Source organism: Curtobacterium sp. MCLR17_043, assembly GCF_003224215.1.
Taxonomy (GTDB): domain Bacteria; phylum Actinomycetota; class Actinomycetes; order Actinomycetales; family Microbacteriaceae; genus Curtobacterium; species Curtobacterium flaccumfaciens.
In genome coordinates, this window is record NZ_QKLH01000006.1 from 1 (window position 1) to 57,208 (window position 57,208).

Genomic DNA, 57,208 nt, shown 5'->3' on the forward strand with positions numbered 1-57,208 from the left:
AGATGTGTATAAGAGACAGCAGCACGATGAACGCGGCGAAGATCACCAGGTGCACCCCACCCTGCAGCCGCGTGGCACGACCGGGCAGCACGGTGAGCACCGCCGCGACGATCGTCAGCGCGAGCAACACGATCTGCGACGGCCCGAGCCCGAGCAGCAGCGTCCCCGGCATGAACAGCGACGCGACCGCGATCGACGGGATCGTCAGACCGATCGACGCCATCGCGGACCCCATCGCCAGGTTCAGGCTCGTCTGGATCCGGTTCCGTGCGGCGGCCTTCGACGCGGCGATGCCCTCCGGCAGCAGGATGAGCAGCGCGATCACGACACCGACGAACGACGGCGGGAACCCGACGGCGGCGACCCCGGCCTCGATCGCGGGCGACTCCACCTTGGCGAGCCCGACCACGGCGACGAGCGCGACGACGAGCAGCCCGAGCGACACCATCGTGGTGCGACCGGACGGGCGTGCGGCGTGGGCGTCCTCGGACTCGACGAGCACCCCGCCGGCACGGTTGACCGGCAGGAAGAAGTCGCGGTGCGCCACGGTCTGCGTGACGACGAACAGCCCGTAGAGCACGAGTGACGCGATCGCCACGAACACGAGCTGCGTCCCCGTGAAGGAGGCGTCGTCGGTGCCGGTGGTGAACGTCGGCAGCACCAGGGTCAGCACGGCGAGCGCGGCCACCGTCATGGTCGCGGCGCTGGCGCCCTCCTGGTTGAAGCGCACGGTGTTGTGCCGCAGGGTCCCGATCAGGATCGCGAGGCCGACCAGTCCGTTCATCGTGATCATCACCGCCGAGAACACCGTGTCGCGCGCCAGGGTCTCGGCCTGCGCACCGCCCGAGCTCGACAGCGAGATGATGAGGGCGACCTCGATGATCGTCACGGCGACGGCCAGCACGAGCGAGCCGAAGGGTTCCCCCACCCGGTGTGCGACGACCTCGGCGTGGTGGACGGCCGCCAGGACCGTGACCGCGAGCACGACCGCGACGACGACCACCACGGCGGTGCCGAGTCCGTAGCGGCCGTACGAGAACGCGAGCACGACGGCCGCCAGGATCGGCGTGGCCACGGGCCACACCTTGGGGAACCAGGAGGTCATCGGACCATTGTCTCAACCGCGGGGCGCGTAGACCGCCACCTCGGCCGCGGGGACGTCGATGCGCACCGCGTCGCCGGGGGCGATCCCGAGCGCGGTCAGCCGCGCGAGCGTCAGGTCCGCCACCAGGTCACCGGCCCGCACCCGCACCAGTCCGTCGCGCGGTTCGAGCGACGAGACGGTGCGCGCGGCCCCGGCACCGTCCCGCGTCAGCACGGCGGCCGTCGGGTGGAAGGCGGCCAGGGCGGGCCGGCCGGGAGGCACGGCGTGCGCCCCCGACGCCAGCTCACCCCCGCCGTCGATCGCGATCCCACCCCCGGTGGCGGTCCCGCGCACCAGCGCGAGTCCGGAGAACGTCGCGGCGAACGCACTCGTCGGACGACCGAGGACGGCCGCAGGGGTGCCCTGCTCGACCACCCGTCCACCCTCGAGCACGACGACGCGGTCGGCCAGTGCGACCACCTCGACCGGGTCGTGGGTGACGAGCACCGCGGGCCGGCCGGCGACAGCGGTCCGGAGTGCCGCGCGGACCTCGTCCTGCGCGCCGACGTCGAGCGCCGAGGTCGGTTCGTCGAGCAGCAGCACCGCCGGGTCGGTGGCGAGCGCGCGCGCGATCGCGACGCGTTGCGCCTGTCCTCCGGAGAGCGTGCGTGGGTCGCGCGTGGCCAGGTCGGCGACCCCGACGGCGTCGAGCGCGTCGCGGGCACGTTCCCGAGCCGCGACGCGACCGGCTCCGGCCGCACGGGGCCCGAAGGCGACGTTCCCGACGACGTCGAGGAACGGGAACAGGTCGGGCCGCTGCGCGACGAGTCCGATCCGGCGACGGTGTGCGGGCAGGGTGTGCCGCGAGCTCGAGACCTGCACCGCGTCGAGTTCGATCCGCCCGGCGTCGATCGGCAGCAGCCCGGCCAGGGCCTCGAGCACCGTCGACTTGCCCGCACCGTTCGGCCCGATGACGGCCAGGCACTCCCCCACGCGCACCTCGATCGCGACGTCGACGTCCCGCGACCCGACGACGACGTGCGCCCGGACGCCCACCGCACCCTCGGCCGTCACGCCAGGGCTCCGCGGGTGCGGAACGACGAGGCGCCGATGACGACGACGGCCACCACGACGAGAACGACCGCCAGGGCCACCGCAGTGTCCGGGTCGACCTCGCGCTGCAGGTAGACCTCGAGCGGCAGGGTCCGGGTGACCCCCTGCAGGCTGCCGGCGAAGGTCAGGGTCGCCCCGAACTCGCCGAGGGCCCGGGCGAAGCAGAGGACGAGCCCGGACACGATCCCCGGCAGGACCCGCGGCGTCGTGACGGTCAGGAACGCCCGGGTGGGTCCGGCGCCCAGGGTCGCGGCGACTCGTTCGTAGCGGTCACCCTCGACACGGAGCGCCCCCTCGACCGAGGACACCAGGAACGGCATCGCGACGAAGGTCTGCGCGATGACCACCGCCGTCGTGGTGAACGCGATGTGCAGGCCGTGGTCGTCGAGGAACGCCCCGACCACCCCGAGCCGACCGAAGGCCGCGAGCAGGGCGAGGCCACCGACCACCGGCGGCAGCACGAGCGGCAGGAGCACGACGGCACGTGCGACGCCGACCCAGCGCGACCGTGACCGCGCGAACAGCACGGCGAGCGGGTAGCCGAGGACGAACGCGACGCCGGTGGCCGCGAGCGCCGTACCGAGGCTGAGCCCGAGTGCGGTCAGTGACGCGGTGGAGGTCACGAGCCCGACGAACGACGACCAGTCCACCCGGCCGAGCATCGCGAGCACCGGCACGACGACGAACAGCCCGCCGAGCACCGCCGGCAGCGGGAGCCACCACGCGACCGGCGGCCGTCCGTCAGCGCGCGGAGCCACGGGTCAGGGCTTCCCGAAGCCCGCGGAGGCGAGCACACGCTGCCCGGCGGCGGAGCGGACGTACTCCGAGAACGCCTGTGCGAGCGCCGGGTCCTCGGATTCCCGGAGCACGCCGATCGGGTACGTGTTGACAGCCTTGCCCGACTCGTCGAACGGGACCCCGTCGACCTTGCCGCCGGCCCCACGGACGTCCGTCACGTAGACGAGTCCGGCATCAGCCTGACCGGACTCGACCTTGCCGAGCACGTCGGTCACGGACTGCTCCTCACTGACCGGCTCGAGATCCACGCCCGATGCGGACTCGACCTTCGCCGTCGCGGCACCGCACGGCACCGGGGCGGCGCACGTGACGAGCTGGACGCCCGGATCCGTCAGGTCGTCGAGGTTCGCGATGCCCTTCGGGTTGCCCGGTGCGACAGCGATCTCGAGGACGTTCGTCGCGAAGTCCCGCGGCGACCCGCTCGCCAGGTCGGTCGACGACAGCTTCGCCATGTTCGCTTCGTCGGCGGACGCGAACACGTCGGCGGGGGCACCGTTCTGGATCTGGGTGACGAGGTCGCTTGAGCCGGCGAACGAGAACCGGATCGAGGCACCGGGGTTCGCGGTCTCGAACTGCTTGCCGAGCGTGGTGAACGTCTTCTGGAGGGACGCCGCCGCGAACACGGTGATCGAACCGGTCGGCCCCTCGGTGTCGGAGCCCGCCGGGGCCGATGCCCCCGACCCCGCGTCCGGAGTCGTGCACGCAGCGAGCCCGAGCGCGACGGTGGCGGCGAGGGCCAGCGCCGCGAACGGCCGGAGGCGGCTCATCTTTCGTCCTCGTGCCGGGCAGGGGCCTCGACCGCGACCATCGTGGCCTTCACGGACGCCACCGCGACGGACCCGACCTCGAGCCCGAGGTCGCGGACGGCCTCAGCACTCATCAGGGACACCACGCGGTGCGGGCCGCACTGCAGCTCGACCTGCGCCATCACGGTGTCGACGACCAGGTCGGTGACGATCCCGACGAAGCGGTTGCGCGCCGAGCTCTTCACCGCGGACGCCGGGTCGGTCAGCTCGGAGCTGCGTTCCCGCGCGTACTCGGCGACCTCGCGACCGTCGACCACGGCTCGCCCCGCGTCGTCCGTGGCACGGGTGAAGGTGCCGCCGTCGACGAGCCGACGAACGGTGTCGTCACTGATCCCGAGGAAGGCCGCAGCATCCCGTACCCGCAGTTGCGTCATGATCCACCGATCCTATCCGCGGATGCGGCGGTAGTGGCAGTGGAGGGGGCCGGGCTGGGTCAGGACCGGTGCTCGATCGCCACGGGCAGCCCCTCGCGACGCCAGGCCTCGAAGCCGCCGTCGAGGACCGTCACGCGCCTCCCGGCCGGTTGCCGCGCCGCCCACGCGTCCGCACGGGGGCCGCGCGCGCAGTAGACGACGACCTCGTCCGCACCGGTGTCGTCGGTGACGGCACCGGCGACCACGCCGGCCGCGCGTTCCTCGTCGGTCCGGACGTCGACGACGACCAGCGGGTCCGACGGGTCCGCCACCCTGGCGGCCAGGGCGGACGGCGCGATGCGCGGCGTCGCGGAGGCACCAGCAGGTGCCGGTCGACGCGAGGCGGGTCCGCGACGGACGGGGCTCTCCGTCCAGCGCCACCGGCGGGCGTCGACGGTCAGCACGCGTCCGAGCAGCGGGTCGCCGCTGCCGGTGACCAACGCGAAGACCTGTCCTGCCATCACCGCACCGACCGCACCGCACAGGGCGGGGACCACGCCGTCCAGGGCGCACGAGCCCTCGTCAGGCAGCGCGTCGGGGTGCAGGTCGTGGAAGTCGACGCCGTCCGGCCCGGCGTCGCGGAAGACGCTGACCTGCCCGTCGTGGCCGAGCACGGTGCCCCACACGAACGGCACGCCGACAGCGGCGCAGGCGTCCGAGACGGCCCGGGTGACCACGACCGAGTCGGCGGCGTCGACCACGACGTCGTGTCCGGCGACCAGGTCCGGCGTGAACGACCCGACCACGGCGACCGCGTCGAGTTCCGGGTCGACGGCGACGGCCCGGGCGACCGCGACCTGCGCCTTCGGCGAGCCGACGTCCGCGGCGGTGAAGAGCGTCTGCCTGGCCAGGTTCGAGGCGTCGACCACGTCGGGGTCGACCACCGTGAGCCGACCGATCCCGGCGAGGTACGCGACCACCGGCGCCCCGAGCCCGCCGGCCCCGACGACGAGGATGCGCGATGTGGCCAGGCGTCGCAGCCCGGTGACCCCGACGTCGGCGAGCGCGGCGGTCCGCGAACCGAGCTGCGTCCGCCCCGGGGAGAGCGCAGCGGCGGGGGCGACGAGGGGTTCCATCCCGTCATTCTGGCCCGTCGCACCGAACTCCTGCATGTGAGAGTTCAGCGCCCGGACGCGGCGGATCCCCAGAGCAGATCGGTACGGTCGCGGGCGTGAGTTCCCCGCGCACCGGTACCGTCCCGGTCCGACGCACGACGTCGGACGCGTCGGTGCGCGCGCGCTCGCTGGGGCTCGTCGTGGCGGCTGTCCGAGCCCTCGCACGGACCCCCGAGATCACCGTCGGCGCGCTCGGCGTCGTCGTCGCAGCGGCCTTCAGCTGGGTGCCGTCGGTCTGGTACGACGAGGCCGCGACCATCGCGAGCGCACAGCGCAGCTGGCCGGCGCTCTGGGCCGAACTGCAGAACGTCGACGCCGTCCACGGTCTGTACTACGCCGTGATGCACGTCTGGTTCACGCTCGTCGGGTACTCGCCGTTCACGCTGCGGTTCCCGAGCGCGCTGGCCGTCGGGGTGTCCGCCGGCCTCGTCGTCGCCCTCGGCCGTCGTCTCGGCGGGATGCGGCTCGGCGTCGTCTCCGGGATCGTGTTCCTGGTCCTGCCCCGCGTCGCCTGGGCCGGCACCGAGGGGCGCCCGTACGCCACCGTCACGACCTTCGCCGTCGCGCTGACCCTCGTGGGGATCACCGCGGTCCGGCGCACCCGGACCCGGCACCACGCGACCCGGTGGTGGGTCGTCTACGGCCTGCTCGCCGTGGTGGCCGTGCTGTTCAACGTCTACCTGGCCCTGGCCGTCGTCGCGCACGGGGTCGTGCTCCTCTGGACGGCCGTCGCCGACCGTGCCGCACGGCGCGACGCCGTGCTCTCGCAGCGCAGCGGTCGGGTGGCCGCGCCGATGGTCGACCGCGCCGCCTTCGTGCGCTGGGGCGTCGCCGCCGTCGGGGCCGCGCTCGTGGTGTCGCCGTTCATCGTCCTCGCCGCAGGACAGGCCAAGCAGGTCGGCTGGATCACCGGCGTCGGGTGGGCCACCGTGCGCCAGGTCGTCGCGACCGCCTGGTTCGGTGCCGTCTGGCCGTACGCGGCGCTCGGGTGGGCGCTGATGATCGTCGGCGTCGTACTCGCCGTCCGGGCCACCCGACGCCCCTCCCCCGCCGCCCGTGACCTGCTGCGGATGCAGGCCGTGCGCGTCGCCGTCCCCCTGACGATCCTGCCCACCGCACTGCTCGTCGGCGCGACCGCGGCCGGGGAGCACCTGTACTCCCCGAAGTACGCCAGCCTGAGCCTGCCGTTCGTCGCGCTGCTCATCGGCCTGGCGATCACGGCGATCCGACCCCGGCGGTGGCTGGCGCTCGCGGTCGTCGGGATGCTGCTCGTGTCGGCACCGACGAGCACGATCGTCCGGCTGCCCCACGCGAAGCAGGACTCGCACTGGGCGAACGCGGCGGCCATCATCGAGCGCGAGCGGGACCGGCGCACCGACCAGAACGAGGGCGTCGTCTTCGGCAGCGTCTGGGAGCACCCGGGCACCACCGCGCAGGTCATCGCCGACTCCTACCCCGAGGCCTTCACCGGGATGCGCGACCTCGCCGTCGCCGAGACCGGTGCCGAACGCGGGCAGCTCTGGAACGTCAACGGGGACATCGCGACGACGGTGCCCCAGCGGATCTCCGGCATCGACACCGTGTGGTTCGTCGGCGGCAAGTCACGGAACATCCGCCCGCAGGTCACCGACACGCTCGTGGCCGAGGGGTTCCACGTCGTGCGCTACTGGCACACCGGCACGGTCATCCTCTGGAAGTACAGCCGCTGACGGTTGCGGTCAACCCGCTGACAGTGGCGGTCCCGCCGCTGACGGTGGCGGCACATCCGCCGACGGCTGTGCCTGGGCGTCAGGTCAGTGCACCACGCGTGCGCCGTGCACCGGACCGGTGGCCCGGAGTGCGACGAGGCCGGCGGCGCTGAGCTCGACCTGCAGCTCGAGCGCCGCATCACGGTCACCGACCAGGAACGCCACGGTCGGTCCGCTGCCGGACACCAGGCCGGCCAGGGCACCGGACTTCTCACCGAGCTCCAGCGTCGCCGCGAGCCGGGGCTGCAGGCGCATGGCCGGTGCCTGCAGGTCGTTGTGCACGCAGTCCGCGAGCAGGTCGGGGTCGCCGGCGCGCAGGGCCTGCAGCACGTTCGCCTCGACCACGGGGTGCGAGGGCGCCGGGGAGATGTCGGCGCGGTACCGCTCCCGGTGCTCGTCGAGCGCACGGTAGACGGCCGGGGTGCTCAGCCCGTCCTCGCTCAGGGCGAGGACCCAGTGGAACTCGCCCTTGGCCAGCGCCGGGCTCAGCTCGTCGCCGCGACCGGTCCCGACGGCGGTGCCCCCGGCGAAGGCGAACGGCACGTCGGCGCCGAGCTGAGCGGCGAGCCGGAGCAGCTCCTCTCGACCGAGCGCGGTGCCCCAGAGCGTGTCGACGGCGAGCAGGGTCGCCGCGGCGTCCGCGGAGCCACCGCCCATGCCGCCGGCGACGGGCACCTGCTTGTCGATGGTTAGCCGCACGCCGCCGCGGTGTCCGGCCGCGTCGGCCACGAGCCGGGCCGCACGGATGGCCAGGTTCGACTCGTCGACCGGCACGGTGCTCGTGTCGATCGGGCCGGTGAAGGTGACCGAGAAGTCGTCGGCGGCCTCGGCGGTGACGTCCTCGTACAGGGACACCGCCTGGTACGCCGTGGCGACGTCGTGGTAGCCGTCGTCCTGCAGCGCCCCGACGGACAGGAACACGTTGATCTTGCCGGGGGCGCGCGTCCGCACGCGGGTCGGTGCGGCCAACGTGGTCATGCCCCCAACCTATCCCGCTGCGGCTGCCGTGAACCCCCGCGCCAGGTCCGCGGTGATGTCGTCGATGTGCTCGAGGCCGATCGACAGGCGGATGAGGCCGTCCCCCACCCCGGCGGCCGCTCGCTCCGCCGAGGTCATCTGCACGTGGGTGGTCGACGCCGGGTGCACGACGAGCGAGCGGACGTCACCGAGGTTCGAGACGTGGTCGAACAGCTCGAGCGCCGCCACGAACCGTCGGCCCGCGGCGACCCCACCGGCCAGGTCGAACGACAGCACGGCCGACGGCCCCTTCGGCACGTAGCGCTGCTGCAGGTGGTGCCACGGCGAGTCCGGCAGGCCGGCGTAGTGCACGTGCTCGACCTGCTCGTGTGCGTCGAGCCAGCTCGCCACGGTGGCGGCGTTCGACACGTGCCGGTCCATGCGGAGCGACAGCGTCTGGATGCCCTGCAGCACCAGGAACGCGTTGAACGGTGCGATCGCGGGCCCGAGGTCGGCGGACAGCTTCGAGCGGGTGCGCTGGATGAACGCCCGCCGCCCGAACTTCTCGGCGAAGTTCGTGTTCGCGAACCCGGACTGCTCGGTCGAGGCCAGCTGCGGGTAGGCGTCGGCGTGCGCGGCCCAGTCGAAGTTCCCGCTGTCGACGATGAGCCCGGCGATGGCGCTGCCGTGTCCGGCCAGGTACTTCGTCGCGGAGTGCACGACGATGTCGGCGCCGTGCTCGATCGGGCGCACCAGGTACGGCGTCGCGATGGTGTTGTCGACGATGAGCGGCACACCGGCCTCGTGTGCGACCCCGGCCACCCCGGCGAAGTCCAGGACGTCCCCGCGGGGGTTCGGGATGGACTCGCCGAAGAACGCCTTCGTCTCCGGGCGCACCGCCGCCGCCCACTCGGACAGGTCGGTCGGGTCCTGCACGAACGTGAAGGTGATGCCGAGGTCCCGCAGGGTCGACGCGAACAGCGTGTAGGTCGCGCCGTACAGCGAGGCGCTCGACACCACGTGGTCACCGGCGCGTGCGACACCGAGCACGGCCAGCGACGTCGCCGCCTGCCCGGACGCCAGCGCCAGCGCACCGATCCCGCCCTCGAGGTCGGCTATCCGGCGTTCGAGGGCTGCCGCCGACGGGTTGTTCACCCGCGTGTAGGTGTGGCCGGGAGCGTCGAGCATGAAGCGCGCGGCGGCGTCCTCGCCCGACGGGTAGACGTACGCGGCGCTCTGCGCGATCGGCGGCACGTTCGCGCCCCACCCCGGGTCGGCCTTGAAGCCGGCGCGGATCTGGCGGGTCTCGAACGCCCAGCCGTCCTCGGCGTTGGTCGGCGTGGCACCCATCAGGACTGCGCCCCGACCGACTGCCGGACGAGCGGGATGACCTGCTCGCCGAACCGGTCCATCTCCTCGAGCTGCGGCGAGAACTGCAGCAGGAGCGTGTCGACGCCGGCGTCCTCGAACTCCCGGATGCGGTCGGCCACCTGCGACGGCGTGCCCACGAACCCGGGGCGCAGGCCGCGGTTCGACACCGAGTAGTCCTCGAGCGAGGGCACGTGCTCGAGCTGCGACTTCGAGATGAAGTCCTGGTACGACTCGTACGCCTTGCCGTGCTGCACGTCGGTGATCCGGGCGAGCTCGGCCTGCGCCTCCTCCTCGGTCTCGCGCACGATGACGTACGCGGCCATGCCGAACGCCTCGAACGGCGGCAGACCGGCGTCGACGCGGCGCTGCTTCATCTCGTCGATCTTCGCGCGGAGCTCCTCGACCGTGCCGCCGTGCGTGACGTAGGCGTCGGCGTACCCGGTGATCGCGGCCTTGCCGGCCTCGCTCTCCCCACCGGCGTAGATGCGCGGCGTCACGCGGGGCTTCGGCTCGAGGTGCGCGTTCTCGATGTCGTAGTACTCGCCCGAGAACGAGTACGGGGTCTCGCGCCACAGGCCCTTCATGACCTCGACGAACTCCGCGGTGCGCTTGTACCGGTCGTCGTGCTCCGAGAAGATCCCGCCGTACTGCTTCGCCTCTTCCGCCCACCAGGCGCTCACGACGTTGAAGGTGAACCGGCCGCACGAGATGTCGTCGATCGTCGCCGCCTGCTTCGCCGTCACCGCGGGCAGGTGGTACCCGGGACGCATCGCCGCCATGATCTCCAGGCGCTCGGTCGTCGCCGCGATGGCCGCCGCGAGCGACCACGCCTCGAGCGAGGGCGCCGCCGTGCCCTTGATGTCGTTGAGGTTGAGCTCCGGCACGAGCGTCAGGTCGAAGCCGATCCGCTCGGCGCGCTGCGCCAGGCGCTTCACGTAGTCGAAGGTGACCGGCATGTTCTCGTTGTCGACGTTGCGCAGCCAGCCGCCGAAGAGCGGGGTCCAGTATCCGAATCGCACGTTGGTTCCTTGGGGGTGTGGGAAGGCGGACTGGAGGCTCGTGGCGGGCCCGCAACGGGCCTCCAGTCCGGTGGTTCTTGCGTTCTCAGGCCGTGAGCTGCGCCGCGTACTCCGCTGCCAGCAGGCCACCGAGGTACTTCGCGATGGAGCGCGGGCCGGAGGCCGGCGCGGACTCCTCGACCGCGGGGTTGTAGTTCGTGTTCGTGTTGATGTCGTAGACGACGGTGCGGCCGTCCGTCGTCTCCATGAACTCGACGCCCGCGATGGTGATGCGCTGGTCGGTGAGGAACGTGCGGAGCTGCTGGACCAGCGGGTGCTCGGCGGTGATCTCGGTCCGGACGGCGAACGCCGGGGGCGCGCCGACGGTCTCGGTGCCGGGCACGTCGCAGACAGCACCCGCGATGACCTGCGGCACCTCGCACGCGTCGGCGGGGCAGAGCTCGAAGCTCCCGGCGCTGGTGTCGACGCGGACCGCGTACACGAACTCGCCGCCGACGAACTCGACGCGGGTGATGAAGGGCTCGCGGGCCGTCAGGTACTCCTGCAGCAGCGTGATGCCGTCGACCGGGGCCTCGAACTCGGGGCTGTCGACGTAGGCGTCGAACTCGGCGAGCGAGTCGAACCTCCGGACGCCCAGGCCCTTGCCGCCCTGGTTGTGCTTCGTGATGAAGGGGACGTCCTGCCCGTCGGTGAAGGTGCGGGCGGCGTCCTTGAGCGTCGTCGTGCCGAACACGGCGGTCGTGCGCGGCACGTCGAACCCGGCCTGCTGCAGGAGCCCGTGCTGGGCGACCTTCGACACCTCGAGCTCGAGCACGTGGCTGCCGCCGACGACCTGGCGGCCGGCACGCTCGAGCCAGCCGAGGATCGCCCGGGTGTACTCCTTGCTGTGCTCGTGGCCGCGGGTGTGGGAGCTCGCGGACATGCGGCTCCAGTAGACGCCGGGCGCGGGCTCGGCCGCGAGGTCGATCTGCCCCTCGGTCAGCAGGATCTCCTCGACCGGGACACCCTCGGCCTCGAAGGCCGCGGCGAGCGGGGGGAACCACTCGGGGTTCTCGTGGATGACGTACACGCGCGGAGTGCTCACGCCCCCACCCTAGGCACGGTATACCGCACGCGCCCAAGTGTGTGACGTGGCGTTGCTTCTCGGGGCGGGGGCGGGTCCTCGGGGGCGCGGGCGGGTCGCACGGTGCACGCTTGTCCGGTCGGTGCGAGGTTGGTCGCTCGGTGGCGGACTGTAGGGCGGCACCAAGCGGTCAACGACGCACGGGCTCACGAACCTCGCACCGTGCGGGGTCGACCAACCTCGCACGAGCCGAGCGAACTCGCACCGTGCGCCGTGTCAGCCGGCGAAGGTCTGCTGTCCGACGACGCCGAGGAGCTCGAGCTTCTGCGCGTCCTCTGATCCTGGAGGCGCGGTGAAGAGCAGCAGGGCCTGCGCCTGGTCGTCGGTGTGCAGCACCTGGCAGTCGACGGTGATGCGGCCGAGCTCCGGCTGCACGATCGTCTTGTTGTCCGACCAGCGCGTGGCCACCTCGTGCTTGGCCCAGAGGTCGCGGAACTCGGCACTGCGCGTCTGCAACTCGGCGATGAGTTCCGTCGCCCGGCGGTCGCCCGGACCCGCGAGCCCGACGGCCGACCGGAGCGACGCGACCACCACCCGACCCAGCCGCTCGTGCTGCTCCGGCGCGTACTTCGCGAGCTCCTCACCCGTCACGAACCACCGCCACGCCTGGTACCGGCGGTTGCCCGGCAGGCCGACCGAGCTGGTGAGGAGCGCCGCCGCGAGCCGGTTCTCGACCAGGGTCTCGCCCAGGTGGCTGACGACGATCGCGGGGGTGTCCTCGAGCCGGTCGAGCACCCGCAGGATCGCCGGGTCGACGTGGTCGGCGCGGTGCATCCGGGTCGGGGCGTTCTGCCCGGCCAGGTGGAACAGGTGGTCGCGCTCGTCGAGGCTGCACCGCAGGGCTCGTGCGATCGCGGCGATCATCTGCTCGGACGGCTGCGGTCCGCGCTGCTGCTCGAGTCGCGTGTAGTAGTCGACGGACATGCCGGCGAGGGCAGCGACCTCTTCACGGCGCAGCCCCGGGGTCCGGCGTCGTGGACCCTGCCCGAGACCGACGTCCTCGGGGCGCAGCAGCTCGCGGCGACGGCGGAGGAAGTCGGCGAGCGCGGCACGGTCCATGGGTCGATTGTCGTCCGCTTCCGGCCCGGGTGCCAGGGATCGCCGATCCCCCGATGACCGCGCTCTGGTTGCGACCCTGTCCACGGAGCATCGTGGTGGTCATGGACATCACGAACTCCACCGTCTTCATCCCCGGCGCGACCTCGGGCATCGGTCTCGCGCTCGCCCAGCGCCTGCAGGCCGCCGGCAGCACCGTCGTCATCGGCGGCCGCCGCCAGGCGCTCCTCGACTCCCTCGCCACCGAGCACGGCTTCGGCACCGTGCAGATCGACGTCGCCGACGCGGCGTCCATCGAAGCCGCCGCCACCTCGGTGCTCGAGGCGTACCCGTCGCTCGATGCCCTGATCACCATGTCCGGGATCATGCGCGACGAGGACCTCCGCGACCCCGAGCACATCCACGACGCCCTCGAGCTCGTCCAGACGAACCTGGTCGGCACGATCCGCCTCGTCGACGCGTTCCTGCCGCACCTGCTCGCCCAGCCCTCGGCCACCCTGATGACCGTCACCTCCGGTCTCGCGTTCGTCCCGCTCACCGCATCACCGACGTACAGTGCGACGAAGGCCGGTGTGCACGCCTACACGCAGGCCCTCCGTCAGCAGCTCGTGGGGTCGTCGCTCGAGGTACTCGAGCTCGCCCCGCCGGCCGTCATGACCGACCTGATGGGCGGCGCGGACTTCGGCGGCATGCCGCTCGACGCCTTCGCCGACGAGGTCATGGCGCTCATCGAGTCCGGCGCTGCCCCGGAGATCCTGGTGCAGAACGTGCACCCGCTGCGCTTCGCCGAGCGGAACGGCAACCACCAGCAGATCCTCGAGATGATGGCGTCCCGCGAGCACTGACCCGGGCGCCTCGAATGGTGCGAGGTTCCGTGTTCGGTGTGAGGCACTTCGGCTCGCACCGACCACGGAACCTCGCACCATCGCGGTCAGCTGCAGCCCGGACGACACACTCGTTGAACTCAGCGCGCCTGGCGAATGCGCGCGATGGGTTCGGCTCTGCAGTCCGGATCGATCGACTCGATCGCGCGCCGTCGGCGCTCGCGGCGTTCTTCGAACGTGCCTTCAGGTCGCGGCGTCCGAGCGAACAGCGCTTGCCGCTCGGCGTCGGTGAAGATCCGCGGCCCCGGCGGCCGACCAGGATCGCTGACGCCAGGCGTGAGAAGGACTACTCCGCAGCCGCCAAGACCGTCCGCCCGAGCCGCACGAAGTCGTCCACACCGATCGCCTCACCCCGGGCGGTCGGGTCGATGCCCGCCGCCGTCAGGACCTCGGACGCGTGCGCACTGCCGCCGAGCACCCCCGACAGGCTCTGCCGCAGCATCTTGCGTCGCTGCTGGAACGCCGCGTCCACCAGTGTGAACACCCGAGACCGCAGGAGCTCGTCACCCGGGGGCTCGTGCCGGTCGAACGCCACCAGGACACTGTCGACGTTCGGCACCGGCCAGAAGACCTGACGGCTGACCAACCCGGCGGTGCTCCACGACCCGTACCAGGCGGCCTTGACGCTCGGCGAACCGTAGACCTTGCTGCCCGGACCGGCGGCGAGCCGGTACCCGACCTCGGCCTGCACCATGACGAGCGACCGCACGATCGACGGGAAGGTCGCGAGCAGGTGCAGCAGCACGGGCACGGAGATGTTGTACGGCAGGTTCGCGACGAGGTGCGTCGGCTCGACGTCGAGGTCCGTGGCGGCGACGGTCATGGCGTCCTGCTGCACGACCGTCAGCCTGGCATCCGGCTGCATCGACGACACCGTCGACGGGAGCTTGGCGGCCAGGCGCTTGTCGATCTCGACCGCGGTGACGGGCGCGCCGGTCTCGGTGAGCCCGAGCGTCAACGACCCGAGCCCCGGGCCGATCTCGAGCACCCGTGCCGACGGGGTCACACCGGCGACGGACACGATGCGCCGCACGGTGTTGGCGTCGTGCACGAAGTTCTGCCCGAGCTTCTTCGTCGGGGTGACGTCGAGTTCGGCCGCGAGCTCCCGGATCTCCGCCGGGCCGAGCAGTGCGCCCACGACTACTCGTCCACCGTCACGGGCTCGGCGTCCCACGCGCCGTAGACGAGCTCGGTGTTCGAGGCGATCTGGGCCGCGAGCATCGAGGCGTCCGTGCCGAGCGTCTCCGCCATCGACCGCAGGGTGAGCGGGATGAGGTACGGCGCGTTCGGGCGGCCACGGAACGGGGTGGGCGTCAGGAACGGTGCGTCGGTCTCGATCATGATCAGGTGCCGCGGGGCGACGACCAGGGCTTCACGCAGCAGTGCGGCGTTCTTGAACGTCACGGTGCCGGCGAACGACATGTACCAGCCGCGCTCGGCGCAGAGCCGGGCGAGGTCCGGGCCGCCGGAGAAGCAGTGGAAGACGGTGCGTTCCGGGGCACCCACGCGGTCGAGGACCTCGACCACGGCGTCGTGCGCGTCGCGGTCGTGGATCGTCAGCGCGAGGTCGTGCTCCTTCGCGATGCGGATGTGCTCCTCGAACGATCGGACCTGGGCGTCGCGGCCGTCCTCGCCGGTGCGGAAGAAGTCGAGACCGGTCTCACCGATCGCCCGGACCCGCGGCAGCGCGGCGAGCCGTTCGATGCCGGCGATGTGCTCGTCGAGCAGCCCCTGTTCCTGCAGCACGGGCGCTTCGTTCGGGTGCAGCGCGACGGCCGCCAGGACCCGGGGCTCCCGAGCGGCGATCGACGCGGACCACTCCGAGGTGGCGAGGTCCGTGCCGACCTGCACGACACCCCGCACGCCGACGCTCGAAGCACGGTCGAGGTGCTCGCGGTACTCGAGCGGACCGTCACCCCCGTCGCCGACGCCGTCGGCGATCTCCATGTGGGTGTGGTTGTCGTACACCGGCACGACGAGCGCCTGCGGCAGCGGCGGGTACGTCAGGTCGCGCTTCGAGCCCCCGGACCCCCCGTCACCACGGGACCGGACGTGCGACTCGGCGTCGGTCACGCGGAGACCTGCTCGATCCGGGGGAACAGCCCGCTCTCGAGCGGCACCACGTGCGACGCACCCTGCCACTCGAACGCGCGGTCGACCCGCTGCTCGGCGACGGACCCGCCGGCGCCGATCGAGGCCCAGAGCTTCTCGGTCGCCTTCGGCATGACCGGGGACAGCAGGACGGTGACGGTGCCGAGGCCACGGAGCGCGGTGGTCAGGACCGTGCCGAGGCGCTCGCGGTTGGCGTCGTCCTTCGCCAGGGCCCAGGGCGCCTGCTCGGTGATGTAGCCGTTCAGGGCGTCGACGAGCTCCCACACGCTCGCGATCGCCTCGTGCGGGGCGAAGGCGGCGATGGCGGCGTCGGCACGCTCGGTGACCGACACGGCCAGGGCGTCGATCGTCTGGTCGGATTCGGTCAGTTCGCCACGCGCCGGGACCTCGCCGTCGCAGTACTTCTGCAGCATGGCGACCAGGCGGGACGCCAGGTTGCCGTAGCCGTTCGCGAGTTCGGCCTGGTAGCGCGCCGAGATGTCTTCCCAGCTGAAGTTGCCGTCCTGCCCGAAGGTGATGGCGCGCAGGAAGTAGTAGCGGAAGGCGTCGGACCCGAACGTGTCCGTGATCTCGGACGGCGCGATGCCGGTCAGCTTCGACTTGGACATCTTCTCGCCGCCGACGAGCAGCCAGCCGTGGCCGAAGACGCGCTCCGGCACCGGCAGCCCGGCGGCCATGAGCATCGCGGGCCAGATGACGGCGTGGAAGCGGGCGATGTCCTTGCCGACGATGTGCACGCTCGGCCAGAGGCGCTTGAAGGCCTCGTCGTCGTCGGTGCCGTAGCCGAGCGCCGTGACGTAGTTGAGCAGGGCGTCGAACCACACGTACAGCACGTGGTCGCTGTCCCAGGGGATCTTGATGCCCCAGTCGAAGCTGGAACGCGAGATCGACAGGTCGCGGAGCCCCTGCTTGACGAACGAGATGATCTCGTTGCGGACGCTCTCGGGCTGGATGAACAGCGGGTTCGACTCGTACAGGTCGAGCAGGCGCTGCTCGAAGTCGGACATCCGGAAGAAGTAGTTGCGCTCGGCCAGCACCTCGACCGGGATCGAGTGGATCGCGCAGACCTGCTGCCCCTCGTACGCACCGGTGCCGGCGACCAGGTCGCTCGGCTGTTTGTACTCCTCGCAGCCCACGCAGTAGAAGCCCTCGAACTCGCCGGCGTAGATGAAGCCGTCGTCGTACAGCTTCTGCAGGAACGCCGTCACGCCGCGCTCGTGCCGTTCGTCGGTGGTGCGGATGAAGTCGTCGTTCGCGACGTCGACCGTGTCGAGCAGTGGCTTCCAGGCGTCGTTGACCAGCCGGTCGGCCCATTCCTTGGGCGAGACGTCGTTCGCCGAGGCGGTGCGCAGGATCTTCTGCCCGTGCTCGTCGGTGCCGGTGAGCAGCCAGGTGTCGTCACCGCGCTGCCGGTGCCAGCGTGCGAGGAAGTCCGCGGCGACCTCGGTGTAGGCGTGCCCGATGTGGGGCACGTCGTTCACGTAGAAGATCGGCGTGGTGATGCTGAACGAGGACCCGGCGGACATGCGGACCATCCTACGGGCGCACCGAACCCTGATGACGCGTCCGGCGGTGGACTGTGGAGAACCGGGTCCGGGAGGCCCGTGACGGGCCCGTCCCGCGCCTCCAGACCGGCGGATGCGAACGTGACGAGCCCCGCTCAGCGCGCCGCGAGCGCCCCTTCGTACAGGTCCCGCTTCGACAGCCCGGTCGCGTCCGCGACCGCCGCGGCGGCCTCCTTCATGCGCATGCCGGCGGCCACCCGCTCGAGCACCAGGCGCACGCCGTCGTCGAGCGTGGCTTCTTCGGTGGCCTCCGCGGCGCCGGCGACGACGATGCAGATCTCGCCCCGGACGCCCTCGGACGCCCACGCGACGAGTTCGTCCAGCGGCCCACGGCGGACCTCTTCGTACAGCTTCGTGAGCTCGCGGCAGACCGCGGCGCGGCGGTCGCCGCCGAACCCGACGGCCATGTCCGCCAGGGTCTCGGCCAGCCGGTGCGGCGACTCGAAGAACACCATCGTCCGCTGCTCCCCCGCCAGCGCCTGGAACGCCCGGCGGCGCTCCCCGGCCTTGCGGGTCGGGAACCCCTCGAACGTGAAGCGGTCGGTGGGCAGCCCGGAAACGGCGAGCGCCATGAGCACGGCCGACGGCCCGGGCAGGGCGGTGACGGTGACCCCGGCGGCCGCGGCGGCCTCGACGAGGGGGAAGCCGGGGTCGCTGATCGCGGGCATGCCGGCGTCGGTCAGGACCACGACGTCCTCGTCGCGGGCGAGCTCGACGACCTCGGACGCCTTCGCCCGCTCGTTGTGCTCGTGCAGGGCGATGAGCCGCGGACGGTTCTCGATGCCCAGGGCGCGCATCAGGTGGATGGCGGTCCTGGTGTCCTCCGCCGCGACGACCGTGGCGTTGGAGAGGGTCTCGACGAGACGGCGCGAGGCGTCCCCGAGGTTGCCGATGGGCGTTGCTGCGAGGACGATCACGCACCCATTGTCCCCGCACGGCGACGCCGGCGCGGCCCGGGGCGGCCGCGCCACGGCGACACCGGGGTCGACCGGCGCGCCCCGCGGCGCGTGCACGCCCGTCGCAGCGGGGACATGTGGTCGATCCGTAGGATGCTCAGCGATGACCAGCGAGCTGACCGACGACCGCACGGCCGTGCCCGACGGGCCGGTCGGCTCGCGCCTGGACGACTGGTGGGGGCGGGTGCTCTCCACGTCGCAGCGCGTCGCCGTGTGGCGGTGGACGGGTCCGCTCGCGGTGACGCTCCTCGCCGCCGTGCTGCGCCTGGTGAACCTCGGCAACCCGCACTCGCTCGTGTTCGACGAGACGTACTACGTCAAGGACGGCTGGTCGATCGTGCACCTCGGGTACGAGGGCACCTGGCCCGCGAACCCGAGCGGGGACGGCGCCCCGACGACCGACGACCGGTTCGTGCGCGGTGAGACGGACATCTTCACGAGCGCCGCGGAGTTCATCGCGCACCCGCCGCTCGGCAAGTACCTCATCGGCCTCGGGATGCTGCTGTTCGGGGCGGACAACTCGTTCGGCTGGCGCTTCACGGTGGCCGTGCTCGGCATCGCGACGGTGTTCCTCACCGCCGTGATCGCCCGGTCGCTGTTCCGTTCGACGATGATCGGCACGCTCGCCGGCTTCCTGCTCGCGATCGACGGGCAGGCGATCGTGATGTCGCGGGTGACGCTCCTCGACGGCATCCTGACCTTCTTCGTCATCCTCGGGTTCGGGGCGCTGCTGCTCGACCGCCGGCGGAGCCAACGACGGCTCGACGAGTGGGTCGCCGCCCGCGCCGCCGCGGGCCGGACCACCCTGTGGGGGCCGGTGTTCTGGTGGCGCCCGTGGTTGTTCGCGATGGGCCTGGCCCTCGGGTTGGCAGCGGCGACGAAGTGGTCGGGGGTGTACTTCCTGGCGTTCTTCGCCGTGTACTCCGTGCTGAGCGACATGATGATGCGCCGCCGCGCCGGGGTCGAGTTCTGGTCGTCGAGCGCGCTGCTGCAGCAGGCACCGTTGTCGTTCCTGCTGACCGTGCCGATCGCCGCGGTGACCTACGTGGCGTCGTGGACCGGCTGGTTCGTGTCGAAGGACGGCTGGGACCGCAACTGGCTGTCCTCGGGCGGCGACCGCTGGACCGGGCTGCTCGCCTGGGTGCCGGACAGCCTGCAGAACTGGTGGCACTACCAGTCGGAGATCTACGCCTTCAACATCGGGCTGCACACCCCGCACTCGTACCAGGCGAACCCGCTGCTCTGGCTCGTGATGCAGCGCCCCACGTCGATGTTCTACGTCGGCACGGACGCCGGACAGGACGGCTGCTGGGCGAACCGCTGCGGCGAGGCGATCACCGGCATCGCGAACCCGTTCATCTGGTACGCCTCGGTCATCGCGACGGTGGCGCTGCTCGTGCTCTGGATCCTGCGCCGGAAGTGGGAGTACGGCTTCGTCCTGCTCGGCGTCGCGGCGGGGTACCTGCCCTGGCTGATGTACGTCGACCGGACGGTGTTCCAGTTCTACACGATCGCCTTCGAGCCCTACATGGTGATGGCGTTGGCCGCCGCGATCGGGTTGGTGCTCGGCAGGCGGAGCGACGAACGGTCACGCCGGTCACGGGCGATCCTGTGGGTCGGCGTGTACCTGGGCGTCGTCGTGCTCGCCTCGGTCTACTGGTACCCGATGTGGACGGCGATGCAGGTGCCGTGGGACTTCGTCCGGTCGCACTACTGGATGCCCAGCTGGTTGTAGCCGGTCTGGCAGGTCCGGGCGCGCCCGTCGCGCTGGGCGCTCTGGTGGCGACCACCGCCGGACTGGAGGCCCGTGGCGGCGCCGCCACGGGCCTCCCCTGCGTCCGTGGTCAGGACTGCGCGTGCAGCGCGCGCTCGATCGATTCGCGGTCCAGCGGGTCGCCGAGCATCGGCGCGGTGTCGTCCGTGCCCGGCAGGACGCCCTGGATCAGGAGTTCCGCGTAGCGGCGCCAGGCGTCCGGGTCGTGCTCACGGGTGGCGTCGGCGACCGCACCGACCATCGCGGTGAGCATCGGCAGGTCCCGGTAGTCGAAGCCGGGGCGGACGACGCCGGCGGTCTCGGCACGGCCGATGATCGCGGCGACCTGGCGTTCGAGCCGGTCGCGCTCCTGCACGATGGACGGACGGGCCTTGCCGGCACGGACGATGGCGTCGGCGAGGGCGCGGTCGCGTGCACGGAACGCGAAGACGCCCATCAGGTACACCCGGAGCGCCTCACGCGGGTCGGACACGTCCGCGGCGCGCGCTGCGGCGTCGTTCATGGCTTCGAACTTGGTGGCGAGCAGCGCCTCGATCAGGGAGTCCTTATCGGCGAACCGTCGGTAGACGGTGCCGACCCCGACGCCGGCCTCGTGCGCGATGTCGTTCAACGTGACGGAGAGCCCGCGCTCGGCGAAGCACTTGCGCGCCGTCTGCAGGATCAGCTCGCGGTTGCGCGCAGCGTCGGCGCGCAGCGGTCGCTCGAGGTCGGACACGGAGTCGGTGGTGCTCACGATCCGACCGTAGTTGCACTTTCTGGGAACAAGTGGATGCCCTCCTTCCGTTTCGGTCTACACTGACCACAAACGGATGCATCGCATCCGGTTTCGTCACCACCACATCTCGGGAGTGCCCGACGGCGCGCACCTCCACCCCACCCTCCAACCTTCTCGAAGGAGGCTGCCGTGACGGCAGAACACACCGTGCCGACCCCCACCGGGACAGCGCCCACGACTCCGGGCACCACCCCCGCCAAGAGCAACCACCGCTGGATCGCCCTGGCGGTCATCGCCCTCGCACAGCTGATGGTCGTGCTCGACGCGACCATCGTGAACATCGCCCTGCCCTCGGCCCAGGCCGACCTGGACTTCGGCACCGACCAGCGACAGTGGATCGTCACCGCGTACTCGCTGGCGTTCGGTTCGCTGCTGCTGCTCGGCGGTCGTCTCGGCGACCTGTTCGGGCGCAAGAACACCTTCATCATCGGGCTGGTCGGCTTCGCCGTCGCCTCGGTGCTCGGTGGCCTGGCCGACTCGTTCGGCCTGCTCGTCGCGGCCCGCGCGCTGCAGGGTGTCTTCGGCGCACTGCTCGCCCCGTCCGCACTCGGCATGCTGACCACCACGTTCCGCGACCCCAAGGAACGCGGTCGCGCGTTCGGCATCTTCGGGTCCATCGCCGGCTCGGGTGCGGCCATCGGCCTGCTGCTCGGCGGCGTGCTGACCGAGTACGCCTCGTGGCGCTGGTGCCTCTACGTCAACGTCGTCTTCGCCGTGCTCGGCGTGATCGGCGCACTCGTCTTCATGGAGAAGCCGCCGAAGGTCGAGCGTCCGCGCATCGACGTCCTCGGGGTCATCACCATCACGCTCGGGCTGGTCGGCGTCGTCTACGGCTTCTCGAACGCCGAGACGAACGGCTGGGACTCCCCCGTCACGATCGCCATGCTCGCCGGCGGTGTCGTGCTGATCGCCGCGTTCGTGTTCATCGAGACCCGCGTCGCCCACCCGCTGCTGCCCCTGCGCGTCGTGCTCGACCGTGACCGCGGCGGCTCGTTCATCGCGATCGGCCTCGTCGCGATCGGCATGTTCGGCATCTTCCTGTTCCTCACCTACTACCTGGAGCAGACCCTCGGCTTCAGCTCGCTGCAGACCGGTCTCGCGTTCCTGCCGATGCCGCTGTCGATCATGATCTCGGCGACGCAGATCGGTGGCCGCCTGCTGCCGCGCGTCGGGCCGAAGGTGCTCATCTTCGCCGGTGGCCTGGTCGCCGCGACCGGGCTCCTCCTGCTGCTCCGCACCGACCTGGACAGCTCCTACGCGGGCACCGTCCTGCCGGCGCTGATCGTGATCGGCCTCGGCATGGGCACGATCTTCTCGTCCGCGATGAACACCGCGACGACCGGGGTCGCCCGGGCCGACGCCGGTGTGGCCTCGGCGACGGTCAACACCATGCAGCAGATCGGTGGCTCGATCGGTACGGCGCTGCTGTCGACGATCTTCGCCGACGTGGTGTCGAACAGCCTGTCCGGGCTGACCGCCGCCCCGACGAAGCTGCAGCAGGCCCAGGCCACGCTCGACGGGTACCACGCGGCGTTCGGCATCTCAGCCGGCGTGCTCGTGCTCGTCGCCCTGGCCGGCGGACTGCTCATCAACCGGCAGTCGGTGCGGGTCGAGCGGCTCGCACGTGCCGGGTCCGCCACGACCGGGAGCATCCCCGCCGCAGCGCACTGACGCTGGCGGTTCGCTGCGCGTCTTCGGCCCGTTCCGGTTCTGCCGGGGCGGGCCGTCGTGCGTGGGGGGGCGGCGACACCCGTTCCACGACGATCCACCTGTCGAACGACGCGTGCATCGTCGATCGATGCGCACGCACTCGGTGCCTGCGCATGTTCCGACAGACCACTCGTCGAACGACTGGTGCATCGTCGATCACTGCCCACGCATGCACCTACCCCCACCCCCGGTTGCGCCGTGTGTCCACGTCCCTGGCCCACGTCAGGGGTGCGGATTATGGTGTGCGACATGGCCCCCGTCCTGACCTCACCACTCGTGTCGACGCAGTGGCTCGCAGACCACCTCGGTGCTGACGAGCTCGTCGTGCTCGACGCCTCGGTGCACACGGTCGGCGCCGGGTTCGACACCACCTGGCTCCCCGGGCGGGACGCCCACGAGCAGCGCGGCCACGTGCCCGGCGCCCGCTTCGCCGACCTGATCGACGACTTCTCCGCCGCCGACGCCGACGTCCCGTTCACCCGCCCCGGCGCCGAGCGCTTCGAGGTCGCGGCGGCGCAGCTCGGCGTGACGAACACCTCGACCGTCGTGGTCTACGACGACAGCGTCGGTGAGTGGTCGGCACGCCTGTGGTGGATCTTCCGATCGTTCGGCTTCGACTCGGTCGCGGTGCTCGACGGTGGCTTCACGAAGTGGCGCGACGAGGGCCGCCCGGTCCGCGTGGGCGCACTCCGCACCCCCGCGGCACCGTCCGACCCCGATGCCGGCGCGTTCCTGGCCGGCGAAGAACGTGCGCTCTGGGCCGACCACGACCGTGTCACCCGAGCGGTCTCCGGCGAAGAACCGGCGTCCCTGGTGTTCGCCGCGCCCTGGGCCGCCCTCGGCGACGACCACCCGCCGATCGTGCCGGGCAGCACCCCGATCACGGCGGACACCCTGGTGGACCCCGAGACGAACGCGTACCTGCGCGGCGCCGAGCTCGAGCGGGCCTTCGCCGCGGTGATCGGTGCCGACGAGATCGTCACGTACTGCGGGGTGGGCAGCGCCGCGTGCGTCGACGCCCTCGCCCTGACGGTGCTCGGACACGACCGGGTGAAGGTCTACGACGGTTCGCTGGCCGACTGGTGGCGGCACGAGCAGCTCGCCTCCTGACGGAACCGATCGCGGAACGACGGCCGCGCCCGGCCGACGGCCGAGGACTGACGGCCGCGAGCCGACGGCCACACCGCACTACCGTTGCACCATGAGCACCAGACGCGCGGTCATCCTCGGCGGCACCGGCGGCATCGGCTCGGCCGTCGCACGGGAGCTCCTCGACGCCTCGGGCCGCGGCGGCGACGACTGGCAGGTGGACGTCCTCGCACGCCGAGGCGGCCCCGCAGCGGACGCGCTGACCGCTTCCGGCGCCACGTTCACGCCCGGCGACCGCCGCGACCGGTCCGTCCTGCGCGACCTGCTCCGCCCCGGAGCCGACCTGCTCGTCGACACCGTCGGCCTGACCCGCGACGACGCCCAGCAGCTCCTGCCGTTCCTCGACGACGTCGGCTCGACGGTCTTCGTCTCGTCCAGGTCGGTGTACGCCGACGAGCAGGGACGGCACGCGAACTCGCTCGACAAGCCGGTGTTCGGCGGCGCGGTCACCGAGATCCAGCCGACCGTCACCGCCGGCGACGGGGACCCGACGAGTCGTGACGGCTACGGCGCCGCGAAGGTGGCCGCCGAGCAGGTTCTGCTCGACCACGGTGCTCCGGTCACGGTGCTCCGCCCGTCCAAGGTGTACGGCGTCGGCATCGGCCGCCCGCGGGAGTGGTTCGTCGTCCGCCGTGTGCTCGACGGCCGGGAGCGCATCCTGCTCGCCGACCACGGCCGCGGCGTCGACCACACGACGGCGGCGAGCGGCATCGGTTCGCTCGTCCGACTCGTCGCGGACGCGCCGGACCGCCGGATCCTCAACGTCGCGGATGCCTCGGCCCCGACCGCGCTCGAGATCGTGCGGACGATCGGCGGACACCTCGACCACCGGTTCGACGAGGTCCTGCTCGACGAGGACGTGCCCGCGTTCGTGGGTGGCACGCCGTGGTCGTCACGACCGCCGTTCGTCCTCGACACCACTGCGGCACGCGCCCTCGGGTGGGAACCGCCGCAGTTCGCGACCGCCGTCGCCCCGGAACTGGCATGGCTGGTCGAGACCGCCCACGCGACGCCCGCCGACGGCGACGTCCCGTGGGCCGACGACCCGTTCTGGGAGCACATGTTCGACTACGGCCCCGAGGACGCCGCACTCGCGCTCCTCTCCCTCAACCTGGGCTGACACGGTGCTCCGGTCCGAGGTCCTGTTCATCGGCGGACGTTCCGGCGTGGGCAAGTCCACGGCAGCCGAGGCACTGCACGACCTGCTCGTCGCGGCGGACGTCCGGCACGCGGTGATCGAGGGCGACCTGCTCGACCTCGCGCACCCGGCACCGCACGTCGAACACCCCGAGGCGCGCCTGGCCGAGCGGAACCTGGCCACGATCTGGGCCGGCTACCGGGCGATCGGGCACCACCGGCTCGTCTACACCAACACCGTGTCCGTGCTCGAGCACGAGCGCCTCGCAGCGGCGATGGGCGACGATCCGCTGGTGCGCGTCGTCCTGCTCCGCGCATCCGACGGCGCGACCGCCGACCGGCTCGCACGACGCGTGGGTGGTGCGGTCCCGCAGGCGCAGCTCGCGCACAGCACGCGGACGGCCGGGAGGCTCGACTCGGCCACCGCGGACACGGTCACCCGGGTGGACACGGACGGCCAGAGCCCCGCCCAGGTGGCCGCACGGCTCGCGTCGATCACGGGGTGGCTCGAGCGCTGATCTCCCTGCACGGCCTGTGCAGAGTGGGCGTTCCGTCCACAGTTGTCCCCGGGCGGTGGTCCGCCCAGTCGGGGGCGGGCACGCTGGAGCCATGAACGACAACCGCCTCGGCACCTCGGTCAGCCCGTACCTGCGTCTGCACGCCGACAACCCGGTGGACTGGCGCGAGTGGGGTCCCGAGGCGTTCGCCGAAGCGCGCGAGCGCGGGGTCCCGGTGTTGGTGTCCGTCGGGTACGCCACGTGCCACTGGTGCCACGTCATGGCGCGTGAGAGCTTCGCCGACCCGGAGATCGGCGAGCTGCTCCGGCGGGACTTCGTGTCGGTGAAGGTCGACCGCGAAGAACGGCCGGACGTCGACGCGAGCCTGATGGCCTCGGCGAGTGCGTTCACGCAGCAGCTCGGCTGGCCGCTGACGACGTTCCTGACGCCCGACGGCCACGTCTTCTTCGCGGGGACGTACTTCCCGCCCACTCCCGTCGGTCAGGTCCCGGCGTTCCGGCAGATCCTGGCCGCGGTGCTCGACGCCTGGACCGAGCGTCGGCACGAGGTCGACGCGAACGCCGCGGCCATCGCGACGGCGATCCGGCAGGGTGCCGTGGCGGACGCGACCGCCCGCTCGAGCGAGGGCGGTGCCGGAGCCGACCCGGGCCTCCCGTCCGTCGATGCCATCCGGGCCGTCACGGACCAGCTGTCCCAGGCAGAGGACACCACCTACGGCGGTTTCGGCGGCGCGCCGAAGTTCCCGAGCACACCGTTGCTCGAGTTCCTCGCCGACGCGGCGGCCGACGGCGACGCCGAGGCCGACGGGCTGCTCGACCGGTCGTTGCACGCGATCCGCGCGTCCGAGCTGACGGATGCCGACGGCGGCGTCTTCCGGTACGCAACCAAGCGCGACTGGAGCGTGCCGCACTACGAACGGATGCTCTACGACAACGCGGGGCTGCTCGCGGTCGCGGGTGCCGAGCAGGCCCGCGGCATCGCCGACTTCCTCCGGGACACCCTGCGCCGTGCCGACGGGGCGTTCGTCGCCGCGCAGGACAGCGAGTCGACCATCGACGGCCGTCGGGTCGAGGGCGAGTGGTACCGCCGGCCGGTCGCCGAGCGCGCCCAGCTCGACCCGCCACCGCTGGACGACCAGGTGCTCACGGGCTGGAACGGCCTGGCGATCCGGGGGCTCGCGATCGCCGGCGCACGGCACGGCGACCCGGAACTCGTCGCGCTATCGCGGGGCGCGGCCGACGCGGTCCTCGCCGCCCACGTGCGGGACGGCCACGTGACGGTGCGGTCCAGCACACCGCGCGGGGCGTCCTCTGCTCCGGCCACCGTGGAGGACGTCGGACTGCTCGCCGAAGGGCTGCTCGAACTGGCCCTGGTGACGGGCGAGGTCTCCTACGCGACCGTCGCACGTTCGCTCGTCGACGACGGCCTGGCCGAGCGCTTCGACGTCGACCCGGTGCTGGCCGCGGCGGGGACGGCCACGGGCGAACAGCCGCAGACGGCGATGCGGTCCGGCACCGTGGCGCTGGCGTCGGCTGCCGCGACGCTCGGGGCGCTGACGGGCGACGAGGCACTGCGGGTCGCCGCGGCACGACTCGTCGCCGACCGCGCCCGCACCGGGACCGAGCGACCCCTCGGTCACGCGGATGCCCTCGGTGTCGCCCTCGCCCTGCAACGGCCGTCGCGCGAGATCGTCGTCGTCACGAGCGGCACCGACGACCCGATGCGTGCCGTGGCACACCGCGGACGGCGCCCCGGTACGGTCGTCGCCACCACCACGCCTGAGCAGGCACGCGACTGGGCCGAGGCGGGGTTCTCGTTGTTCGAGGGACGCGACGTGCTCGACCCTGCCGCCTACGTCTGCCACGACCGGGTGTGCGAACTGCCGTCCCGGTCGGCGGACGCCCTGGCCCAGCAGATCGCCTGACGCGCCTCCCGCCCGTCGCGCCTGTATCCTGGAATGCTCATGTCTTCTCCGCTGCCCGTCATCACGTACCCGCCCGAACTGCCGGTCTCGCAGCGGCGGGACGACATCGCGGCTGCCATCCGTGACAACCAGGTGGTCATCGTCGCCGGGGCCACCGGCTCGGGCAAGACGACGCAGCTGCCGAAGATCTGCCTCGAGCTCGGTCGTGAGCACATCGGGCACACCCAGCCCCGCCGGATCGCGGCGCGGACCATCGCCGAGCGTGTGGCGGAAGAACTGGGCGGCGGGGAGCTCGGCGGGCTCGTCGGCTACCAGGTCCGGTTCACCGACAAGGTGAGCTCCGAGACCCGCGTGAAGCTGATGACCGACGGCATCCTGCTGAACGAGATCCACTTCGACCGCGACCTGAAGCGGTACGACACGATCATCATCGACGAGGCGCACGAGCGGTCCCTGACGATCGACTTCCTGCTTGGCTACCTGAAGCGGCTGCTCCCCCGTCGCCCCGACCTGAAGCTCATCATCACGAGTGCGACGATCGACCCGGAGTCGTTCTCGAAGCACTTCGACGACGCCCCCATCATCGAGGTGTCCGGCCGGACCTACCCGGTCGAGATCCGGTACCGCCCCCTCGTCGCCGAAGACCAGGACGACGACGCCGACGACGAGTCCGACTCCCGCACCGGTGACAGCGGCAACGCAGCCGACGACCGCGACACCCTGCAGGGCATCACTGACGCCCTCGACGAGCTGGCGCAGGAGGACCCGGGCGACGTGCTCGTGTTCCTGTCCGGCGAGAACGAGATCCGCGACGCGCAGGACGCGATCGAGGGCAAGCGCTACCCGGGCACCGAGGTCCTGCCGTTGTACGGCCGCCTGTCCGCCGCCGACCAGCACCGGGTCTTCGAGCGTCGGCACACCCCGGGCATCCGCCGTCGTGTCGTCCTCGCCACGAACGTCGCCGAGACCTCACTGACCGTGCCCGGCATCAAGTACGTGATCGACACCGGGACGGCACGCATCTCGCGATACTCCCCGCGGGCCAAGGTGCAGCGCCTGCCGATCGAGGCGATCTCCCAGGCCAGCGCCAGTCAGCGCTCCGGTCGAGCGGGCCGCACGAGTGCCGGCATCGCGATCCGGCTCTACTCCGAAGACGACTTCGGCCGGCGCCCCGAGTACACCGACCCCGAGATCCTCCGCACGAACCTCGCCGCGGTGATCCTGCAGATGATCTCGCTCGGCTTCGGGGACATCGAGTCGTTCCCGTTCCTGCAACCGCCGGACAGCCGGGGCGTGAAGGACGGCCTCGACCTGCTCCGCGAGCTCCGCGCCGTCGACAAGGACGGCCGCATCACCAAGCCCGGGCGACAGCTGACCCGGCTGCCGATCGACCCCCGGCTCGGTCGGATGGTGCTCGAGGCCGGGCGGCAGGGCGTCGGGCGCGAGGTCATCGCCATCGTCAGCGCCCTGAGCATCCAGGACCCCCGCGAGCGGCCCCTCGAGAGGCGTGCGCACGCCGACCAGCTGCACGCCCGCTTCGCCGACCCGACGAGCGACTTCCTGACCCTGCTGAACCTCTGGAACCACATCGAGGAGCAGCAGGAGGAACTGTCGTCGAGCGCGTTCCGCCGGCTGTGCAAGGCCGAGTTCCTGAACTACCTGCGCATCCGCGAGTGGCAGGACCTGTACCGGCAGCTCTCCCGTGCCGCGAAGCAGGTCGACGTCCGAGTCGGGCAGGCCCGCTCCGACGACGGCGACGCCGTGCACCGCGCGCTGCTCTCCGGACTCCTCAGCCAGATCGGGCTGCGCGACCGCGAGAAGCGCGACTACCTGGGCTCGCGGAACACCCGGTTCGTGGTGTTCCCGGGCAGCGTGCTCGCGAAGAAGCAGCCGGACGCCGTGATGGCCGCCGAGCTCGTCGAGACGAGCCGGTTGTTCGCCCGGACCGTCGGCCGGATCGACCCCGCCTGGGTGGAGCCGCTCGCCGGTGACCTGCTCAAGCGCACCTACGGCGAACCGCACTGGGAGAAGAAGCAGGGGGCGGTCGTCGCCTACGAGCGCGTGACCCTGTTCGGCGTCCCGATCGTGCAGCGCCGCCGCGTGCAGTACTCGCGGATCGACCCGGAACACTCCCGCGAGCTCTTCATCCGGCACGCCCTGGTCGAGGGTGAGTGGGAATCGCAGCAGGCCTTCGACCGCGCCAACCGGAAGCTCCGCAAGGAACTCGAGCAGCTCGAGGAACGCACCCGCCGCCGGGACATCCTGCTCGACGACGAGAACGTCTACGAGTTCTACGACGCCCGCATCCCGGCCGACGTCGCCACGACCCGCGACTTCGAGGGGTGGTGGCGGACCACCCGCCGTGAGCAGCCGGACCTGCTCACGATGCGCCGGTCGGACCTGCTGGACGAATCCGCGGCCGAGGCCGCCGAGGACGACGTCGAGTACCCGACCCAGTGGCACAGCGGCGACCAGCGGCTCGCCATCCAGTACCGCTTCGAGCCCGGTGCACAGGACGACGGCGTCAGCGTGCAGGTCCCCCTCGCGCTCCTGCCCCGGATGCGTGAAGAGGGCTTCGACTGGCAGGTGCGCGGCCTCCGGAGAGAACTCGTCACCGCGCTCATCAAGTCGCTGCCGAAGCAGATCCGCAAGAACGTGGTGCCGGCGGCCGACTGGGCCGAGAAGATCGTCGCCGAACTGCCCGACGACGCCCCGACCGAGCCGACGGAGTCGTTCCGCGCCACGCTCGCCAAGGCCATCCAGCGCATGACCTACGTCCCGGTCTCCGAGTCCGACTTCGACCTGTCCCGCGTCCCCGCGCACCTGCTGCCGACGTGGGCCGTGGTCGACGAGCGTGGTCGCCGGGTCGAGACCGGCAAGGACCTGTCGGCCCTGCAGACCAAGCTCAAGGACCGGACCCAGCAGAGCGTCGCCTCCGCCACGGCGAAGGGCGCGGGACGGACCGGAGGCGCGGCTCGCGTCGCTTCCGCCGGTGCCGGTCGTCCGCTGGAACAGTCCGGACTCACCGCCTGGCCCGACCAGGACCTCCCGCAGACCCTCGACACCAAGCAGGCCGGCGGCGTCATCCGCGCGTACCCGTCCCTGGTCGAGGAAGGCACGGGTCCGAAGGCGACCGTCGGGGTGCAGTTGCTCGCCACCCCGTCCGACCGCGTCGTCCGGATGCCTGCTGGGGTCCGCCGTGTGGTGATGCACGCGGTGCCGTCGCCCGTGTCGTACATCCAGTCGCACCTGACCGCGCAGGAGAAGCTCGCGCTCGCCGCCAGCCCCTACCCGTCGACCGCCGCGCTGTTCGACGACGTCCTGGCCGCCGTGGTCGACGCCGTCATCCGTCGGGCCCACCCGGACGGCCTCGTCTTCACGAAGGCCGAGTTCGAGTCGGTCCGCGATGCGGTGTCGGCCACCGTCGTCGACACGATGTTCACCGCCGTGTCCGAGGTCGCGGCGGTCCTGGCCGCGCAGCGCTCCGCCGAACGCGCACTCAAGCAGGCGAACTCGATGTCGCTGCTCGCCGCCCTCAGCGACATGCGGCAGCAGATGGAGCGCCTGGTGTTCCCCGGGTTCGTCGCCGTCGCGGGGCTCGACCGGCTGCGCCGCATCCGCGTCTACCTGCAGGGCATCGAGGCCCGCGTGCAGAAGCTGCTGCAGAACCCCGGGCGAGACGCCACCTGGATGCGCGAGGTCACCGTGGCGACCGACCGCTACACCGATGCCGGCGGTGCCTTCCCGCCCGCGGTCGGGGCGCACCCGGAGCTCGTGCACGCGCGGTGGATGCTCGAGGAGTTCCGGCTCAGCCTGTTCGCGCAGGAACTCGGGACCGCCGAGACCGTCTCGTTGCAGCGGATCACGAAGGCCCTGACCGCCGCACGCTGATGGGTCTACCGTATCGGCCATGATCGGCACACTCGACGTCGTCGTCCTGGACTGCCCGGACACCCGCGCCCTCGCTCGCTTCTACGCCGAGCTGCTCGGCGGGGAGATCGTCGGCTTCGACGAGGACTGGGCGGAGCTCGCCCTCCCGTTCACCGACCACCGTCCGATCCTGGCGTTCCAGCAGGTCGACGACTACCGGGCGCCGGACTGGCCGGGGCAGACGGTCCCGCAGCAGAGCCACCTCGACGTGAAGGTCGACGACCTGGACGACGGCGAGGCCGCGGTGCTCGCGATCGGTGCGACGGCCACGGGGTCGGGCACGGAGACGTTCCGCGTCTACCTCGACCCCGCGGGGCACCCGTTCTGCCTCATCCGGCCGTCGGACTGACCGGTTCGGTCGCCAGGCCCTCGACCACGGTGACGTTCGGCAGTGCGGTGAGTGCTGCGCCGGGCAGGAACAGCTTCGCGGCGCGGCGCCCGGCGCCGATGACGACCTCGGGGGCGTCGAGGACGCGCGCGTCGATGTAGAGCGGCCACGACGACGGCAGCCCGATCGGGGTGATGCCGCCGTACTCCATGCCGGTCAGCTCGACCGCTTCGTCCATCGGGGCGAAGCTCGCCTTGCGGACGTCGAGCAGTTGCTTCACGACCCGGTTCACGTCGAGCTTCGTCGATGCGAGGACGACGCAGGCGGCGTAGCGGACCTCGTCGCCGCGCTTCCCTGCGACGACGATGCAGTTCGCACCGCCGGCCAGCGGGTAGCCGTACGCCTCCGAGAACGCGGCGGTGTCAGCGAGGTCGGCGTCGATCGGGGCGCCCTCGATCTTCATGACGACCTCGGTCGGCAGCGCGACGAGGGCTTCGGCGACAGGGATCGCGAGGAATCCGGTGGCGACCAGGGCGGGAACACGTTCGAGCGTCGGCATGGCTCCACCGTAGGGAAGCGATCCCGCACGAGGGTGGAGCCATGACCGAACTCCGGGCGATCGACGTCGACCAGTGGCCCCGCCGGGAGCACTTCGAGCACTACCGGCGCCGGGTGCCCTGCGCGTACGAGGTGACCGTCGAACTCGACGTCACCGCCTTCGTCGAGCGCGTCCGAGCGACCGGCCGTCGGACCTACGCGTCGCAGCTCTGGGCGATCGCGACCGTGGTGAACCGGCACGACGAGTTCCGGATGCAGCTGCTGGACGACGGTTCCCCCGCCGTTTGGGACTGCGTCCACCCGATGTTCACCGTGTTCCACGCGGACACCGAGACGTTCTCCGCCCTCGTCGTGCCGTACGACGACGACTTCGGCACCTTCCACGACGCTGCGGTGTCGACGATGACGGAGTACCGCGACGACACCCGGATGTTCCCGCAGGACGACCGGCCCGGCAACGTGTTCGACGTCTCGACCCTGCCGGGGGCGTCGTTCACCGGCTTCTCGTTGCAGGTGCGCGACGGCTGGGACCACCTGCTGCCGATCATCACGCTCGGCGGGTACCGGACCGCTGGTGACCGGACGCGGCTACCGCTGGCGCTGCAGGTCAACCACGCGGCTGCCGACGGCTTCCACACGACCCGGCTGCTGCGCGAGCTCGAGGAGCTCTTCGCCGATCCCTCGTGGCTCAGGTCCTGAGTTCGGTCCGGCGGGGCTTCAGGCGGTCGGGTGCGTCCGTTGCCGGTACCCACTCGCACGTGAAGGTCCCGCGGTAGCCGAACAAGAACCCGAACAGCGCGTTGCGCACCTCGAGGTCGACGTGGAACGACTCGTCCTCGTCGGACCAGTACTCGTGCAACGTCGCCCGGCCGCTGAAGAGCATCGGGAACCGGAAGGCGATCGGCCCCTCGTAGAAGCGCTGGGCGTCCGAGGTGAGCACCAGCCCACCCCGGTCGTCGACGACGAGGTCGAGGTCCACCGCCAGGTGCTGGTGCGAACCGAGGTAGTCCAGCACCCGCCCACCGACGAGGACCATCGTGGCGTCGAAGCGCGCGGTGCGCCCCGGGCGGGTCGTGTAGGTGCGGACGAAGGTGACGGTCTCGCGTCCGTGAGCGTCCCGGTAGGGGTAGTTCTCGATGGTGAAGGGCACGTCGTCGCCGACGTCGGGGACCAGGATGTTCCGGAGCCGCCCGATCTGCAGGAACGGAACGGTCCACCACGGACCCCGGCGGATGGAGGTCATCACCCCGCGCCCGATGCACGCTTCGGCGGCATCCAAGCCGACGTCGAAGCGCCGTTGCATCATCGGGTGCAGTCGGTGGAAGTCTGCGCCGAGCGCCGCTCGGAACACCGAGGTCATCGCTGCTCCGCCGGGTCCGGCAGGACGGCGAGGGTCGCGGGCGCGTCGCGCAGGTGGTCGCCTCGTCGGGTGCCCCCACGCGGTGCTCGTGACGACCGGGAGGCCCGTGGCCGGCCCCGGCACCACACCTGCAGCACACTCGCCAACTGCCAGGTCTCGGGGTCGCCGCCGCCTTCCAGCCAGACGCGGAGCCGGTCGAAGCTCCATGCAGTCGCCCAACCGAGCAGCGGCCGGACGACCACGTCGAGTGGTCCCCATCCCGGGTCGTAGTCGTACCCCGTGATGAAACGGGTGCGGCCGTCCTCGGTCGGGACGTACTTCCAGTACCCACGACCGTGTCGGATCGGCGACAGGCGGTCCCGGGTGGAGAAGCGCAGAGCCGACGTCCGTGTGCCGTCCGACCGGAGTCGCTCGCCGAGGCTCACGCCCGTGCCGTGGACGTCGTGCACGGCGGACCGTCGGACGTACGTGAAGCGGGCTGCTCCGTCGGCGTCGGCCGGTTCCGGGACGATCTCGGAGAACCGGACGTCCCACCGCACGTGCTGGCGCGGGTCCTGCGTCGCTTCCCAGACCCGCTCGACGTCCGCGTCGATGATCGTCTCGACGTAGATGCCCCGGTTGCCCACACCCCGAGCGTAGGACACCACTGGCAACCGGGTCCCGCTGGCGCACCCCGCCGTCCCACCGCATCTCCTACGCTGACCCCATGACGTCGCAGTCGGACTCCCCCGCCCGCAAACGCATCGGGCTCGTCGGCGCGGGCGGCATCTCCGTCGCCCACCTGCCCGGGCTGCTCCGCCTGGGCGACGTGGTGGTGCACGCTCGCGAGGGCGCCCAGGATCTCGTCGCCGCGTTCACCGACACCGCCCGGGCCGAGGGCAGCACGATCACCGTCGCCGACAGCCTCGACGAGCTCCTCGCCGCGGTCGACGTCGTCGATGTGGTGGTCCCGACGCACGCCCACGCCGAGGTGGTCCGTGCGGCGATCGCGGCCGGCAAGGACGTCGTCTCCGAGAAGCCCCTGGCCCGGACCGACGCGGACGCGGCGGACCTGGCAGCCCGCGCTGCGGACGCAGGCGTGCAGCTCTACCCGGCCCAGGTGGTGCGCTGGTTCCCCGCGTACGCGCGCCTGCACGAGGCCGCGACCACGGGCCTCCTGGGCGACCTGGCGGTGTTGCGGTTCTCGCGGTCCGGTGCCTTCCCCACCCACGTCCCCTGGTTCGGCGACCGCGCCCTGTCGGGCGGGATCGTGATGGACCAGATGATCCACGACCTCGACATCGCGCGCTGGGTGGCGGGCGAGGTGACCCGGGTGTCGGCGGTGAGCGTCCGCGCGGGTTCCGAGGCGGAGCCGGTCGAGGCGTCGCACGTCCTGCTCACGCACGAGTCGGGTGCGATCAGCCACGTCGCCGGGCTGTGGGGGCCGCAGCACCTGGCCTTCACGACCGAGTACTCGGTGACGGGGACGCTCGGCAGCCTGTCGCACTCGTCCCGGGCCGAGGAGGACACCCGGAGTGACCTGGCGGCACCGGCTTCCGTGGACGGTTTCCTGCCGGCGGTGGACCCGGCGGACGATCCGTACGCGCTGGAGCTCGCCGACTTCCTCGCCGCGTTCGACGGTGGTGCACCGCCCCGGGTGACCGTGGACGACGGCGTCGCCGCGGTGCGGATCGCGAACGCGGCGATCGCCTCGATCGAGTCCGGCCAGCCGGTGGAGGTGTCGCGGTGACGCTCCGGGTCGGGGTGCTCTCCTTCGCCCACACGCACGCCATCAGCTACCTCGGCGCCCTGGCAGCGATGCCCGACGTCGAGGTGCGCGGCACGGACCCGGGCGGGACCTCGACGGGGACGGAACTCGGCGACCTGCGCGGCGCCGAACTGGCCCGCGCGCTCGGCGCCGGGTACGCGGACTCCGTGGACGAGCTGCTCGCCTGGGGCCCGGACGCCGTGATCGTCACGAGCGAGAACGCGCGGCACCGCGAGTTCGTCGAGCTCGCGGCGGCAGCGGGGGCACACGTGCTCTGCGAGAAGCCGCTCGCGACCTCGTGGCAGGACGGCCTCGCCATCCGCGAGGCGGTGGACCGCGCCGGGGTGCTGCTCATGATGGCGTTCCCGGTGCGCTTCGCCTCGGCGTTCGACCGGCTGCGCGCGACGCGGGACTCGGGCGCACTCGGCACGGTGTTCTCGGTGCGGGGCGCGAACAACGGCATGCTCCCGCTCGCCCGGGACTGGTTCACCGACGTCCGACTGAGCGGAGGCGGCGCCCTCGTCGACCACGTCGTGCACGTCGCCGACCTGATCGACGGGCTGACCGGAGCGGCACCGGTGTCCGTCACCGCCGTCACCAACCGGGTGCTGCACGCGGACCGCGCGAACGCCGAGACCGCGGGCCTGGTGACCATCACGTACGACGACGGCACGATCGCGGCGATCGACTGCTCGTGGAGCCGACCGGACACGTCGCCGGTGTGGGGCGGGCTGACGCTCGACGTCGCCGGGACCGGTGGCACGGTGTCGGTGGACTTCTTCGGGGCGGCTGCTCGCGGACTCGACGCGGTCGGGGGCCGGCCGATCGAACTCCGGTACGGACCCGACCACGACCTGCCGATGCTCCGGACGTTCCTGGCGGCCGTGGGGTCCGGGGAGCAGCCGCAGCCGGACGTCGGGGTCGGACTCCGGACGCTGTCGATCGTGCTGGCGGCGCAGGAGTCGGTGCGGACGGGCAGGACGGTGCCGGTGCAGGTCGCGGACTGAGCGCTGCCCTGCTCCGCACCGCCGCCACCGCCCCGCGCTACGCTCGTCCCGATGCGCGCAACCGTGCGGGACGTGGCCGCCCTCGCCGGGGTGTCCCCGAAGACCGTCTCCAACGTCGTCAACGGCGGCGTGGTCGTGCGCCCGGAGACCCGTGAACGCGTCGAGCGCGCGGTCGCCGAGCTCGACTACGTGCCGAACCTGTCCGCCCGTGGGCTCCGGAACGGCCGCTCCGGAGCGATCGCGTTGACGCTGCCGGAGATGGGCAGCGCCTACTCCGCCGAACTCGCGCAGTCCTTCGTGGAACTCGCCCGCGAACGCGGCTGGGTCGTGCAGCTCGAGCAGACGGGCAACGACCCGGCCCGCGAACGCGAACTGGTCTCCCGTGCCCGGGCACACCTGGTGGACGGACTGATCCTCAACCCGGTGTCGCTCAGCGCGAGCGTCCTGGCCTCGACCGAGGGGCTGCCCCCGACCGTCGTCATCGGCGAGGTCGAGCCCGAGCACGTCGACCAGGTGCACGTCGACAGCCGCGCGGCGGCCGAGCAGGTCACCGAACACCTCATCGCCCACGGGCACCGGCGCATCGCGATCGTCGGGGCGTCGCCCGAGGGTGCCGCGACGGCGACGAGCGAGCTCCGCGAACGCGGGTACACCGCCGCGCTCACCGCCGCCGGCATCACGCCCGACCCGTCGCTCCGGGTCCCGCTGCCGTCGTGGACCACGAGTTCCGCGGCGACGACCTTCGCGGCCTGGCTCGACGAGCACCCCCTGCCCGACGCCGTCTTCGCCTTCACCGACTCGATCGCGTTCGGGGTGCTGCACGTCCTGGCCGCCCGCGGGGTCCGGGTTCCCGAGCAGGTCAGCGTCATCGGGTTCGACGACGTCGACGCGGCCGCGTACGCGATCCCGTCGCTCAGCACGGTGTCGTTCGACCGTCGGGCCTTCGCGACGGCGGCGCTCGACCTGCTGACCCGACGGATCGCGGACCGCGCGGCGGCGCCGGAGACCGTCGTCGTGCCGCACCGGATCGTCGAGCGCGCGAGCGTCGGCGACCGCCCGCGCTGACGCTGCTGCCGCGCCGCTGCCGCTGCGGCCGCCGCGCCGTTTCGCGCTGACCGACACCTCACGCGGCCGCGCGCCCACGAAGTGTCGCTCAGCGCGAAAGACCGCCAGCGCCGCCGCCGCCAGCGCCGCCGCCAGACCCGGAGCCGGAGCCCCCGCCCGGGTCCGCCGCCGCCAGCACCGCCGACCGCGTCCGCGCATCGCCGAGGATCCGGAAGTGCCCTCCCACCGGCAGCCGCACGTTCGTCGCCCCCTGGAGCTCACTACCCTCGGGGATGAGCGTGTCGAACACCCCGTACACCGAGGTGATCCGCGCGTTCGCGTCGAGTTCCCGCGCCAGCCCGGCCAGCACCGGGTCGGCCGCCCGGAACGCCCGCAGGTGCGGCACCGGCGCGAGCCGCGCGTAGACCGAGCCCGCGAAGGGCGTCGACACCGCGACCATCCGGTCGATGCGCTCGTGCTGGTCGAGCTGCGTCATCGCGTACTTGCCGATGAGCCCGCCCTTGCTGTGTGCGAGCACGAGCACGTTCCGGAGGTCCTGTTCCTCCAGGGTCGCGATCACCTCGCGCGCCGAGTCCGGCACGGGGCGCAGGTTGTGCCGCAGGACGGGCAGCACGTGCACCGGGTGTCCCCGGTCGTGGAGCGCGTCCATCAGCGGCCGCATGAAGTGCCAGGTCTCGTAGACGCCGGGGACCACGACGACGGGCTGCCCGGCGCCGGTCCGGTAGTCGTCCGCGGTGGTCGGCCCGAGGCTCCGGACCTGCCACCTGGCGGCGTACCCCCAGTCGAGTGCGGCCCACCACGCGCGTCGCACCAGCGGGACACGGCCTGGAGGCCCGGATCGCGCCGTCCGCGCCGCCTCCGTCCCCGACGTGGTCGGCCGGGTCATCGCAGCCCCTCCAGGCGCTCGGCGCTGCGGAACGTCTCGAGGAGGCGTGCGAAGGCGTCCGGCTGCCGTTCCTGCACGTGGTGCGGGCCGGCCAGTTCCACGAAGGTGCCGTTCGGCGCAGCGGCCGCGACCCGAGCCGACCAGTCGTGCCGCGCGATCGGGTCCTGGGTGCCGCGGACGACGAGGACGGGCTGCGTCACCTCGGTGATCGTCTGCTCGGTCGGGTAGCGGAGCATCGGCCCGAGCTCACGCGTGTACTGCCGCATGCTCCGCAGGTAGTCGGTGACCAGGACGCCGTTCATCCGGACCCCCTCGACGAACCCGTCGCGGCCCAGGTCGAGCGCCTGCAGCGGGAGCGATCGCCGCTCGGAGTCGATCACCGGACCGACGAGCACGATCGCCGCGACGGTCTCCGGGTGGCGCCGGGCGGACTCGACCACGACCTGGGCACCCATCGACTGCCCGACGAGCACCAGGTCGCCGTCGACCAGGTGGCGGACCGCCCGAACGACCACGTCGCCGAGCTCCTCGATGGGCAGCCGCCGACCGGCCGCGGGCAGCCAGCCGAACCCCGGCAGGTCGACGCTGATCGTGCGGTGCTCGGCGGCGACGGCGCGCTGCGACCGAGCGAAGGACCGGTGCGACATCCCGATGCCGTGGACGAACACGACGGTGGGGTCGGTGTCGTCGCGGACCGGCTCTCGCGCCGCCATGGTGTGCAGGCGCACGGGCAACCCGTCGATCCGGACGGTCTCCACAGCAGCGCGCACGAGCCGAGGCTACGCGGCGGTTCGCAGCACCGGGTCAGCCTCGTCATCGGCTGCGCATAGCCAGGCCGTGTGCACTCCTGGCATGAGCGACACCACTCCCACCAACGGCCACGAACCGGACGGCTCCGACCGGGCGAACCGGGCAACGGCTCCGACCGGCTGGGGCGCCGCCCCGACCCCGACGTCGACCTCCACGCTCGACGCCCCGGCGCCGCAACAACCACAGCAGCAGCAGCAGCCGTACCGTGCGGATGCCGGCGCCAGGAACCCGGGCGCCTGGGACTCCACCGCCCCGAACGGCGCCACCCCCTGGTACGGAGCCGCAGCCGGCGCCGCGAGCCCGACCAACCGCCGCAGCACCGGCCCGAAGCCCCCGTGGTTCTGGCCGCTCCTCGCCGCGATCGTCGGACTCGCCGCACTGCTCGTCGGCGGAGGCGTCGGGTTCGCCATCGGCCACGCGATCGGTGCGGACCGGACGCAGTCGACCACGCAGGTGCCCGGCACGAACCGGTTCCCGGGCAACGGCACCGGCCAGGCCCCCGGCAGCACCGACGGCACCGGGAGCTGACCGGCGGGTACGATCCGTCCCATGCGGAAGACCACTGCCGGTCTGTTCACGTCGGTCGACGGCGTCGTGCAGGACCCCTACGAGTTCCAGTACGACAGCTTCGACGACGAGCTCGGCGCGGCGATGGGTGCCTTCATGGCCCGCACCGACACCGTGCTGCTCGGCCGGAACAGCTACCTCGAGTGGTCCGAGTGGTGGCCAGCCCACCCGGAGGACCCCTTCGGGCAGTGGATCAACCCGATCGAGAAGCACGTGGCCTCCACCACGCTCGGCGACGACCTGACCTGGCAGAACAGCACGCGGATCCCGGGCGACGTCCCCGCGTTCGTCCGCGACCTGCAGCAGCGCGAGGGGGCGGACATCGCCGTGTGCGGCAGTGTCACGCTCGTCCGCAGCCTGCTGTTCGCCGGGGTCCTCGACGAACTGCAGCTCATGATCCACCCGGCGATCGCCGGCCGTGGCCGGCGACTGTTCGAACCGACCGACCCGCCCACGCGCCTGCGTCTGGTCGGCAGCACCGTGACGAGCAAGGGGAACGTGCTGAACACCTACGGGCGGTTCGACGCCTGACGGGCGCACCACGGGCCTCCCGGCCTCTGCCCGTCATGCGCCCCGGCAAACCGCGCGTACCCTCGTGGGTGACCATCCGCACCCGAGGAACACCGGAGCAAGCATGACCCAGGACACCCGCCCGCACGTCGTCATCGTCGGCGGTGGATTCGCCGGTGTGGCCGCCATGCGGGAGCTCGCCGACGCGCCGGTCCGGGTGACCCTGGTCGACCGTCACGTCTACAACATGTTCCAGCCCCTGATGTACCAGGTGGCGACGGGCGGCCTGAACGCCGGCGACGTGACGTACTTCCTGCGCTCGCTCCGGGCCCGCCAGTCGAACGCCGAGTTCCGTCACGGCCTGCTCACCGGCATCCGCACCGACGAGCGCATCGCCGAGATGTCCGACGGTGAGCACCTGCACTACGACTACCTGATCCTCGCCAACGGCGTGAACACGAGCTACTTCGGCACCCCCGGTGCGTACGAGTACGCGTACTCGATGTACTCCCGCTCGCAGGCACTCCGCATCCGCGACGAGCTGTTCACCCGGCTCGAAGAAGCGGCGGCCAACCAGGGCCCCGACGAGATCCGCATCGTGATCGTCGGTGGCGGTGCGACCGGCGTCGAGATGGCCGGCGCGCTCGCCGAGCTCCGCGACCAGGCACTCGTCGGCGCGTACCCGGAGATCGAACGCGGCAACATCTCGATCACGCTCGTGCATCGCAGCGGCGAGCTCCTCAAGCCGTTCGCCCCGCGCCTGCGCCGCTACGCCGCCAAGGTGCTCCGCAAGCGCGGTGTCGTGCTGCGGCTGAACACCGGCGTCTCCGAGGTCAAGCGCGACGGCGTGATGACCGCCGACGGCGAGTTCATCCCCGCGTCGCAGGTGATCTGGGCGACCGGTGTCGCCGCTCACAAGGAGGTCTCCGGCTGGGGCCTGCCGCAGACCCACGGTGGCCGCATCCAGGTGAACGACGACCTGAGCGTGAAGGGCGCCGAGCGGATCTTCTCCGCCGGCGACATCGCGGCCCAGGACGACGCCCTCGCCCAGCTCGCCCAGCCCGCGCTGCAGGGCGGACGGCACTCGGCGCGGCAGATCGTGCGCCTGCTCGAGGGCAAGGCCACCGAGCGCTTCAAGTACTTCGACAAGGGCACCATGGCGACGATCGGCACGAACGCCGCGGTCGCCCAGCTGCGCGGCGGGATCACGATGGTCGGCCCGGTCGCCTGGCTGGCCTGGGTGTTCGTGCACATCACGAGCCTGCTCGGTGCCGGCAACCGGATGTCGACCCTGACGCACTTCTTCGTCCGCTACGTGTGGTTCATGCGGAAGCGATCGATCCCGATCGTCGGCGACGTCCGCCCGGTGCGCCCGAACGGCGACCGCGAGCCGGACCCCTGGCAGCTGCAGAAGGCCGAGTAGCCGCGCGCGGTCGCTCGCACGCTCGCTTCGTGAGCAGGAACGGTCGGGTCCGCACGTCGGACCCGACCGTTCCTGCTCACGGTGTGCGTGCGGTGGACGCGGGGCGCGACGGCCTGGAGGCGCGGTGCGGGCCGGCCACGGGCCTCCCGGCCGGCGCGTGGTGCGCGGGGCTGGCGCCGACGCGTGGTCCGGACCCACGGACCGGCCCCGCTCGTTGAGACTCCTCTTACCCGCGAGGAGGACCCTGGTCGGCGACACGCAACCGAGCAGCGCGGGGAGGGACCATGGCGACGACCACGCTGACCCTCGCCATCCTGATCGTCGTCCTGTACCACCTGCACGTGCCGCAGTTCGAGGGCGGCTTCATCGGCGTGACGGTGTTCTTCGTGCTGTCCGGCTTCCTCATCACGACGCTGCTGCTCGGCGAACGGCGTCGCACCGGGCGGGTGCTCCTCGGCTCGTTCTGGGTGAAGCGGCTGCTCCGCCTGTACCCGGCACTGCTCGCGTTCGTCGTCGTCGGGCTGCTGCTCTGGAACTGGGTCGGTGACTACAAGGGCGCCTCGCTGTCGTCCGGCGAAGCGGCGTTCATCGCGCTGACCTACACGGGCAACCTGTTCCGCGCCTTCTGGGACACGTCGCAGGGCGTCTTCGCGCACACGTGGAGCCTGTCGATGGAGGAGCAGTTCTACCTGGTGTGGCCGCCGGTCCTGGTCCTGCTCGCCGCGCTCCGGGTCCGCCGCCGCTGGCTCCTGGCGGGGCTCGGGGTCCTGGTCGTCGGGGCGTCGGCGGTGTCGTGGGCGAGCTACCGCAGCCCGAGCGGCGGTGCCACGCCCGACGTCTACTTCTCGCCCGTGCTCGGGGTCGTGCCGCTGGCGATCGGCTGCGGGCTGGCCCTGCTGCTCGACGACGAACGGGTGCGCGTGCGGGCCGCCGGGGTCCTCGGGCACGTGGCGACCTGGCTCGGTCTCCTGCTGCTGGTCTGGGTGCTGCTCTGGATCGACGACGACTGGACGCAGCACGCGTCGACGTTCGGCATCGTGCTGCCGCTGACCGGTGTGATCGCGGCGGTGGCGATCGGCGGGCTGGTCTCGGTCCGCTCCCCCGTGTCCGCCGCCCTGGCCTGGACGCCGGTGTCGTGGTTCGGCCGTCGTGTGTCGTACTCGGCGTACCTCTGGCACCCGCTGGTGATCGCGCTGCTCGGCACCTTCGCGATCGGCCCATGGGGCACGGTCGGCCTGGTCGGCGCGGTGGTGATCGTGTCGATCGGCGCCGCCTACGCCGTCGAGGTGCCCGTCGAACGGTTCCGAGCACGGGTCCGAGCGGGTCGCAGGGCCGCCGCGCTCGCTACACCGGCGACCCCGCCCGCGCCCGCGCAGCGCATCGAGTGAGCAGAAGGTGTCGAGTACGGCCCGCTGACCCGACGTCTTCTGCTCACTGAACGCCGCGGCGAACGGTCACCGTAGGCTCAGCGGCGTGCCCATCGAACGCGTCGACGTCCTCGTCGTCGGCGGCGGCCCCGTCGGACTGTTCCTGGCGGCACTCCTGGCGGCGCGGGGCGTCGACGTCCGGGTGTGGGAACGACGGGCCGAGCCACCGACCGGTTCGCGGGCCATCGGCATCCATCCGCCGTCCCTCGACGCGTTCGCCGCGATCGGCCTGGACACCGCGGTGCTCGCCGAGGCGTCGCTGGTGCACGCCGGCGTGGCCCGGAGCCGCGGTCGGACCCTCGGCACCCTGCGCTTCGACCGCGCGTCGCCGACCCACCCGTACGTGGCCACCCTCGACCAGCACCGCACCGAGTCCCTGCTCCGCGACCGGCTCCGGGCCAGCGCACCGAGCGCCCTGCGGACCGGGACCACCCTGACCGCACTGTCCCGGCACCCCGACCACGTCGACGCCACCGGGACCGGACCGGACGGCGACACCGTGACGGTCCGTGCGGCCTTCGTCGTCGGGGCCGACGGTGCCCGGGGCGCCGTCCGCGACCTGCTCGGCATCGGCACCACCGGCCGGGAGTACCCGGACCGCTACGTGATGGGCGACTTCGCCGATCCCGAGACACCGTCGGCCCGGTCGGCCGCGCTGGTCGACGTCGGCCCGGACGGGGTGGTCGAGTCCTTCCCGCTGCCGGGTGCGCGTCGCCGGTACGTCGCCCTGGTGCCGGACGACGACGCGTTCGCCTCGGCCGAGGGCAGCTGGACGGGCACGCCGGACCCCGCAGTCGTCGCGCGCCTGGCCGCACTCGTCGCCGAGCGCACCGGCGTCGTCCCCGACCCCGCGACCTGCTCGATGACCAGCGGCTTCCGGGTGCGCCGCCGCACCGCCGACCGCGTGGGCGTCGGCCGAGCCGTGCTCGTCGGGGACGCCGCCCACGAGATCAGTCCGATCGGCGGGCAGGGCATGAACCTGGGGTGGCTCGACGCCGCCGAGCTCGCGCCGCTGCTCGCCGGAGCGGTCCGCACCGGCACGGCCGGTCCGTGGCCGGGCTACGCCGCCCGCCGCCAGGCAGCCGCCCGCCGCGCGGCTCGGCAGGCCGAGGCGAACATGGCACTCGGCCGTCCGCTCGGCCCCGTCACGGCGACCGGCCGGGAGGCGCTGCTCCGGACCGCCCTGTCCCTGCCGACCGCGCACGGCTTGGCCCGGCTCTACGCGATGCGCTGGGCCTGACGGCTCGCGTCCGGCGCACAGGCGCACCGGCGCACCGGCGCAGTCGCGGAGTCGCGTTCCGCGTCGTCAGGCGACGAGTCGCGCGCCCGCGAAGCCGAGCTCGACGACGAGCACGAGGGACGACGCGATGACCAGCCGGAACAGGGTGCGCGATGCGCGTCCCGCCAGCACCAGCCGGACGCCGATGACGGCGAGCACGGCGACCACGACGGCGCCGAGGACCGCGAGCACGACGCCGAGGCCCCGCACCGGTTCGTCGCCGAGCACCTGTCCACCGAGCACCAGGGCGGCCGCGACGACGAGCGAGGCGAACGCGACGATCCCCGCGCCCCGGAGCCCGAGGCGATGCGGGAAGCCCCGCACCCCGGTGGCGGCGTCGTCGACCAGGTCGGGCAGCACGTTGGTGCAGTGGATCGCGATCCCGAAGACGGCCCCCGTGGCGATCGCCCACCATGCCGGCCACTGCTCCTCGGGCCCGGCCGCGACGGCCACGACGGGCAGCAGCCCGAAGGCGACCACGAACGGCGCCACCGACCACACCGAACGCTTCAGCCCGGCGTCGTAGGCCCACCCGGCGGCGACCAGCACGAGGTGCGCGACCGCGGCGACCGGCCCCAGGAACAGCGAGAGCACCACGGCGATCCCGGCGGTGGCGTACGCGGCGGTACGGACGGTACCGACGGCGATGAGGCCGCGGGCGACGGGCTTGTCGCTCCGCCCGACGGCCCGGTCGCGGTCCGCGTCGATCCAGTCGTTCGCCAGCCCGATGGACAGCTGCCCGGCGACGACCGTCAGCGCCACCAGCACCACGAGCCACACGGGGTGCCCCACCGCGGCGGCGATCACCGCTGCGAGGACGGTCACGGTGACCGTGGGTCCGGGGTGCGACGACGCGAACAGCAGACGCGCGGTCGACGGGGTGCGGCTGGCGGTCACCCGGTCAGCGTACGGATCGCCCCTGCGCGGTCGTGGGGCGGATCACGGAACCGCCGTCACCTCGACGCTGAACCGGTCGACGAGCTCGCGCTTGAGCACCTTGCCGCTCGGACCGAGCGGCAACGCCTCGAGGACGTGCACCACCCGCGGGTACTTGTACGCGGCGATCTCGGCGGCGACGAAGTCGACCAGGACCTGCGGCTCGACGGACGCGCCGGCGTGCAGGACCACCGCGGCCTCGACCTCCTGCCCGTGAACCGCGTGCGGCACCCCGAACACCGCGGCCATCGCGACGTCGGGGTGCGTGGCGAGCACTTCCTCGACCTGCCGCGGGTACACGTTGTAGCCGTTGCGGATGATCATGTCCTTCGTGCGGTCGACGATCGTCAGGTACCCGTCGTCGTCCTTCGTGCCCAGGTCACCGGTGCGGAACCACCCGTCGACGATGGCCTCGGCGGTGTCCTCGGGTCGGTCGAGGTACCCGTTCATCAGGTTGTGCCCGCGGATCACGAGCTCGCCGATCTCGCCGTGCGGCAGCATGACGATCGCGTCGCGGACCTCGGGGTCGGCGATCTCGACGTCAATGCCCCACACCGCCGTGCCGATGGTGCCGGGCCGCGGCGGTTGCCCGACGTGGTTGAAGGTGGCGACCGGCGAGGTCTCGGTCAGTCCGTACCCCTCGTGGATCGGCGCGTCGAAGACCTGCTGGAACCGCTCGAGCACCGCCAGCGGGAGCGAGGCCCCGCCGGAGATCGCGTACCGGAGCGTCGGACGGGCCTCGGACCGGGTCGCAGCGTCGAGCAGCGCCATGTACATCGTCGGGACGCCCATGAAGATGCCGCAGCCGTGCTCGACCATCGCGGCGAGCGCCGTGTCACCGTCGAACTTCGGCAGCATGACGAGCGTCGCGCCGGTCCGGAAGCCGGTGTTCATCGTGCAGGTCTGCCCGAACGTGTGGAACAGCGGCAGGGCGCCGAGCAGGACGTCCCCGCGGCGCATGTCGAACGTCGTCATCAGGTTGGTGTTGACCTGTTCGAGCAGCGCGAAGTGCGAGCCCTCGGCACCCTTGGGCTGGCCGGTGGTGCCGCTCGTGTACAGGATCGTGGCGGTGTCGAACGGGTGCCGCGGCACGTAGGTGTCGAGCGGTTCGCTTTGCGCGGCCAGGGCCTCGAGCCGGTCGGGGCCGGCCGCGGGCCCGTCGTCGGCCGTCGCCGGCGCGAGTACGGTCACGACGTCGACCCCGGCGAGCTCGGCACCGGCGGCGCCCTCACCGAGCAGCGGGGCAGCACAGACGAGCAGTGTCGCGCCGCTGTCGCGCAGGACGTACTCGATCTCGCGGCGCTTCAGCAGCGCGTGCACGGGCACGGCCACCGCGCCGAGGGCGAGCGTGGCGTAGTAGACGCGGGGGAAGTCCGCGACGTTCGGCACGAGCATCGCCACCTTCGCCCCCTCGGTCACGCCCCGCGCGCGGAGCGCCCCGGCGTAGGCCAGGGTCTGCGCCCACAGCTCGGCGTAGGTCGTGCGGACGTCGCCCACGATGACGGCGACGTCGTCCGGGTAGCGCGCCGCAGACTCGGCGAGGATCGCTGCGACCGACGCGGTCGCGCGGGTGGTGTGAGTGTCGTGCATGCCCGTCTCCGTCTTCGTCGACGACCTCGTCGTCGTCACCGCCGATCCTACGGCTCGACCCGGCGGACCGGTCAGGCGGCGGACGCCGCAGGTTCCCGCCGGCGCACGAGCACCCCGGACGCCAGGGCGATCCCGAGCAGGACGACGAGCCCGCCGACGGGCTCGTTCCACCGCACCCGCTCCCCCAGCACGAGCACACCGAGCGCCACCCCGACCACCGGCGTCAGGTACGTGACGGTGGAGGCGCGGCCGGCGCCCCACGCCTGCACGAGCCGGGTGTTCCAGGCGTAGGCGAGCCCCGTGCCGACGCAACCGAGCGCGACCATCGCGGCCACGATCCTCCCGTCCAACTGCACCGGACCGGTCGCGATGACGGGCGCGACCAGCAGGAGCATCCCGGAGGCCAGCGTCAGCTGGACCGTCGCCAGGGTGACCGGGTCGTACGCGCTCGCCACGGCGACGCGGCGCAGGTAGGCGAGCCCGATGCCGTAGGACGCGGTCATGCCGAGCAGCGCGACCTGCCCCGGCACGCTCGCCAGGACCTCCGGGTCGGTCAGGACGTCCCACGGGCCGACCAGCACGAGCACCCCGACGATGCCGAGCACGATGCCGAGCACCTGCCGTCCGCGCAGCCGTTCGGACGGCACGAGCACCGCGAGCGCGGCCAGCGTCATGATCGGCGTCGTCGCGTTGTAGATGCTCGCGAACCCGGAGGGCACCGTCTGCTCGGCCCACGCCATCAGTGACGACGGCACCGCGTTGAGGAACACCGCGACGACCGCCAGGTGCGCCCAGGTCCGTGGCTCCCGGGGCCACCGGCGGCGGGTCGCCAGGAGCACCACGACGAGCGTCACCCCACCGAGCACGGTCCGCACGGTGGCGACCTGCTGCGGGGCGAGTCCGTCGAGTCCGATCTTCGCGAAGAGGAAGCTCGAGCCCCAGGTCAGTGCGACGAGGGCGTAGAGGAGGGCGTTCACGTGGCCTAGTGTCGGACCAGCGAGTGACATGCGGCAAACGCATGGGGCTCATGCCGACATGAGGAGGACGCATGACCGTCTCGGTCCAGCAACTGCGCGCGTTCGTCGCCACGCTCGACGCCGGGTCCTTCACCGCGGCGGCCACCGTCCTGGGCGTCGGCCAGTCCGCGGTGTCCCACGCCGTCGCCGGGCTCGAACGCGAGGTCGGCGGCCCCGTGGTGCGCCGCGGCACGGTCGCCGCCGCCACACCCCTGGGCGACCGCCTGCTGGCCCACGCCCGCAGCGTGCTCGCCTCCGTCGAAGCCCTGGAGGCGGTGGTCCGGCCCGCCACGGCGCGCGGCACCGTGCGCCTCGCCGCCGTCCCCACCGTCTGCCAGGGCCTGCTGCCGCGGCTCCGCGAACTGTGGGCGGTGACCCTGCCCGACGTCGACGTGCAGGTCTACGAGGGGGACGACGACGAGATGCCGGAGTGGCTCGAGGCCGGCACCGTCGACGCCGCCGTGCTCGTCGACCCCTCGCCGGTGCCCGACGGCGGCGTGGTCGTGGCGCGGGACGAGATGGCCGCCGTGATCCGCCGCGACCACCCCCTCGCCGAACTGCCCGCGCTCACCCTCGACGACCTGCACGAGGACGGCCTGGTGGCGGGCGGCGGTGGCTGCGAGTACCAGGTCCAGAAGCTGCACGAGCTCGACGGCCGCCCGTTCCGCTACGCCCACCGGGTGCGGGAGATGAGCACGATGTTCGGGATGATCCAGCGGGGCGAGGGCGTGTCGATCGTGCCGACCCTGGGCCGCGGGATGCTGCCGCCCGACCTCGTGATGATCTCGATGGCCCGGCGGCTCGAACGGACCCTGGTGCTGAGCGGGCCGTCGTCCCGTGCGTGGCACCCGTTGGCGCGGGCCCTGGTGGACGCGGTCTGAGACGGACGCCCCCTGGTCAGGCTGCTCCGGCAGCTCCGACCTTCGGCGGATCCGCTCGTCCCGACGGCTCCCTAGGCTCGGGGCATGACCTCGACCACGCTCCCCGCCGTGCCGCTCGGGCAGCGTGTGTGGTCCCAGACCTGGCGTGTCGCCGTCGCGGCCCTGACCGGGCTGCTCACCGCGGGGCTCGTGTGGCCGACGATGGACACCCGTGGGTGGAGCGACCTGCACGTCGGCGCGCTGATCCTCGGCGACCTGGGTGCCGGTCTGGCCGCCCTCGTCCTCCTGCCGTTCCGGCACCGGGCACCGCTGCTGATCACGGTCGTCATCGCTGCCCTCAGTTCGGTGTCGACGTTGGCGGTCGGAGCGGCCGCGATCGCCACGGTCTCGCTCGCCACCCGGCGCCGAGCCGTCGAGCTCGCCGTCGCCGGCGCGGTGCTGCTCGGTGCCACGGTGCTCTACGACGTCGTCCTGGCACCCCCGGCCGACGACATGCCGCTCTGGCAGATCTTGGTCGCGGGCGTCGTCGGCATCGCCCTGCTCGTGGTCATCGGCATCGCGATCGGGCAGCGACGGGCGCTCCTGCTGTCGCTGCGTGAACGGGCCGCCCTGCTCGAACGCGACCAGCAGCTGCGCGAGGACCGTGCCCGCGAGCAGGAGCGCGCCCACATCGCCCGCGAGATGCACGACGTCCTGGGCCACCGGCTGTCCCTGGTCGCGCTGCACGCCGGTGCGCTCGAGTACCGCGGCCCGGGACTCACCCCTGACGAGACCGCCGCGGCGGCCGGGGTCGTGCGGGCCGAGGCGCACTCCGCGCTCACCGACCTGCGCGACGTCCTCGGGGTGTTGCGCGACCCCGCGGCGACCGGCGGCGACGAGGTGACCGGCACCGCGCCTCCGCAGCCGACGCTCGTCGACCTGCCCGGCCTGCTCGACCAGGCGCGTTCCGGCGGTGCGGCCGTCCGGGCGCGCGTCGACACCGACGGCACGGCGGTCCCGACCGCCGTCGGGCGACACGCCTACCGGATCGTGCAGGAGTCACTGACGAACGCCCGCAGGCACGCCCCCGGAGCGCCCGTCGACGTCGTCGTCGAGACCGTCCCCGGCCCGGCGATCCGGGTGGCGGTGTCGAACACGCTGACCGACGGACCTGCGCCCGCGGACGCCTCCGGGCACACGGCCGGGCACGGCCTGCGCGGGCTCGCCGAACGCGCCCGGCTCGTCGGCGGGAGCTTCCGCGCCGGCAGCGACGGACGTGTGCACGTGGTCGAGGCGGTGCTGCCGTGGACCCCGTGACCGCTCCCGTCCGCGTCGTCCTGGTCGACGACGACCAGCTCGTGCGCGTCGGGCTCCGCATGCTCCTCAGCGGCGACGACGGCCTGGTGGTCGTGGGCGAGGCGGGCGACGGGCTCGAAGCCGAGGGCGTCATCGCGTCGACCTCTCCCGACGTCGTGCTCATGGACATCCGGATGCCCCGGTGCGATGGACTCGTCGCCACCGAACGCGAACTGCGCCGACGACCCGACCTGGCCGTCCTGGTGCTGACGACCTTCGAGGGGGACGACCTCGTGCTCGGAGCGCTGCAGGCCGGCGCCCGCGGGTTCCTGCTGAAGGACACCCCGCCGCACGAACTCGTGCAGGCCGTGCGGACCGTCGCGGCCGGGCGCTCGATCCTGTCCCCGTCCGTGCTCGACCGGGTCATCGCGTTCGCGGCCGGATCCCGCTCGCGCCAGGCGGCCGGTGGTCCGGGCGACGCACCGGCAGGGCCACCGGTCGATGCCGCTGCGGACGACGCCGAGGCACGCCGGCTGCTCGCCCTGCTGACCGAGCGGGAGCGGGAGGTCGCACTCGCCGTGGCGAACGGGGCGTCCAACGCGCAGATCGCCGCCGACCTGTACGTGGGCCTGGCCACCGTGAAGACGCACGTCGGGCACGTGTACGAGAAGTTCGGCGTCGAGAACCGGGTGCAGCTCGCACTCGTCGTGCACGCGGCCCGGCGGGGAGAACCGACCGCGTGACCGCGTGACCGCGTGACCGGGCCGCCGGGTGATCGTCGGCTGAACGGTCGACGGTGCCCCCTCGGCAGGATGGACCGATGGCCGAGACGCACGTGAAGACGTTCACCACCGCGGACGAAGCGGCAGCCGAAGCCGCCGGACTCGCCTGGCTCGCCGAGGCCGAGGACACCGGAGGCACCCGCATCGCCCGCGTGCTCGGGCGCCCGACCCCGACCGTGCTCGACCTCGAGCTGATCTCCGACGGCTCCCCTACCGCCGCCCAGGCCGAGCGGTTCGGCCGGTCCCTCGCACACACCCACGCCGCCGGTGCCGACCACTGGGGTGCGCCGCCAGCCGGCTGGACCCGCGGTGCGGCGCTGCGGATGGGCCGCTCGCGCACGCCGTTCGTCACGGCCGAGCAGGCACCGGCGACCTGGGGCGAGTTCTTCGCCGAGTACCGGATCCGCGACTTCGTCCGCCGCATCGTCGACGCCGGTGGGTTCGACCACGCCGAGGCCGCCGTGTTCGAGCGGGTCGCCGCACGCGTGCAGGACGGCACGCTCGGGTCGCCCCAGCCCGCGCTCGTCGGAGACCGACCCGCTCGTCTGCACGGCGACCTGTGGGCTGGCAACGTCCTCTGGCCGACGGACTCGTCCGAACCAACCGGCGCCGTGCTCATCGACCCGATCGCGCACGGCGGGCACGCGGAGACCGACCTGGCACTGCTCGGGCTGTTCGGGCTGCCCCGGCTCGAGACGGTGCTCGCCGCCTACGACCGGGAGTCACGGCTGGCCGACGGCTGGCAGGAGCGCGTCGAGCTCCACCAGCTCGCGCCACTGCTGCTGCACGTGTTCCTGTTCGGCGGCTCGTACACCGGGGCCGCACTCCGAGCAGCGCAGCGGTACGCCTGACCCCTCGCACCGTGCTGCCTCGCTCACCCCGTGCGAGGTTGCCCGCCCCGGTGCCGGCGCCGCACCGTGCTGCCTCGCTCAACCCGTGCGAGGTTGCCCGCCCCGATGCCGGCGCCGCACCGTGCGGCCTCGCTCAACCCGTGCGGGGTTGCCCGCACCGTGCAGCGCTACAACCGCGCACCGAGCAGGCGACGCCGCACGGACCGAACAACAGCGCACCGTGCGCCGCGCCGCCGCCCGCCGGCCAACCGCGCACCGTGCGTCCTTAGCCCGCACATAGCCAGCGCAGTGCAGCAGTCGGGGAACGCCCCGGATGCTCATCGACATGACCACGTACCCGATACCCGTGACCGACCGACGCGACCCCGCGCGCAGTGCCGCGCGGGATCGGCGCCGCCCGCCCCTCGCCCGGCTGTTCCTCGGCGAGCGCGACGACGCCCGCTGGCTCCGGCCGGCGTTCTGGGCGCTCCTGGCCGTGACCGCCGTGGTGTACCTGTGGGACCTCAGCGTCTCCGGGTACGCCAACAGCTTCTACGCCGCCGCCGTGCAGGCCGGCACGAAGTCGTGGGAGGCGTTCTTCTTCGGCTCCCTCGACTCGTCGAACTTCATCACGGTCGACAAACCACCCGCCTCGCTGTGGGTGATGGTGCTGTCGGCCCGGCTGTTCGGCTTCTCGAGCACCAGCCTGCTGCTCCCCCAGGCGCTGATGGCCGTCGGTTCCGTCGCCCTGGTCTGGGGCACGGTCCGCCGCACCCTGGCCCGACTCGGCGCCACCACCGCGAACGTCGGCGCCCTGCTCGCGGGCTTCGTCGTCGCAGCGACCCCGGCGGCGGCGCTGATGTTCCGCTTCGACAACCCGGACGCCCTGCTCGTCCTGCTCATGACCGCCGGGGCGTACTGCACGGTGCGGGCGCTGCCGAAGGGCAGCTGGAAGTGGATCGCGCTCGCCGGGGTCGCCCTCGGCTTCGCGTTCCTGACGAAGATGCTGCAGGGCCTGCTCGTCCTGCCCGCCTTCGGCCTCGTCTACCTGTTCGCCGCTCGCACCGGAGGGGGCCGGCGCGTGGTCGGCCTGCTCGTCGCCGCCGGCTCCCTCGTGGTGGCCGCCGGCTGGTGGGTCGTCGCCGTGTGGCTCTGGCCAGCCGAGTCCCGCCCCTACATCGGCGGCTCGACGAACAACACGGTCCTCGACCTGGTGTTCGGCTACAACGGCCTCGGCCGGATCTTCGGCGGCTCGGGCAACGGCGGGGGAGGCGGCGGCATGACCGGCGGCACCGCCGGAGGCTCGTTCGGCGGCTCGACGGGCCTGAACCGCCTGTTCTCGTCCGAGATGGGACTCGAGATCTCGTGGCTCCTGCCCGCGGCGCTCATCGCCCTGGTCGTCGGGCTGGTCGTCGTCGGCCGTCGGCACCTGGCCGATCCCGCACGCGCCGGACTGGTCCTCTGGGGTGGCTGGCTCCTGGTCACCGGACTCGTGTTCTCGTACATGTCCGGCACGATCCACCCGTACTACACGGTCGCCCTCGCCCCGGCCATCGCCGGACTCGTCGGCACCGGCGGCGCCCTGCTCTGGCACGCACGAGCCCGCTTCGTCGGCCGCCTCGGCCTCGCTGCGATGATCGGTGTCACCGCGTTCTGGGGCTGGTGCCTGCTCAACGAGAACCCGACCTGGCTGCCGTGGCTGCGCTGGGTGATGCTCGCCGGCGGGCTGCTGTCCGCGGCACTGATCGTCATCGGCAGCGTGCCGTCGCTGCGCCGACTCGTCACGGTCGGCGTCCTCGCCGGCACCCTGTTCGGCCTGTCCGGCACCACCGCCTACGCCCTCGCCACGACGACCGTCGCGCACTCCGGTTCGATCCCGAGCGTCGGTCCGGCGGGCAGCAGCTCCGGTGGGATGGGCGGCGGCACCGGTGGCTTCCCGGGAGGCACGGGCGGACCGGGTGGGTCGACCTCCGGCTCCGACGACGGCGGCTCCGACAGCACGTCCGACTCCCAGCAGGGTCCCGGCGGGACCCCGCCGGAGGGCGCCTCCGGCGAGGCGCCGGAGATGCCGGACGGCACGTCCGGTACGGCACCGGGCAGTGGGCAGGACGGCACGGACGACGCGACCTCCGAGGGTGGGTCGGGGACGAGCCTCCAGGCCGGGGGTGGTGGCGAGGGTGCGTCGACCTCGTCCGCCCTGCAGGAGCTGCTCGAGGCATCCGACGCGAAGTGGGCGGCCTCGGTCAACGGATCGCAGTCGGCCGCGCAGCTCGAACTCGACACCGACACCGCCGTGATGGCGATCGGCGGCTGGTCGAGCGACCCGGCACCGACGCTCGCGCAGTTCAAGGCGTACGTAGCCGACGGCGACATCGGGTACTACGTGTCGTCCGGCTCCGGCGGCGGCATGGGCGGCGGCTCGTCGACCGCGTCGGCGATCCAGGAGTGGGTCGCAGCGAACTACGAGTCGACGACCGTCGGCGGCCAGACCGTCTACGACCTGAGCAGCACGGAGTGACCGGCGACGAGGGCGCGGTGGATAGGCTCCGGGACATGCCCGGCACCCCGCTGCAGCGCACCGACGGCTCCCCCGTCCGCGCCCTCGTCGTCGACGACGAGCACGCCCTGGCCGAGGCCGTCGCCCTGGCGTTCGCGGGCGACGGCTGGGCCGTGCGGTCGGTCCACCGCGGGCGCGACGTGCTGTTCGCGGCCCGGGAGTTCCAGCCCGACGTGATCGTGCTCGACGTGATGCTGCCGGACATCGACGGGTTCGAGGTGCTCGAACGGCTCCGCGACGCCCGCGACGGCGTGCGGGTGCTGTTCCTCACCGCACGCGACGCCCCCGAGGACCGGCTCGCCGGGCTGACCGGCGGCGGCGACGACTACCTGACCAAGCCCTTCGGCATCGAGGAGCTGCTCGTCCGTGCGCGGATCCTGGCGCGCACCTCGGCCCGGGTCGCCGCGGCCGGGGCGAGCGCCGAGGTCGTGGTCGGGGACCTCCGGCTCGACGAGGACGCCCGCTCGGTCAGCCGTGCCGGTGACCCGATCGAGCTCACCCCGACCGAGTACGAGCTGCTGCGACACCTCGCCCGCAACGCCAACCGGGTCCTGTCCCGCGAGCAGCTGCTGGCGAGCGTCTGGGGCATGGACTTCGGCACGTCGTCGAACCTGGTGGACATGTACGTGTCGTACCTGCGGAAGAAGCTCGACGCCGGACGTGAGCCGATGCTGCAGACCGTCCGTGGGGCGGGGTACGTGCTCCGGCCGACGACGTGAGCCGGCCCGGGCGCACCGGGCGTGTGCCGTCGTTGCGCTGGCGGATCGTGGCGGCCGTGGCCCTGCTGCTCGTGGCGACGAACGTCGTCGTGGGGGCGGTGACCGTCGTCGCGTTCCGGGGGTACCTGGTCGACCGGCTCGACGCGGAGCTGTCGACGGCGGCGATGCGGACCGTCGGCGGACGGGACGGGGCCGAACCGCCGCCGGGGGCGTCCGGGCCGCCGCCGGGGTCGTCGTCGTCGTCCTCGTCGTCGTCGTCCTCGTCGTCGTCGTCCTCGGATGATCTGCCGGATCCCGACAACGCCTTCATCGGGGCGCCCGGGCAGTCGGCGGGCACGGTCATCGCCATCGTCCGCGACGGCGACCTGGTGCTCGGTGGCTACACCGACGGGGACGGTGACCAGCGCCGTCTGACCGCGACGCAGCAGCGGACACTCGCCGCGGTGCAGACCGGCGGCGACCCCGTGACGGTCGAACTCGGCGCGCTCGGGGACTACCGGGCGCAGGCAGTCAGCGACGACGGCGACGTGTTCGTCACCGCGCTCCCCCTCGGTGACCTCGACGCCGCGATCGCCCGGTTGCTGCTCGTCATCGGGGTCGTCACGGTGCTCGGGCTCGCCGTCGCCGCGTGGGCGCTCACGGTGCTCGTCCGTCGATCGCTCCGTCCGCTCGAACGCGTCGCCGCGGTGGCGTCCGGCGTGACCGCACTCGACCTGGAACGCGGAGACCCGGACATCCCCGTCCGCGTCTCCGACTCCGACCTGCGCGCGAACCGCGAGGTCGCGCAGGTCGGCAACGCGCTGAACCGGCTGCTGGGCCACGTCGCCCGGGCGCTCACCGTCCGTCGTGACGCCGAGGCCGGCATGCGGACGTTCGTCGCCGACGCCTCGCACGAACTGCGGACCCCGATCGCCACCGTCCGGGCGTACGCCGAGCTGTCGGAGCGGACCTCCGACCTGGACGCCGTGCACCGCAACGTCGACCGGATCGGACGCGAGGCCGTCCGGATGGGCGACCTCGTCGACGAGCTGCTGCTGCTCGCACGGCTCGACGCCTCGGCCCTGGTGTCGGGGGCGCCGGCGTCGCAGATCGTCCGCGAGCCGGTCGACCTGACGTCGCTGGTGGTCGAGGCCACCATGGACGCCCGCGCGACGGCGCCGGACCACCGGTGGACGCTGCAGATCGTGGACGACCAGCCGGTGCTCGTGGCCGGTGACGAGGTGCAGCTCCGACGGGTGGTCACGAACCTGTTGACCAACGCCCGGACGCACACGCCGCCGGGGACTGCCGTCGTGGTGTCGTTGCAGTCGGTCCCCGGGTCGGGGTCTGCGTCTGCGTCTGCGTCTGCGTCTGCGTCTGCGTCTGACGGTGCCGTCGTCCGCTTCGTCGTCGCGAACGACGGGCCGCCGATCCCCGCCGAGTCACTGCCGACCCTGTTCGACCGGTTCACCCGGGGTGAGGCCTCGCGCTCACGGGAGCACGGCACGAGCGGTCTCGGGCTGGCGATCGTGCGGGCCGTCGTCATGGCGCACGGCGGCAGCGTGCGGGTCGCGTCCGAGCCCGGCCGGACCGCGTTCACCGTGGACCTGCCGGCCTCGGGCGCTTCGTGAGCAGAAGACGTCGGGTGCCGCGACCGCACTCGACATCTCCTGCTCACCGAGTGCCGTCCGGGTCGCATACTGGTCGGAGAACGCCGGACGAGGAGGCCCCGTGACGAACGCGTACGACAAGCTCCCGGGCCGCCCCGACCCCGCCGACCTGGTGGTCGAGGTCCCGGCCTTCGAGGACGACCGCCCCCAGCCCGAACCCGCACCGCCCGCCGCGGCGCCGGAGCTCGTGGCCGCGACCGAGTTCGCGCGCTCCTCGCACGCACCGCCCACGATCCGCCGGACACAGATGCGGGCGGGCGCCTGGATCGCGGGCGTCCCGATCGCGGCGCTCGTGGTCGTCGCGATCGTGCAGATCCTGCTGCCCCGCTGACCGAGAGCGTCACTGATATGTAGAGTGGTACGCCGTGGGGACGCGGTGGTGACGACAGCGACCCCGCGCGTCAGCGTGTGCTTCGAACGGGACGAGACACTCATCCGTAAGGACCGACAGTGGATCGTCGAGGCGACGCGGGACTCGGGTGGCGCCCGTCTGGTCCACCGCCACGAGACGGCTGCACACGAGCCGCTCCTGGCCCTGCCGGATGCAGTCGGGTGGGCGTGGGCGAAGGGCGGCGACTGGAGACGTCGTTGTCCACCGGAGATCACCGTGATCGACGTCTGAAACGCGCAGAACCCGAGCGCCCAACCGTCCGGATGGGTCTCGGGTCCACTTCTCGAAGCTCAACGCAACGAGCACGATCACGCTACCACCGTGCCATGTCACACGCCAGGACCGGCAGACGATGGCACGGCGATCGGCCGTCGTCCGGATCGTCAGACGATCGACCAACGTCGAGCCACATCGCGTGCATCCGCGTCGGAGCGCACGCAGGCTGGGTCCTGTCCGAGCAAGACGACCCGAACGGGTCACCACTGCAGAGATGGGAAACACGATCATGAACTCGTTCAAGCGCAAGTCCGTGAAGCTCCTCGCCGGCACCGCCCTCGGTGGCGCCGTCATCGCCGGGG

The 57,208-nt window shown here is 72.4% G+C and carries 53 protein-coding genes (1 of these 53 cut by a window edge); 29 read left to right on the top strand and 24 right to left on the bottom strand.

Features of this window, described 5'->3' with window-relative positions:
* The 6 genes from DEJ03_RS07200 to DEJ03_RS07225 form a co-directional block, all read right to left on the bottom strand.
* Nucleotides 1-1,105, bottom strand: a 1,105-nt coding sequence (locus tag DEJ03_RS07200; RefSeq protein WP_110864067.1) for a calcium:proton antiporter, incomplete at its 3' end; no start/stop codon positions are given.
* Between the two features lie 12 nt (nt 1,106-1,117).
* Nucleotides 1,118-2,158, bottom strand: a complete 1,041-nt coding sequence (locus tag DEJ03_RS07205) for an ABC transporter ATP-binding protein (RefSeq protein ID WP_258370652.1) — start codon at nt 2,156-2,158, stop codon at nt 1,118-1,120.
* Nucleotides 2,155-2,955, bottom strand: coding sequence for an ABC transporter permease (locus DEJ03_RS07210; RefSeq protein WP_110864068.1), 801 nt, complete (start codon nt 2,953-2,955; stop codon nt 2,155-2,157). The genes DEJ03_RS07205 and DEJ03_RS07210 overlap by 4 nt, the downstream gene beginning before the upstream one ends.
* Before the next feature lie 3 nt (nt 2,956-2,958).
* Nucleotides 2,959-3,762, bottom strand: coding sequence for a molybdate ABC transporter substrate-binding protein (modA, locus tag DEJ03_RS07215; RefSeq protein WP_110864069.1), 804 nt, complete (start codon nt 3,760-3,762; stop codon nt 2,959-2,961).
* Entirely contained in the window at nt 3,759-4,175 is a 417-nt protein-coding gene (locus DEJ03_RS07220) for a molybdopterin-binding protein (protein ID WP_110864070.1), read from the bottom strand. The genes modA and DEJ03_RS07220 overlap by 4 nt, the downstream gene beginning before the upstream one ends.
* A gap of 59 nt (nt 4,176-4,234) precedes the next feature.
* Nucleotides 4,235-5,290 (bottom strand): ThiF family adenylyltransferase, encoded by a 1,056-nt coding sequence (locus DEJ03_RS07225; RefSeq protein WP_181422636.1) that lies wholly within the window; start codon nt 5,288-5,290, stop codon nt 4,235-4,237.
* A gap of 95 nt (nt 5,291-5,385) precedes the next feature.
* On the opposite strand from DEJ03_RS07225, the gene DEJ03_RS07230 reads away from it, so the two are divergent.
* Nucleotides 5,386-7,038, top strand: a complete 1,653-nt coding sequence (locus DEJ03_RS07230; RefSeq protein ID WP_110864072.1) for a glycosyltransferase family 39 protein — start codon at nt 5,386-5,388, stop codon at nt 7,036-7,038.
* 84 nt (nt 7,039-7,122) lie between these two features.
* On the opposite strand, the gene DEJ03_RS07235 is transcribed toward DEJ03_RS07230, so the two are convergent.
* The 5 genes from DEJ03_RS07235 to DEJ03_RS07255 form a co-directional block, all read right to left on the bottom strand.
* Entirely contained in the window at nt 7,123-8,055 is a 933-nt protein-coding gene (locus DEJ03_RS07235) for a 4-(cytidine 5'-diphospho)-2-C-methyl-D-erythritol kinase (protein ID WP_110864073.1), read from the bottom strand.
* A 9-nt stretch (nt 8,056-8,064) separates the two neighbouring features.
* On the bottom strand, nt 8,065-9,384 hold the full coding sequence (locus DEJ03_RS07240) for an O-acetylhomoserine aminocarboxypropyltransferase/cysteine synthase family protein (protein ID WP_110864074.1): 1,320 nt from the start codon (nt 9,382-9,384) through the stop codon (nt 8,065-8,067).
* Nucleotides 9,384-10,424: an LLM class flavin-dependent oxidoreductase gene (locus DEJ03_RS07245; protein ID WP_071406522.1), complete on the bottom strand. Its 1,041-nt coding sequence runs from the start codon at nt 10,422-10,424 to the stop codon at nt 9,384-9,386. Before DEJ03_RS07245 ends, DEJ03_RS07240 begins: the two co-directional genes overlap by 1 nt.
* A gap of 85 nt (nt 10,425-10,509) precedes the next feature.
* A complete protein-coding gene (locus DEJ03_RS07250; protein ID WP_110864075.1) occupies nt 10,510-11,508 on the bottom strand; it encodes a RimK family alpha-L-glutamate ligase in 999 nt (332 codons plus the stop codon).
* A 255-nt stretch (nt 11,509-11,763) separates the two neighbouring features.
* Nucleotides 11,764-12,606: a helix-turn-helix transcriptional regulator gene (locus tag DEJ03_RS07255; RefSeq protein ID WP_110864076.1), complete on the bottom strand. Its 843-nt coding sequence runs from the start codon at nt 12,604-12,606 to the stop codon at nt 11,764-11,766.
* Nucleotides 12,607-12,707: 101 nt separating this feature from the next.
* Here DEJ03_RS07255 and DEJ03_RS07260 point away from each other — a divergent pair, with 101 nt between their 5' ends.
* Nucleotides 12,708-13,448, top strand: coding sequence for an SDR family oxidoreductase (locus DEJ03_RS07260; RefSeq protein ID WP_110864077.1), 741 nt, complete (start codon nt 12,708-12,710; stop codon nt 13,446-13,448).
* Nucleotides 13,449-13,773: 325 nt separating this feature from the next.
* On the opposite strand, the gene rsmA is transcribed toward DEJ03_RS07260, so the two are convergent.
* The 4 genes from rsmA to rsmI all read right to left on the bottom strand — a co-directional run bounded on the left by rsmA (nt 13,774) and on the right by rsmI (nt 18,081).
* Nucleotides 13,774-14,625, bottom strand: coding sequence for a 16S rRNA (adenine(1518)-N(6)/adenine(1519)-N(6))-dimethyltransferase RsmA (gene rsmA / locus DEJ03_RS07265; protein WP_110864078.1), 852 nt, complete (start codon nt 14,623-14,625; stop codon nt 13,774-13,776).
* Between the two features lie 2 nt (nt 14,626-14,627).
* Nucleotides 14,628-15,560, bottom strand: a complete 933-nt coding sequence (locus tag DEJ03_RS07270; protein WP_110864079.1) for a TatD family hydrolase — start codon at nt 15,558-15,560, stop codon at nt 14,628-14,630.
* On the bottom strand, nt 15,557-17,125 hold the full coding sequence (gene metG, locus DEJ03_RS07275) for a methionine--tRNA ligase (protein WP_110864221.1): 1,569 nt from the start codon (nt 17,123-17,125) through the stop codon (nt 15,557-15,559). Before metG ends, DEJ03_RS07270 begins: the two co-directional genes overlap by 4 nt.
* 134 nt (nt 17,126-17,259) lie before the next feature.
* Nucleotides 17,260-18,081: a 16S rRNA (cytidine(1402)-2'-O)-methyltransferase gene (gene rsmI, locus DEJ03_RS07280; RefSeq protein ID WP_071406528.1), complete on the bottom strand. Its 822-nt coding sequence runs from the start codon at nt 18,079-18,081 to the stop codon at nt 17,260-17,262.
* 142 nt (nt 18,082-18,223) lie between these two features.
* On the opposite strand from rsmI, the gene DEJ03_RS07285 reads away from it, so the two are divergent.
* Nucleotides 18,224-19,855 (top strand): dolichyl-phosphate-mannose--protein mannosyltransferase, encoded by a 1,632-nt coding sequence (locus tag DEJ03_RS07285; protein ID WP_110864080.1) that lies wholly within the window; start codon nt 18,224-18,226, stop codon nt 19,853-19,855.
* Nucleotides 19,856-19,964: 109 nt separating this feature from the next.
* Here the strand turns inward: DEJ03_RS07285 and DEJ03_RS07290 are convergent, their stop codons facing one another.
* The gene (locus DEJ03_RS07290; protein WP_035808760.1) at nt 19,965-20,627 is read right to left on the bottom strand and encodes a TetR/AcrR family transcriptional regulator; all 663 of its coding nucleotides are present in this window, start codon (nt 20,625-20,627) and stop codon (nt 19,965-19,967) included.
* A gap of 171 nt (nt 20,628-20,798) precedes the next feature.
* Here DEJ03_RS07290 and DEJ03_RS07295 point away from each other — a divergent pair, with 171 nt between their 5' ends.
* From DEJ03_RS07295 to DEJ03_RS07325, 7 genes are all read left to right on the top strand, one after another.
* Entirely contained in the window at nt 20,799-22,340 is a 1,542-nt protein-coding gene (locus DEJ03_RS07295; RefSeq protein ID WP_110864081.1) for an MFS transporter, read from the top strand.
* Nucleotides 22,341-22,628: 288 nt separating this feature from the next.
* Nucleotides 22,629-23,489 (top strand): sulfurtransferase, encoded by an 861-nt coding sequence (locus tag DEJ03_RS07300; RefSeq protein ID WP_035808754.1) that lies wholly within the window; start codon nt 22,629-22,631, stop codon nt 23,487-23,489.
* Between the two features lie 91 nt (nt 23,490-23,580).
* A complete protein-coding gene (locus tag DEJ03_RS07305) occupies nt 23,581-24,648 on the top strand; it encodes an NAD(P)-dependent oxidoreductase (RefSeq protein ID WP_110864083.1) in 1,068 nt (355 codons plus the stop codon).
* 4 nt (nt 24,649-24,652) lie between these two features.
* Complete coding sequence (locus tag DEJ03_RS07310) at nt 24,653-25,183, top strand: AAA family ATPase (protein WP_110864084.1); 531 nt, start codon at nt 24,653-24,655, stop codon at nt 25,181-25,183.
* 91 nt (nt 25,184-25,274) lie between these two features.
* On the top strand, nt 25,275-27,107 hold the full coding sequence (locus tag DEJ03_RS07315; RefSeq protein ID WP_110864085.1) for a thioredoxin domain-containing protein: 1,833 nt from the start codon (nt 25,275-25,277) through the stop codon (nt 27,105-27,107).
* A gap of 39 nt (nt 27,108-27,146) precedes the next feature.
* On the top strand, nt 27,147-30,998 hold the full coding sequence (hrpA, locus tag DEJ03_RS07320) for an ATP-dependent RNA helicase HrpA (protein ID WP_110864086.1): 3,852 nt from the start codon (nt 27,147-27,149) through the stop codon (nt 30,996-30,998).
* Nucleotides 30,999-31,017: 19 nt separating this feature from the next.
* On the top strand, nt 31,018-31,386 hold the full coding sequence (locus DEJ03_RS07325; protein ID WP_071246991.1) for a VOC family protein: 369 nt from the start codon (nt 31,018-31,020) through the stop codon (nt 31,384-31,386).
* Here the strand turns inward: DEJ03_RS07325 and DEJ03_RS07330 are convergent.
* Nucleotides 31,367-31,924, bottom strand: coding sequence for a YbaK/EbsC family protein (locus DEJ03_RS07330; RefSeq protein ID WP_071246993.1), 558 nt, complete (start codon nt 31,922-31,924; stop codon nt 31,367-31,369). The two genes, DEJ03_RS07325 and DEJ03_RS07330, sit on opposite strands and share 20 nt — an antisense overlap.
* Nucleotides 31,925-31,965: 41 nt before the next feature.
* Here DEJ03_RS07330 and DEJ03_RS07335 point away from each other — a divergent pair, with 41 nt between their 5' ends.
* A complete protein-coding gene (locus DEJ03_RS07335; protein WP_110864087.1) occupies nt 31,966-32,622 on the top strand; it encodes a CatA-like O-acetyltransferase in 657 nt (218 codons plus the stop codon).
* Here the strand turns inward: DEJ03_RS07335 and DEJ03_RS07340 are convergent.
* On the bottom strand, nt 32,612-33,283 hold the full coding sequence (locus tag DEJ03_RS07340; protein WP_110864088.1) for a DUF4166 domain-containing protein: 672 nt from the start codon (nt 33,281-33,283) through the stop codon (nt 32,612-32,614). The genes DEJ03_RS07335 and DEJ03_RS07340 overlap by 11 nt on opposite strands.
* Nucleotides 33,280-33,909, bottom strand: coding sequence for an SRPBCC family protein (locus DEJ03_RS07345; protein ID WP_258370661.1), 630 nt, complete (start codon nt 33,907-33,909; stop codon nt 33,280-33,282). Before DEJ03_RS07345 ends, DEJ03_RS07340 begins: the two co-directional genes overlap by 4 nt.
* An 80-nt stretch (nt 33,910-33,989) precedes the next feature.
* On the opposite strand from DEJ03_RS07345, the gene DEJ03_RS07350 reads away from it, so the two are divergent.
* The 3 genes from DEJ03_RS07350 to DEJ03_RS07360 are packed head-to-tail and all read left to right on the top strand — an operon-like array spanning nt 33,990 to nt 37,102.
* Nucleotides 33,990-35,012 (top strand): Gfo/Idh/MocA family protein, encoded by a 1,023-nt coding sequence (locus tag DEJ03_RS07350; protein ID WP_110864089.1) that lies wholly within the window; start codon nt 33,990-33,992, stop codon nt 35,010-35,012.
* Entirely contained in the window at nt 35,009-36,037 is a 1,029-nt protein-coding gene (locus DEJ03_RS07355) for a Gfo/Idh/MocA family protein (protein WP_110864090.1), read from the top strand. The genes DEJ03_RS07350 and DEJ03_RS07355 overlap by 4 nt, the downstream gene beginning before the upstream one ends.
* A gap of 51 nt (nt 36,038-36,088) precedes the next feature.
* Nucleotides 36,089-37,102 (top strand): LacI family DNA-binding transcriptional regulator, encoded by a 1,014-nt coding sequence (locus DEJ03_RS07360; protein WP_110864091.1) that lies wholly within the window; start codon nt 36,089-36,091, stop codon nt 37,100-37,102.
* An 88-nt stretch (nt 37,103-37,190) separates the two neighbouring features.
* Here DEJ03_RS07360 and DEJ03_RS07365 read toward each other — a convergent pair whose 3' ends face one another.
* A complete protein-coding gene (locus DEJ03_RS07365; RefSeq protein WP_110864092.1) occupies nt 37,191-37,913 on the bottom strand; it encodes a triacylglycerol lipase in 723 nt (240 codons plus the stop codon).
* A gap of 71 nt (nt 37,914-37,984) precedes the next feature.
* Nucleotides 37,985-38,758 carry an alpha/beta fold hydrolase gene (locus tag DEJ03_RS07370; protein ID WP_146237669.1) on the bottom strand — a complete coding sequence of 258 codons (774 nt, stop codon included), beginning with the start codon at nt 38,756-38,758 and terminating at the stop codon, nt 37,985-37,987.
* 82 nt (nt 38,759-38,840) lie between these two features.
* Here DEJ03_RS07370 and DEJ03_RS07375 point away from each other — a divergent pair, with 82 nt between their 5' ends.
* From DEJ03_RS07375 to DEJ03_RS07395, 5 genes are all read left to right on the top strand, one after another.
* On the top strand, nt 38,841-39,326 hold the full coding sequence (locus DEJ03_RS07375; RefSeq protein ID WP_110864094.1) for a hypothetical protein: 486 nt from the start codon (nt 38,841-38,843) through the stop codon (nt 39,324-39,326).
* 21 nt (nt 39,327-39,347) lie between these two features.
* Nucleotides 39,348-39,896 carry a dihydrofolate reductase family protein gene (locus DEJ03_RS07380; RefSeq protein ID WP_110864095.1) on the top strand — a complete coding sequence of 183 codons (549 nt, stop codon included), beginning with the start codon at nt 39,348-39,350 and terminating at the stop codon, nt 39,894-39,896.
* Between the two features lie 103 nt (nt 39,897-39,999).
* Nucleotides 40,000-41,298 carry an NAD(P)/FAD-dependent oxidoreductase gene (locus tag DEJ03_RS07385; RefSeq protein WP_071406544.1) on the top strand — a complete coding sequence of 433 codons (1,299 nt, stop codon included), beginning with the start codon at nt 40,000-40,002 and terminating at the stop codon, nt 41,296-41,298.
* A 284-nt stretch (nt 41,299-41,582) separates the two neighbouring features.
* Nucleotides 41,583-42,686: an acyltransferase gene (locus DEJ03_RS07390; RefSeq protein ID WP_110864096.1), complete on the top strand. Its 1,104-nt coding sequence runs from the start codon at nt 41,583-41,585 to the stop codon at nt 42,684-42,686.
* Nucleotides 42,687-42,771: 85 nt separating this feature from the next.
* The gene (locus tag DEJ03_RS07395) at nt 42,772-43,965 is read left to right on the top strand and encodes an NAD(P)/FAD-dependent oxidoreductase (protein ID WP_258370663.1); all 1,194 of its coding nucleotides are present in this window, start codon (nt 42,772-42,774) and stop codon (nt 43,963-43,965) included.
* 66 nt (nt 43,966-44,031) lie between these two features.
* On the opposite strand, the gene DEJ03_RS07400 is transcribed toward DEJ03_RS07395, so the two are convergent.
* From DEJ03_RS07400 to DEJ03_RS07410, 3 genes are all read right to left on the bottom strand, one after another.
* Entirely contained in the window at nt 44,032-44,901 is an 870-nt protein-coding gene (locus tag DEJ03_RS07400) for a UbiA family prenyltransferase (RefSeq protein ID WP_110864097.1), read from the bottom strand.
* Between the two features lie 42 nt (nt 44,902-44,943).
* Nucleotides 44,944-46,530, bottom strand: coding sequence for a long-chain fatty acid--CoA ligase (locus tag DEJ03_RS07405; RefSeq protein WP_110864224.1), 1,587 nt, complete (start codon nt 46,528-46,530; stop codon nt 44,944-44,946).
* A 71-nt stretch (nt 46,531-46,601) separates the two neighbouring features.
* A complete protein-coding gene (locus DEJ03_RS07410; RefSeq protein ID WP_110864098.1) occupies nt 46,602-47,507 on the bottom strand; it encodes a DMT family transporter in 906 nt (301 codons plus the stop codon).
* A gap of 71 nt (nt 47,508-47,578) precedes the next feature.
* Here DEJ03_RS07410 and DEJ03_RS07415 point away from each other — a divergent pair, with 71 nt between their 5' ends.
* The 10 genes from DEJ03_RS07415 to DEJ03_RS07460 all read left to right on the top strand — a co-directional run.
* Nucleotides 47,579-48,427: a LysR family transcriptional regulator gene (locus DEJ03_RS07415; RefSeq protein ID WP_110864099.1), complete on the top strand. Its 849-nt coding sequence runs from the start codon at nt 47,579-47,581 to the stop codon at nt 48,425-48,427.
* A gap of 84 nt (nt 48,428-48,511) precedes the next feature.
* On the top strand, nt 48,512-49,723 hold the full coding sequence (locus tag DEJ03_RS07420) for a sensor histidine kinase (protein ID WP_110864100.1): 1,212 nt from the start codon (nt 48,512-48,514) through the stop codon (nt 49,721-49,723).
* A complete protein-coding gene (locus DEJ03_RS07425; protein ID WP_110864101.1) occupies nt 49,711-50,445 on the top strand; it encodes a response regulator transcription factor in 735 nt (244 codons plus the stop codon). Before DEJ03_RS07420 ends, DEJ03_RS07425 begins: the two co-directional genes overlap by 13 nt.
* Nucleotides 50,446-50,522: 77 nt before the next feature.
* Nucleotides 50,523-51,335, top strand: a complete 813-nt coding sequence (locus tag DEJ03_RS07430) for a fructosamine kinase family protein (protein WP_110864102.1) — start codon at nt 50,523-50,525, stop codon at nt 51,333-51,335.
* A gap of 325 nt (nt 51,336-51,660) precedes the next feature.
* Nucleotides 51,661-53,832 (top strand): glycosyltransferase family 39 protein, encoded by a 2,172-nt coding sequence (locus DEJ03_RS07435; protein WP_258370664.1) that lies wholly within the window; start codon nt 51,661-51,663, stop codon nt 53,830-53,832.
* 35 nt (nt 53,833-53,867) lie between these two features.
* A complete protein-coding gene (locus tag DEJ03_RS07440; RefSeq protein WP_110864103.1) occupies nt 53,868-54,590 on the top strand; it encodes a response regulator transcription factor in 723 nt (240 codons plus the stop codon).
* 56 nt (nt 54,591-54,646) lie between these two features.
* The gene (locus DEJ03_RS07445; protein ID WP_146237670.1) at nt 54,647-56,200 is read left to right on the top strand and encodes a cell wall metabolism sensor histidine kinase WalK; all 1,554 of its coding nucleotides are present in this window, start codon (nt 54,647-54,649) and stop codon (nt 56,198-56,200) included.
* 100 nt (nt 56,201-56,300) lie between these two features.
* Nucleotides 56,301-56,570 carry a hypothetical protein gene (locus DEJ03_RS07450; RefSeq protein ID WP_071406090.1) on the top strand — a complete coding sequence of 90 codons (270 nt, stop codon included), beginning with the start codon at nt 56,301-56,303 and terminating at the stop codon, nt 56,568-56,570.
* Nucleotides 56,571-56,618: 48 nt separating this feature from the next.
* Nucleotides 56,619-56,861 (top strand): hypothetical protein, encoded by a 243-nt coding sequence (locus tag DEJ03_RS07455; protein WP_146237671.1) that lies wholly within the window; start codon nt 56,619-56,621, stop codon nt 56,859-56,861.
* A 259-nt stretch (nt 56,862-57,120) separates the two neighbouring features.
* A protein-coding gene (locus DEJ03_RS07460; RefSeq protein ID WP_245165815.1) for a hypothetical protein crosses the window boundary here: on the top strand, nt 57,121-57,208 show its start. The gene runs 419 nt beyond the window's last position; the window shows 88 of its 507 coding nt (coding positions 1-88); its start codon is at nt 57,121-57,123; the stop codon falls past the right edge of the window.

What these genes read in the sequence shown, in the direction of transcription:
- DEJ03_RS07340 (WP_110864088.1), bottom strand. Translation starts at nt 33,283, where the DNA reads ATGACCTCGGTGTTCCGAGCGGCGCTCGGCGCAGACTTCCACCGACTG.
- modA (WP_110864069.1), bottom strand. Translation starts at nt 3,762, where the DNA reads ATGAGCCGCCTCCGGCCGTTCGCGGCGCTGGCCCTCGCCGCCACCGTC.
- DEJ03_RS07235 (WP_110864073.1), bottom strand. Translation starts at nt 8,055, where the DNA reads ATGACCACGTTGGCCGCACCGACCCGCGTGCGGACGCGCGCCCCCGGC.
- DEJ03_RS07440 (WP_110864103.1), top strand. Translation starts at nt 53,868, where the DNA reads ATGCCCGGCACCCCGCTGCAGCGCACCGACGGCTCCCCCGTCCGCGCC.
- DEJ03_RS07430 (WP_110864102.1), top strand. Translation starts at nt 50,523, where the DNA reads ATGGCCGAGACGCACGTGAAGACGTTCACCACCGCGGACGAAGCGGCA.
- DEJ03_RS07335 (WP_110864087.1), top strand. Translation starts at nt 31,966, where the DNA reads ATGACCGAACTCCGGGCGATCGACGTCGACCAGTGGCCCCGCCGGGAG.
- DEJ03_RS07240 (WP_110864074.1), bottom strand. Translation starts at nt 9,384, where the DNA reads ATGGGTGCCACGCCGACCAACGCCGAGGACGGCTGGGCGTTCGAGACC.
- DEJ03_RS07260 (WP_110864077.1), top strand. Translation starts at nt 12,708, where the DNA reads ATGGACATCACGAACTCCACCGTCTTCATCCCCGGCGCGACCTCGGGC.
- DEJ03_RS07350 (WP_110864089.1), top strand. Translation starts at nt 33,990, where the DNA reads ATGACGTCGCAGTCGGACTCCCCCGCCCGCAAACGCATCGGGCTCGTC.
- DEJ03_RS07225 (WP_181422636.1), bottom strand. Translation starts at nt 5,290, where the DNA reads ATGGAACCCCTCGTCGCCCCCGCCGCTGCGCTCTCCCCGGGGCGGACG.
- DEJ03_RS07305 (WP_110864083.1), top strand. Translation starts at nt 23,581, where the DNA reads ATGAGCACCAGACGCGCGGTCATCCTCGGCGGCACCGGCGGCATCGGC.
- DEJ03_RS07300 (WP_035808754.1), top strand. Translation starts at nt 22,629, where the DNA reads ATGGCCCCCGTCCTGACCTCACCACTCGTGTCGACGCAGTGGCTCGCA.
- DEJ03_RS07220 (WP_110864070.1), bottom strand. Translation starts at nt 4,175, where the DNA reads ATGACGCAACTGCGGGTACGGGATGCTGCGGCCTTCCTCGGGATCAGT.
- DEJ03_RS07325 (WP_071246991.1), top strand. Translation starts at nt 31,018, where the DNA reads ATGATCGGCACACTCGACGTCGTCGTCCTGGACTGCCCGGACACCCGC.
- metG (WP_110864221.1), bottom strand. Translation starts at nt 17,125, where the DNA reads ATGTCCGCCGGGTCCTCGTTCAGCATCACCACGCCGATCTTCTACGTG.
- DEJ03_RS07415 (WP_110864099.1), top strand. Translation starts at nt 47,579, where the DNA reads ATGACCGTCTCGGTCCAGCAACTGCGCGCGTTCGTCGCCACGCTCGAC.
- DEJ03_RS07255 (WP_110864076.1), bottom strand. Translation starts at nt 12,606, where the DNA reads ATGGACCGTGCCGCGCTCGCCGACTTCCTCCGCCGTCGCCGCGAGCTG.
- hrpA (WP_110864086.1), top strand. Translation starts at nt 27,147, where the DNA reads ATGTCTTCTCCGCTGCCCGTCATCACGTACCCGCCCGAACTGCCGGTC.
- DEJ03_RS07375 (WP_110864094.1), top strand. Translation starts at nt 38,841, where the DNA reads ATGAGCGACACCACTCCCACCAACGGCCACGAACCGGACGGCTCCGAC.
- DEJ03_RS07435 (WP_258370664.1), top strand. Translation starts at nt 51,661, where the DNA reads ATGACCACGTACCCGATACCCGTGACCGACCGACGCGACCCCGCGCGC.
- DEJ03_RS07330 (WP_071246993.1), bottom strand. Translation starts at nt 31,924, where the DNA reads ATGCCGACGCTCGAACGTGTTCCCGCCCTGGTCGCCACCGGATTCCTC.
- DEJ03_RS07405 (WP_110864224.1), bottom strand. Translation starts at nt 46,530, where the DNA reads ATGCACGACACTCACACCACCCGCGCGACCGCGTCGGTCGCAGCGATC.
- DEJ03_RS07390 (WP_110864096.1), top strand. Translation starts at nt 41,583, where the DNA reads ATGGCGACGACCACGCTGACCCTCGCCATCCTGATCGTCGTCCTGTAC.
- DEJ03_RS07360 (WP_110864091.1), top strand. Translation starts at nt 36,089, where the DNA reads ATGCGCGCAACCGTGCGGGACGTGGCCGCCCTCGCCGGGGTGTCCCCG.
- DEJ03_RS07285 (WP_110864080.1), top strand. Translation starts at nt 18,224, where the DNA reads ATGACCAGCGAGCTGACCGACGACCGCACGGCCGTGCCCGACGGGCCG.
- DEJ03_RS07315 (WP_110864085.1), top strand. Translation starts at nt 25,275, where the DNA reads ATGAACGACAACCGCCTCGGCACCTCGGTCAGCCCGTACCTGCGTCTG.
- DEJ03_RS07380 (WP_110864095.1), top strand. Translation starts at nt 39,348, where the DNA reads ATGCGGAAGACCACTGCCGGTCTGTTCACGTCGGTCGACGGCGTCGTG.
- DEJ03_RS07385 (WP_071406544.1), top strand. Translation starts at nt 40,000, where the DNA reads ATGACCCAGGACACCCGCCCGCACGTCGTCATCGTCGGCGGTGGATTC.
- DEJ03_RS07420 (WP_110864100.1), top strand. Translation starts at nt 48,512, where the DNA reads ATGACCTCGACCACGCTCCCCGCCGTGCCGCTCGGGCAGCGTGTGTGG.